At 41.9% G+C, this 57,472-nt stretch carries 51 protein-coding genes and 1 pseudogene; 47 read left to right on the top strand and 5 right to left on the bottom strand.

Features of this window, described 5'->3' with window-relative positions; all coding sequences use genetic code 11:
• The first annotated feature begins 346 nt into the window (after positions 1-346).
• The 41 genes from BM183_RS14845 to BM183_RS14645 all read left to right on the top strand — a co-directional run bounded on the left by BM183_RS14845 (position 347) and on the right by BM183_RS14645 (position 51,303).
• Positions 347-631, top strand: a complete 285-nt coding sequence (locus BM183_RS14845; RefSeq protein WP_242961011.1) for a DUF6462 family protein — start codon at positions 347-349, stop codon at positions 629-631.
• A 1-nt stretch (position 632) separates the two neighbouring features.
• The gene (locus BM183_RS14840; RefSeq protein ID WP_044959236.1) at positions 633-887 is read left to right on the top strand and encodes a DUF6462 family protein; all 255 of its coding nucleotides are present in this window, start codon (positions 633-635) and stop codon (positions 885-887) included.
• A gap of 14 nt (positions 888-901) precedes the next feature.
• Positions 902-1,690, top strand: coding sequence for a ParA family protein (locus BM183_RS14835; protein WP_091687658.1), 789 nt, complete (start codon positions 902-904; stop codon positions 1,688-1,690).
• Positions 1,683-2,609 (top strand): ParB/RepB/Spo0J family partition protein, encoded by a 927-nt coding sequence (locus tag BM183_RS14830; RefSeq protein ID WP_091687657.1) that lies wholly within the window; start codon positions 1,683-1,685, stop codon positions 2,607-2,609. Before BM183_RS14835 ends, BM183_RS14830 begins: the two co-directional genes overlap by 8 nt.
• 143 nt (positions 2,610-2,752) lie before the next feature.
• A complete protein-coding gene (locus BM183_RS14825; RefSeq protein WP_330392432.1) occupies positions 2,753-2,992 on the top strand; it encodes a helix-turn-helix domain-containing protein in 240 nt (79 codons plus the stop codon).
• 43 nt (positions 2,993-3,035) lie between these two features.
• Positions 3,036-6,692 carry a tetratricopeptide repeat protein gene (locus BM183_RS14820; RefSeq protein ID WP_091687655.1) on the top strand — a complete coding sequence of 1,219 codons (3,657 nt, stop codon included), beginning with the start codon at positions 3,036-3,038 and terminating at the stop codon, positions 6,690-6,692.
• Positions 6,693-6,818: 126 nt separating this feature from the next.
• The gene (locus BM183_RS14815; RefSeq protein WP_044959238.1) at positions 6,819-7,094 is read left to right on the top strand and encodes a helix-turn-helix domain-containing protein; all 276 of its coding nucleotides are present in this window, start codon (positions 6,819-6,821) and stop codon (positions 7,092-7,094) included.
• A gap of 76 nt (positions 7,095-7,170) precedes the next feature.
• Positions 7,171-7,380 (top strand): hypothetical protein, encoded by a 210-nt coding sequence (locus BM183_RS14810; RefSeq protein ID WP_139221538.1) that lies wholly within the window; start codon positions 7,171-7,173, stop codon positions 7,378-7,380.
• Between the two features lie 50 nt (positions 7,381-7,430).
• On the top strand, positions 7,431-8,603 hold the full coding sequence (locus tag BM183_RS14805) for an O-methyltransferase (protein WP_091687653.1): 1,173 nt from the start codon (positions 7,431-7,433) through the stop codon (positions 8,601-8,603).
• 283 nt (positions 8,604-8,886) lie between these two features.
• Complete coding sequence (locus BM183_RS14800; protein WP_091687652.1) at positions 8,887-9,966, top strand: DUF5688 family protein; 1,080 nt, start codon at positions 8,887-8,889, stop codon at positions 9,964-9,966.
• 304 nt (positions 9,967-10,270) lie between these two features.
• Complete coding sequence (locus tag BM183_RS14790; RefSeq protein ID WP_091687650.1) at positions 10,271-11,140, top strand: DUF6017 domain-containing protein; 870 nt, start codon at positions 10,271-10,273, stop codon at positions 11,138-11,140.
• 16 nt (positions 11,141-11,156) lie between these two features.
• A complete protein-coding gene (locus tag BM183_RS14785; protein WP_091687649.1) occupies positions 11,157-11,567 on the top strand; it encodes a hypothetical protein in 411 nt (136 codons plus the stop codon).
• A gap of 10 nt (positions 11,568-11,577) precedes the next feature.
• Positions 11,578-11,913, top strand: a complete 336-nt coding sequence (locus BM183_RS14780) for a DUF7768 domain-containing protein (protein WP_091687648.1) — start codon at positions 11,578-11,580, stop codon at positions 11,911-11,913.
• 40 nt (positions 11,914-11,953) lie between these two features.
• Positions 11,954-12,454, top strand: coding sequence for a PcfB family protein (locus tag BM183_RS14775; protein ID WP_091687647.1), 501 nt, complete (start codon positions 11,954-11,956; stop codon positions 12,452-12,454).
• The gene (locus BM183_RS14770; RefSeq protein ID WP_091687646.1) at positions 12,451-14,214 is read left to right on the top strand and encodes a VirD4-like conjugal transfer protein, CD1115 family; all 1,764 of its coding nucleotides are present in this window, start codon (positions 12,451-12,453) and stop codon (positions 14,212-14,214) included. Before BM183_RS14775 ends, BM183_RS14770 begins: the two co-directional genes overlap by 4 nt.
• Before the next feature lie 171 nt (positions 14,215-14,385).
• Positions 14,386-14,598 (top strand): Maff2 family mobile element protein, encoded by a 213-nt coding sequence (locus tag BM183_RS14765; protein WP_091687645.1) that lies wholly within the window; start codon positions 14,386-14,388, stop codon positions 14,596-14,598.
• 72 nt (positions 14,599-14,670) lie between these two features.
• On the top strand, positions 14,671-15,537 hold the full coding sequence (locus tag BM183_RS14760; protein WP_091687644.1) for a VirB6/TrbL-like conjugal transfer protein, CD1112 family: 867 nt from the start codon (positions 14,671-14,673) through the stop codon (positions 15,535-15,537).
• A gap of 18 nt (positions 15,538-15,555) precedes the next feature.
• A complete protein-coding gene (locus BM183_RS14755; protein ID WP_091687643.1) occupies positions 15,556-15,981 on the top strand; it encodes a PrgI family protein in 426 nt (141 codons plus the stop codon).
• The gene (locus BM183_RS14750; RefSeq protein ID WP_091687642.1) at positions 15,965-18,403 is read left to right on the top strand and encodes a VirB4-like conjugal transfer ATPase, CD1110 family; all 2,439 of its coding nucleotides are present in this window, start codon (positions 15,965-15,967) and stop codon (positions 18,401-18,403) included. The genes BM183_RS14755 and BM183_RS14750 overlap by 17 nt, the downstream gene beginning before the upstream one ends.
• Positions 18,404-18,417: 14 nt before the next feature.
• Positions 18,418-20,148 carry a C40 family peptidase gene (locus BM183_RS14745; RefSeq protein WP_091687641.1) on the top strand — a complete coding sequence of 577 codons (1,731 nt, stop codon included), beginning with the start codon at positions 18,418-18,420 and terminating at the stop codon, positions 20,146-20,148.
• Between the two features lie 9 nt (positions 20,149-20,157).
• Entirely contained in the window at positions 20,158-20,475 is a 318-nt protein-coding gene (locus BM183_RS14740; protein ID WP_091687640.1) for a DUF4315 family protein, read from the top strand.
• Entirely contained in the window at positions 20,462-21,328 is an 867-nt protein-coding gene (locus BM183_RS14735; RefSeq protein WP_139221537.1) for a DUF4366 domain-containing protein, read from the top strand. Before BM183_RS14740 ends, BM183_RS14735 begins: the two co-directional genes overlap by 14 nt.
• Positions 21,328-21,474 (top strand): hypothetical protein, encoded by a 147-nt coding sequence (locus BM183_RS20770; protein WP_170848032.1) that lies wholly within the window; start codon positions 21,328-21,330, stop codon positions 21,472-21,474. The genes BM183_RS14735 and BM183_RS20770 overlap by 1 nt, the downstream gene beginning before the upstream one ends.
• Position 21,475: 1 nt before the next feature.
• Entirely contained in the window at positions 21,476-22,711 is a 1,236-nt protein-coding gene (locus BM183_RS14730; protein WP_091687638.1) for an ArdC-like ssDNA-binding domain-containing protein, read from the top strand.
• Positions 22,712-22,726: 15 nt separating this feature from the next.
• A complete protein-coding gene (locus tag BM183_RS14725; protein ID WP_091687637.1) occupies positions 22,727-22,969 on the top strand; it encodes a hypothetical protein in 243 nt (80 codons plus the stop codon).
• Positions 22,959-25,046 carry a DNA topoisomerase 3 gene (locus BM183_RS14720; protein WP_091687636.1) on the top strand — a complete coding sequence of 696 codons (2,088 nt, stop codon included), beginning with the start codon at positions 22,959-22,961 and terminating at the stop codon, positions 25,044-25,046. The genes BM183_RS14725 and BM183_RS14720 overlap by 11 nt, the downstream gene beginning before the upstream one ends.
• A 1-nt stretch (position 25,047) precedes the next feature.
• Positions 25,048-25,407, top strand: coding sequence for a DUF4316 domain-containing protein (locus BM183_RS14715; protein ID WP_091687635.1), 360 nt, complete (start codon positions 25,048-25,050; stop codon positions 25,405-25,407).
• Positions 25,407-25,736: a plasmid mobilization protein gene (locus BM183_RS14710; RefSeq protein ID WP_091687634.1), complete on the top strand. Its 330-nt coding sequence runs from the start codon at positions 25,407-25,409 to the stop codon at positions 25,734-25,736. Before BM183_RS14715 ends, BM183_RS14710 begins: the two co-directional genes overlap by 1 nt.
• 10 nt (positions 25,737-25,746) lie before the next feature.
• The gene (locus tag BM183_RS14705) at positions 25,747-27,156 is read left to right on the top strand and encodes a relaxase/mobilization nuclease domain-containing protein (RefSeq protein WP_091687633.1); all 1,410 of its coding nucleotides are present in this window, start codon (positions 25,747-25,749) and stop codon (positions 27,154-27,156) included.
• Positions 27,157-27,631: 475 nt separating this feature from the next.
• Entirely contained in the window at positions 27,632-27,871 is a 240-nt protein-coding gene (locus BM183_RS14700; RefSeq protein ID WP_091687632.1) for a helix-turn-helix domain-containing protein, read from the top strand.
• A 3-nt stretch (positions 27,872-27,874) separates the two neighbouring features.
• Positions 27,875-28,627, top strand: a complete 753-nt coding sequence (locus BM183_RS14695; RefSeq protein ID WP_091687631.1) for a DUF1819 family protein — start codon at positions 27,875-27,877, stop codon at positions 28,625-28,627.
• Complete coding sequence (locus BM183_RS14690) at positions 28,614-29,177, top strand: hypothetical protein (protein WP_091687630.1); 564 nt, start codon at positions 28,614-28,616, stop codon at positions 29,175-29,177. The genes BM183_RS14695 and BM183_RS14690 overlap by 14 nt, the downstream gene beginning before the upstream one ends.
• Positions 29,178-29,179: 2 nt before the next feature.
• Positions 29,180-32,806 carry a BREX system P-loop protein BrxC gene (brxC, locus tag BM183_RS14685; RefSeq protein WP_091687629.1) on the top strand — a complete coding sequence of 1,209 codons (3,627 nt, stop codon included), beginning with the start codon at positions 29,180-29,182 and terminating at the stop codon, positions 32,804-32,806.
• 12 nt (positions 32,807-32,818) lie between these two features.
• Positions 32,819-36,442 carry a BREX-1 system adenine-specific DNA-methyltransferase PglX gene (gene pglX / locus BM183_RS14680; protein ID WP_091687628.1) on the top strand — a complete coding sequence of 1,208 codons (3,624 nt, stop codon included), beginning with the start codon at positions 32,819-32,821 and terminating at the stop codon, positions 36,440-36,442.
• Positions 36,442-38,661 (top strand): PglZ domain-containing protein, encoded by a 2,220-nt coding sequence (locus BM183_RS14675; protein WP_170848031.1) that lies wholly within the window; start codon positions 36,442-36,444, stop codon positions 38,659-38,661. The genes pglX and BM183_RS14675 overlap by 1 nt, the downstream gene beginning before the upstream one ends.
• Positions 38,662-38,672: 11 nt before the next feature.
• Positions 38,673-40,712: a protease Lon-related BREX system protein BrxL gene (gene brxL, locus BM183_RS14670; RefSeq protein ID WP_207650152.1), complete on the top strand. Its 2,040-nt coding sequence runs from the start codon at positions 38,673-38,675 to the stop codon at positions 40,710-40,712.
• A 66-nt stretch (positions 40,713-40,778) separates the two neighbouring features.
• On the top strand, positions 40,779-41,975 hold the full coding sequence (locus tag BM183_RS14665) for a hypothetical protein (RefSeq protein ID WP_091687625.1): 1,197 nt from the start codon (positions 40,779-40,781) through the stop codon (positions 41,973-41,975).
• Between the two features lie 54 nt (positions 41,976-42,029).
• Positions 42,030-44,276, top strand: a complete 2,247-nt coding sequence (locus tag BM183_RS14660) for an AAA family ATPase (RefSeq protein ID WP_091687624.1) — start codon at positions 42,030-42,032, stop codon at positions 44,274-44,276.
• Between the two features lie 109 nt (positions 44,277-44,385).
• On the top strand, positions 44,386-47,742 hold the full coding sequence (locus tag BM183_RS14655; protein ID WP_242961009.1) for a UvrD-helicase domain-containing protein: 3,357 nt from the start codon (positions 44,386-44,388) through the stop codon (positions 47,740-47,742).
• Positions 47,743-47,760: 18 nt separating this feature from the next.
• Positions 47,761-50,250 carry a DNA helicase RecQ gene (gene recQ, locus BM183_RS14650; RefSeq protein WP_091687659.1) on the top strand — a complete coding sequence of 830 codons (2,490 nt, stop codon included), beginning with the start codon at positions 47,761-47,763 and terminating at the stop codon, positions 50,248-50,250.
• A gap of 18 nt (positions 50,251-50,268) precedes the next feature.
• Positions 50,269-51,303 carry a PDDEXK family nuclease gene (locus BM183_RS14645; protein WP_091687622.1) on the top strand — a complete coding sequence of 345 codons (1,035 nt, stop codon included), beginning with the start codon at positions 50,269-50,271 and terminating at the stop codon, positions 51,301-51,303.
• 33 nt (positions 51,304-51,336) lie between these two features.
• Here the strand turns inward: BM183_RS14645 and BM183_RS14640 are convergent, their stop codons facing one another.
• The 5 genes and pseudogenes from BM183_RS14640 to BM183_RS14625 all read right to left on the bottom strand — a co-directional run bounded on the left by BM183_RS14640 (position 51,337) and on the right by BM183_RS14625 (position 53,504).
• A complete protein-coding gene (locus BM183_RS14640) occupies positions 51,337-51,669 on the bottom strand; it encodes a hypothetical protein (RefSeq protein ID WP_091687621.1) in 333 nt (110 codons plus the stop codon).
• Positions 51,670-51,690: 21 nt separating this feature from the next.
• Positions 51,691-52,218, bottom strand: a pseudogene (locus tag BM183_RS14635) (DUF5131 family protein); the annotation flags it as partial.
• 18 nt (positions 52,219-52,236) lie between these two features.
• Positions 52,237-52,491 (bottom strand): hypothetical protein, encoded by a 255-nt coding sequence (locus tag BM183_RS21410; protein WP_330392431.1) that lies wholly within the window; start codon positions 52,489-52,491, stop codon positions 52,237-52,239.
• A gap of 21 nt (positions 52,492-52,512) precedes the next feature.
• Positions 52,513-52,725, bottom strand: a complete 213-nt coding sequence (locus BM183_RS14630) for a helix-turn-helix transcriptional regulator (protein ID WP_091687620.1) — start codon at positions 52,723-52,725, stop codon at positions 52,513-52,515.
• Between the two features lie 77 nt (positions 52,726-52,802).
• Positions 52,803-53,504 (bottom strand): XRE family transcriptional regulator, encoded by a 702-nt coding sequence (locus tag BM183_RS14625; protein ID WP_091687619.1) that lies wholly within the window; start codon positions 53,502-53,504, stop codon positions 52,803-52,805.
• 328 nt (positions 53,505-53,832) lie between these two features.
• Between BM183_RS14625 and BM183_RS14620 the strand changes: the two genes are divergently transcribed.
• From BM183_RS14620 to BM183_RS14600, 6 genes are all read left to right on the top strand, one after another.
• On the top strand, positions 53,833-54,234 hold the full coding sequence (locus tag BM183_RS14620; RefSeq protein WP_091687618.1) for a hypothetical protein: 402 nt from the start codon (positions 53,833-53,835) through the stop codon (positions 54,232-54,234).
• A 177-nt stretch (positions 54,235-54,411) separates the two neighbouring features.
• Positions 54,412-54,738, top strand: a complete 327-nt coding sequence (locus BM183_RS14615; protein WP_091687617.1) for a helix-turn-helix domain-containing protein — start codon at positions 54,412-54,414, stop codon at positions 54,736-54,738.
• A 178-nt stretch (positions 54,739-54,916) separates the two neighbouring features.
• Entirely contained in the window at positions 54,917-55,489 is a 573-nt protein-coding gene (locus tag BM183_RS14610) for a hypothetical protein (protein WP_044960409.1), read from the top strand.
• Between the two features lie 3 nt (positions 55,490-55,492).
• Positions 55,493-55,714 (top strand): DUF6462 family protein, encoded by a 222-nt coding sequence (locus BM183_RS14605; RefSeq protein ID WP_091687616.1) that lies wholly within the window; start codon positions 55,493-55,495, stop codon positions 55,712-55,714.
• A 107-nt stretch (positions 55,715-55,821) separates the two neighbouring features.
• Positions 55,822-55,992: a CopG family transcriptional regulator gene (locus tag BM183_RS20550; RefSeq protein WP_139221536.1), complete on the top strand. Its 171-nt coding sequence runs from the start codon at positions 55,822-55,824 to the stop codon at positions 55,990-55,992.
• A 36-nt stretch (positions 55,993-56,028) separates the two neighbouring features.
• Positions 56,029-57,258, top strand: a complete 1,230-nt coding sequence (locus BM183_RS14600) for a tyrosine-type recombinase/integrase (protein ID WP_091687615.1) — start codon at positions 56,029-56,031, stop codon at positions 57,256-57,258.
• Positions 57,259-57,472: the final 214 nt, after the last annotated feature.

Below are 57,472 nucleotides of genomic sequence, written 5' to 3'. Positions count from 1 at the left end.
ACGTTAAAGAGTATCTAATTTCGTCGCTCCTTGTCATTCCTTGTCACGCTTCGTCACACTACGGACAAGTATGGACAACGGCATGTAGACGCAAAAAGTCGCGTTTTCTGAGCCGAAAAGTGAGGTCTCTTGAAGCCTCATGTAAGAGTGGAAAAATGCTTCGTGCATCGTCACGGAACGTGATGTAGAGCACGGATTTGGCTGTAAATTGAACAGGTAAATTATCCAGAGGACAGCTTTTGGATGGTTTCACAGGCACTTACTTTAGAGAAATCTAGAGTAGGTGCCTTTTTTCGTGCTTGGGGCAACTTGTAAACATTTTTCATTCGAAAGGAGGCTCATGATCGTGGCAAAAAGATCAAAGGAAGAGCGGGAAGAAGAAAGAAAAAAGGAACTTCTTCGGACATTAAGAAGAGGGCCGGATCTTGACCGGTTCATAGATGAGAAGAAGCGGAACTTTGTTTCCTATGCACAGGGCGCACGGATGTATTCCATGAACTATTACTCATTCGTAAAACTGGCAAAAGAGGCAGGAGCAAATATCCGTATTAAGAAGAACGTGGTCATCGATCTGGAGTTGATCGAAAAGTATCTGGAAAACAATTGCGAAGGCCCGGAAGGAGGAAACTGATATGGAAAGAGGAAGATCAAAGGATCCCGGTAAACAGGAAAGACTGGATAATTACAAGGCTCAGTTCAAAAATGGCAAGAAGAAATGGGTTAGATACGATGAAGGCGCGATCCTTTATTCTATGGGGATCCACTCATTTATGGATCTTGCAAATGAAGCTAAGGCAGTATACCGCATCAAGCGTATTTGTCTTGTGAATACTGAAAAGCTGGATGAGTACATTGAAGTGATGTACGGCGATCCGGAAAGTAACTAAGGAGGGCAAAGATCATGTGTAAGGTTATCGCAGTTGCAAATCAAAAAGGCGGGGTCGGCAAGACTACTACAGCTGTAAATCTTGGGATCGGGCTGGCTGCAGAGGGCAACAAGGTTTTATTGATCGACGGAGATCCTCAGGGCTCGATGACGATCAGTTTGGGATACAGGGAGCCTGACAGTCTTGAATATACGCTGTCTACTTTGTTATCAGAAGTAATGGAAGAGAAGAAACTGTCTCTCACACAGACTATCATTCAGCACGATGAAGGAGTGGATCTTATTCCGGCCAATATCGAATTGTCAGCTCTTGAGATCAATCTGGTAAATGCCATGAGCAGGGAAGTCATGCTCTGGAGTATTGTTGAATATCTCAAAGCAGAATATGACTACAAGTATATCATCATCGATTGTATGCCCTCGCTCGGAATGCTTACGATCAATGCCCTGGCTTGCGCGGACAGTGTTCTGATCCCGGTGCAGGCGGCGTATCTTCCGGTGAAGGGTTTAGAGCAGCTCATAAAAACCATCGGTCGTGTTCAGAGGAGACTTAATAAGAGTCTTCGGATTGAAGGAATATTGCTTACGATGGTGGATGCCAGGACAAATTATGCCAGGGATATCTCACAGCTTGTCATAGATACTTACTCGAATCAGATCGGCGTGTTTCATACCTGCATCCCTTTTTCGGTTCGTGCGGCAGAGATCAGTGCAGAAGGCTCCAGCATTTATCAGTATGATCCGAAAGGAAAGGCGGCTAATGCGTACCGGACATTAACGGAGGAGGTGTTGGATCGTGGCTAAGAGAGTTGGACAAAAGATCAAGATGACATCCATTGATGAATTGCTCTGTGTGCCTTCAATAGCCGGTTGTGATGAGATCGAGGTTGCTAAGATCCGGCCGTTCAAGGATCATCCTTTCAAGGTCCTGGATGATGAGAAGATGCATGAGCTTGTGGAAAGCATCATGCTAAATGGTGTGCTGGTTCCGGTTACTGTCAGACCGCTTGATGACGGAGATTATGAAATGATCTCCGGTCACCGGCGGTTATTTGCGGTCAAGGAAGTCGGATTGGAAAGGATCCCTGCGATCATAAAGAAGTACGATGATGATGAAGCTGTCCTGGCAATGGTCGATTCGAATTTGCAGAGAGAAGAGATACTGCCGAGTGAAAAGGCATTTGCTTATAAGATGCGATATGATGCAATGCGCCGGAGGGCAGGAAGGCCGTCAAAAAATGCGTCCCAATTCGGGACGAATTTCCCGGAAGGACGAGCAGACGATGAATTGGCTGAACAGGTCGGGGAGAGTCGTGGACAGTTGCACCGGTATCTTCGTCTGGTAGAACTTATTCCATCTATTTTGGATTTAGTAGATAAGAAAGCCTTGGCGCTTGCTACAGCAGTAGAAGTTTCTTTCTTGGATCACGAAGTTCAGCAGATGCTTTACGAGTACATGTGTGAGAATGAAATCTGTAAGACGTTTCAGATCTTTGCATTACGAGATTATCTGAAAGAAAATGATACCGTCACTAAGATGGAACTCATGCGGATCCTGAATGAGAATGCCCCCAAGGATGAGAGCAACAGGTTTCAGCAGCTCACGATCACGAAGAAGAAATTGCAGGAATACTTCCCGACATTCTATACCAGATCTCAGATGGAAAAGGTGATGTTTTCACTTTTGGAAGAGTGGAAGAAGAAAAATAGTACTGGTGAGTAATGAAAATGTTGGAGTATTATAATGAAAGTACTAAAGAGTAATTGAAATATGATGCACAAAAAAGAAGAGTTGGCTCCAAAGCCAACTCTTTATTAATTGACATATTGCGTTTAAACGACTAAACTTAAAATGAAAGTTTATTTTTGCAAAGAGAGGTAACTATGTTAGAAGGCTATGTAACCGTTCAAGAGATTGCAAAAAAATGGGGCGTGTCGCCAAGGACAGTCCAACATATGTGTGTTCAGGGAAAGATAAAAGGAGTCGCAAAATTTGGAAGATCATGGGCTATTCCTCAAGATGCCCCCAAACCAACTGACAATCGGATGAAGTCCGGGAAATATGTAAATTGGAGAAAGAATCTAGGCGGTGAATCAAAAGAATAAACCGTAATGAAAAATATTTTTATAAGATCGAGGTGAGAAGACAGTGGTTATTGAATGGGCAAAGGCTGCAAATGCAGTGTACAATTTTATAAGCCTTATGATGACTGATGAGATATCTGCAGGGAAAAGCAGTATTAAGAATGTTTTTTTTGAGAGAATACACAGATACAAAATAAAAAGATATTGTCGCGATTTTTTTCGCAGAAACTATGGTACTGTTATTTCTAATCCTGTCTTCTATCGGTGGATACAAAATGACGGAACAATAGATAGACTTTTTAAGCATACAGGCACAACTCACGCAGACGTTACAGATGCAGAATACATAGATGCAGAAATTAATAGAATAAAAAAAGATATTGAGCATCCGCTTGATGGAAGAGATATAACTGCAATTAGAGATTTTTTGGGTGGGCTAATAACGAAGCATCGAGAATACACAGAAAAATCTCTTTCTAGTGATTCAAAGCAAATAATACAAAACAATGATAGAAATACCAAAGAACTCAGTAATGCAATTACAGGTATAAAAGATGTACAAGATAATATTTTGGAATTAGTTGCAAACAGTAAAGGAAGCTTATCTGTAGATCAAGAATATGATATTCATCAGAAATTAAACAATAGTTTTTGGGAAGGAGATTTTGATTTACTAAGAAGTATTATACCTGCTATTAGAGAAAAGAGTAATAGTCTTGATGAGTGGGTGAACTTTGTCCTTAGCAAGGCATTGGTTGATGGAAAAAAGTATCGTACAAATTATTCGTTAAAAGATATTGATAATATAAGTATTAGAGAAGACGCTGTTAGAAAGGCAATTATTTTTTCATATTTACAGGAAGAACCTTTGGACAGTTATGATTTTTTGCTTGAAGGTGATTTAGGCGAACTTGTTTCTAAAATGCAAACAGGTGACGCGTGGCTTTTTGATGAAAAAAAGGAAGTAAGAAATAATGTTGATTGCTATACATTGACACCTTTTACTTCACTGAAAAGTGAAAGTGAAACAGTGAAAATTTTGCAGACTATAAAGGCTTTTAGAATGCAGGTGCCGGGGGCCGAAAATGTAATCGATGCTATTAATGGCAATCGATATAATTATTTGACCACCTTATTAAAAGAGGCACGTCATTATACAGAGGGTATAGCAAGATGTACGACTGATGCTGAAGCAGTTGAGTTATCTGTAAAAACAACGGATTCCTTATGGGGAAAAAAGGATTTATATAGTTTGACAGGGGTTAGCATACAAAAAATATATTGGAGAACAATTATTCAAGCCTTTTCTATTTCAGAGAAAAAAAGGCTGTCAGAAGTTATTCAGAACATCCCAAATAGTATACATGAAGAATTGTCTGAATGTATTTTGATTGCACGTATTAAATGTAGAGATATAGAGCGCGACGAGTTTTTGGAGTTATGGAGAAAAAACCGAAATTATGACATCCTAAATGCATATCTTATTAACTTCAAGGCTTCAGATGCTAAAAGCATAGTTGCTGATTTTATTCCAGAGGCAATGGAGTCACCAGAGGTAGTTCTGAATTTGGTTGATCTATTCTTTAGGGATGGTGATGATGAAGAAGCGGAGGCAATACTAAACTCATATAAATCAACCTGTGATGACTATGCAGAGTATTATATTGATATTTATCGACTCTCAAAGGATAAAAAGGATGTTGACATATTAGAGGATAGGTGGATACACCAGAATCTAAGATATTTGAGCATGCTATCCGACAGTACGATAGCGCATATTTTTTATGATTGTAAGAAATATGAGATGTGTCTTAATGTGCTGAAATCACTTGAGATAAAAGGTGTTGTGAATTATGATCTTCGCAAATTATATGCATTTGCACTAATTAATGCAAAAAAATCCATTGAAGGCCTATCTGCCTTAAATAATCTTATGCCTGAAGGTAAAGATGATCTCTCTGTTATTAGAAATATTTTATATTGTTCTTTGGGCCTTCAGCGAGAAGTGTCGGAGGAGGTTATAAATGCGGCCGATAAATTGAAGACACCAGAGTTAATGCTTTATCTTGGGGCAATTTATGAACAACGTAACGACATTCAAACTGCAAAAAAATATTATTGGAAGACGCTACTCGCCAATTCTGATGATAAATCCAAAATATATGGAGTTTATTGGGCGTTTTCAATAAAACATCTGTATGGAGACATAAAACCAGATGTCACAGATGAAGGAACCTGTATTATAGCTAAAAGAACTGATGGAGATGATACAGTTTCACTTGGCATTTTAGGAAAGGAGTATGTAGATTCAGAGTTAAATGTAGAGAATATCAACGTTTTTTCTACCGATAACGCTATAAAAAATGGATGGCTTAATAAAATAGTTGGTACGAATATAGATTTTAAAGGAAAGACATACATAATAAAACAGATTATTACTATGGATGCATGTTTTTCTTCATTATGCTGTCAGAAGCTTGTTAAAACTGGAGCTGCAAAAGCTTTTACTCTTCCAACAGATGTTTCCCTTGAGCAGGCTAGAAATTCTTTTATTGATTTTTTCAAGTCTAATATGCCATCAGTGAATAAGTCAAATGAATTGATTAATGACTATAAAGACTTATCTAAGCTACCACTAACATTACATGGATTATTCATGCATGGCCGCTCTAATTATATTGTTGCTGTGTATAGTCTGCTAAAAGAATCATCTATCGTAACAAGAGAATGGATTACTTATGAGAAAAACGATGAAATAAAAGAAACAAAAGGGTATATGCTAACATTCTCGTCGTTAATTTTACTGTTTTTGCTGAAAGTACCGGCCGAGCTTTTAGAGAAGAATAAGGTATTTATTCCGAAGTCTATGTTAATAGAGATAAGAAATGAAAAGGACGAGGTTATCTCAGAAAAAAAACGTGGTGATGGAGGTTCTATTACAGTAATTGATGATCACATTCAAGCGTATATGGATTCCGAGGAAACAAAACAAGAATTGATGACGTATGCTATCGATTTATTGGATTATGCGGAGAAAATACCTGTTATAGACAGTAAAAAAGATTTTGTAACTGCGCTAAACCCGGAAGTAGATCTTCGAGATTTTTTGGGTACGCCAGATTTGGATGCACTTTCTATATGCGAAGAATATGGTTATTCCCTTGTTTCTTTTGAAGTATGGCTTTCAGATATAAATATGATTTCAAAAGGTAAAAGTGTAACAATTATTGAATTCTTAAATGAGATTGAAAAAGATGACCTGATATATATGAGGTACCTAGTAAATTTACAAGACTTTCGTATGATGAACGTGCTTGATACAGCTAGCCTCAATAGGATCATGAACTCAGATAAGAAAGAAGTATATGATGAGTGGGGACGCCTTTTAACAGCGCTTGAAAAGCAGGATGGATACTATAAAGATTGGCTTAGAGAACACCTCACTCATATCAATCAGAAATATCAAGAAATAAGAAAAAAAGATAAAGAGTTAAATGATGCGGAAAGAGATTTTTACGCTTTATTAATGAAATTGCTTGAGAGAGAAATACATGTAAGCACAGGGACGTTGCATGATGATGAAGGAAATCCGGTTATTAGAACATATATGAGGGTGTTTGATAAAAGAAGTCAAAGCTATTTGGAGGATCTGGATCAGATATTTGATACTGTATTGAAGGTTGACTTCTCTGTAATGGAAGATGATGGGGAAAAGGATTAGAAAAATGGTGGCATAAGCAGATGGGGTCAGCAATTCGCTGGCCCTTATATTTACCTTGACATGTAGTCATTGACCACATATAATAAAGATAGAAGTGCACGCATTGACTACATTGAGGAGGCGCCTATGAAGAAGGAAATATATAACCTCGAAGGAATCGAGATTGAAGTAGAAAAGTATGACAAAAACGACAAGGATGCTGAGCGTCGTCGCCTGGCTTATTGTTTCAGAATGATCAGGGAAAAGTCCGGTATGAGCAGGACTGATTTTTCTGTGTGGTTGGGCGTACCTTATCGGACCATGCAGGAATGGGAACTTGGCCGGAGAGCGATGCCGGAGTATGTTTTACGCTTGATCGCTTATAAGGTGATGAATGAGCTGCGTGAAGGGAGGATTGGTTAATATGTTTGTTTTAATAAAAATCCTGAAGCTTTTGCTGTTGCCGGTTGCTTTTGTTTTGTTCTTTACGAGGTGGGCATTGGAAACTTCAGTGAAGCTGACAGAATGGGCAGTGGGGTTGCTTACCTTGATAGTTGGGGCAGCTATTATCTATAGCATCGTTATCCATAGGTGGGGGGATCTGTTTCTTTATTCGCTGATATTTGCAGGTATCATGGCTATACTGATGGCGGTAGTTGTTGTACAGGATTTTTGTGATGCCATGCTTGATAAAATTAGCATGCTATAATGATAATAATTTAGTAGTGAAAAATCTGATGATTCATGAGGTGATTTGCAATGAGAATCCAAAATACAAGAAGGAATATGGAGAAGATGGCCATGTTAATGGATCTTCATATGGCATCATCTACAGTTAATACAGTTCTTACGAATATGATTAACGAAAATTCTATGATACCTTCCGATATAGATAAGTTAAGGGCCGAGGCAATTAAACTGCAGAGCCAGATGAAAAATACTTCAGTTGATAAGATTATGATGATGCTTATGGTGGAGGGTATGATAGCACCTTACATAGGAAATGATGCAAGGATGTTTGATTTTTTTATGAACAGTCTTTTAAACGAAGGTAGAGTTTTTGATGTCTCTGAAATTCAAGATAATCCGTATGTAAAAGATATTGATTTTAAGGATAGGCGAAGCGGAGACTTTGAATTTCGGTACCATTCGTTTATGCCCTATGAATTAGATATCTATGACATACCAAGGAAAATAATAGAATATGACGTGGATATCCCCAGGATCTCTTGTTTTACAGAAAAGGTAGAGTATCCTGTTATATTTCAAAACAGCATAAAATCAACATGGATGTCAGTGTCTCCGAATGAAATAAATACAATGAAACAACCTATAAGGAATGCCAAAGGTAAAGTTTTGACACTTGGTTGCGGAATGGGATATTTTGCCTATATGGCATCGTTAAAAGCTGATGTAGAATCTATTACCATTGTGGAGCGAGAGCAAAGCGTGATAGATTTTTTCACTTCTTTTATTCTTCCGCAGTTTAAAACTAAGGATAAGATAACAGTAATAAAAGATGATGCCATCGAATACATGATGAATCTTGAGGATGGTTTGTATGACTATTGTTTTGCTGATATATGGATAGGCGTTATGGATTTTGAACCATACATTGAAACAAAGGAAGTATGTAAAAGGTTCAGAAAGATGAGGATGGAGTATTGGATAGAAGATGCATTTGGAATACTACTTTCTTCACATATTTATATTGAGATGCTGAAAGCATTTAGCAATAATATGAACGTGCCTTTGGGCAATATGAATGATAATGAGTTTCCGATTCCAGAAAATGAGAAAAAGCTTGCTGACTATGTAGCCAGGTTGGTTGAAAATGTTGAAATAGAAAAACCTGAGCATATAGATTATTATCTCACCCCAAGAAACATTACAAGCTTATTAGATCGGACAGAAATTAAATACAAAATTTAAAAAAGCAGGTTTTCGGTAGGTTTTTGGTAGGAAAGTGGTAGGTTTTGAGTATTCTTTTTTCAAAATAGGTGTGTTATATTTACAATGGACAAAGCGAACGGGAAAACAAAATACACCCGAGCCGCCGAGTCCATTTTCTTTTGCAAAAGAATACCGGCAATGATGAGCGTCAGATCATGACTTCGAAAGAAGTTGTGAGCCTGGCGCTTTTTTCATGCCATCAACTCAAGGCCGAGGATGACGATCCGGAGCCGACACAAAAAGCGAAAGGACAAAACATACTATGGATTATGAATCATTCAAAGATAAGTTCGTAGAGGACTTAAAGGACAGGCTTGATGAGCAGGGCGCTGATGTAAAGGTTTCAGTCAACACCGTAAACAAGCTCAACGAGAGTTACGAGGCTGTGACGGTCACGCCGGAGGGCAGCAACATCGGAGTGAACATCGGAATCGACAAGTTCTACAACGCGATGGAAAACGGCAGATCCTACGATGAAGTCGTAGATAAGGCCGTTGAGGTCGTGAACAGCGGTATCACCCAGCGACCTGACTTCGATATCGATTCCTTATCTGATTACTCTCAGATGAAGGAAAAGCTTGCGATGGAAGTTGTTTCTGCGGAAGCCAATAAGGAGATGCTTGAAACTGTACCTCATCAGAATATGGAAGATATGGCGGTTGTTTACCGCTTCGTCTTAAATTCCGATGATGAAGGCAGAGCATCCATCCTGGTTACCAACCAATTGCTTGAAAACATGGGCGTTACTCCCGAACAGCTTCATGCTGATGCAATGGAGAATGCGCCGCAGATCAAGCCCGTCGAGATCAAGGGCATGAGTGAAGTCATGGCCGAGATGATGGGCGTTGAACAGGCTGAGATGATGGGAATCTTCCCGGTAGCACCTGAAGATGAGAAGATCTTCGTTGCAACAGTACCCGACAAGGTACACGGTGCCGGGGTTCTTGCTTACCAGGATTTCATGGATCAGGCAGCTGAAAGGGCAGGCGGAGACTTCTATATCTTACCTTCGAGCATCCACGAGGTCCTCATCGTTCCTGATAACGGAGAGATGGGGCTTAAGGATCTTGAAGCGATGGTGAAGGAAGTCAATGCGACTCAGGTTGCTCCTGCGGATAAGCTTACCGACAGCGTTTATCACTATGATAGTCAGGCAAAGATCTTCGAGCTTGGAGAAAAGTTCGTAGCCCGCCAGGCTGAAAAGGAGGAGGAACACGCTGAAGAGAAGGGTGAGAAATCCGTTCTTGGCGAACTGAAGGCCAAGAAAGAGGAAGTCGCCAAGGCTCCTAAGAAGGAAACCATCGATAAGGGTGCAAAGGCCAAGGGTGGCGAAGCACTCTAAGCAGAAACCAAAATCAAACGTTTGAGGCTTAAGGCGTCAGGCTGTGGGAAGTTCCCCGGCTTGGCGCTTTCTTTATGCCGGAAAGGAACAGATATGTCAGATAAATGTTATACGCCGGTCATTGCCGGATATGGTCCCAGCTACTCTTCGGTTCTCGGTAAACCGATACCGAACGCACATCCCAGCAACTGTAAGCATGAGTGCCCTTATGGGAAGGACAGAGCATTTTGCTTTCCCTGCTATGCCAAGATCATGAGCGAGCACAGGGCAGCCAGAAAAGCAGCTACTGAGGGAGTGTGATGCCATGCAGTTCGACTACTTTTATCCGGAGGAGTCGGAAAACTATGTATTCTACAGAACTCCCAAGGTTCTTTGTACGGATAAAAGATTCCGGGGACTGTCTTCGGATGCAAAGCTTTTGTATGGGATCCTTTTGGACCGTATCCAGCTTTCCAAGAAAAACAGATGGATCGATGAAGAAGGACATGTCTATGTCTATATGACTATAGAAAGCATTGAACAGGCTCTTGGCCGCTGTCATCAGAAATCCTGCAAGGTACTGAAGGAGCTTGTGAATTTCGGTCTTGTAGAGCAGAAGAAACAGGGGCTTGGAAAACCCACAAAGCTTTATGTGCATAACTTTGGCCGGGTATGGGATGCAAACCTACAGAAGTATGAAACACATACCCACGGAAGTATGCAGGACATACCTGCAGAAGTATGCGACTCATACTCTAATAATACTGAGATAAATAATACTGATAAAAGTGATATCAATCCTATCCTATCCGGAAGGGATGTGGATAAGGATGAGAGATCCGACTATCGTGAGTACCTTATAGAGCAGCTTGATATGGCTGTTTTGTATGAGCGATATCCGTATGACAGGGAGATCCTGGATGCCATCCTGGACATGATGCTGGATGTGATCTGTTCCAAGAGAAAGACCATCCGTATTGCAGGAGATGATAAGCCTGTTAATGTCGTGAGATCTCAGTTTATGAAGCTGAATGGTATGCACGTTGAATATGTCATGGGGTGCCTTAAGAATAACCCTACAAAAGTCAGAAACATCAAGCAGTATCTGCTTGCAACAATCTATAACGCTCCGCTTACTATGCAGAGCTATTACCAGGCCTGGGTCAATAACGATATGGCCGAAGGCAGAATCTAACAGGAGGAAAGATCAATTGAAAACACTGAATGTAACAATCGAACTGGACCCGGTAAATGACGGAGCAGTTTTTGCAGAAAACAGATTTAAGAAGAAAGAGGAAGGAGCCCTGATCATCGGGACCAACGGTGAAAAGAGGATCGCCGGTGCTTCGGAAGCCCAGCGTATTCTGGATATACTTGCCGAGGTTGGTCATGGAGAGTACATGGGTAAGACCGATTATCTCATTATGATCAACGGAAACAAGATCCTTAAATTCGGTACCGGTGAATGCTTTATCGGCTCCGCACTCATCATGAAGTATGACGGCAAGGGCTTAGGCTTTTTGTCAGGTGACGAGTTTGATGAGGCAAGCAAGGAATTTGAGAGCAGGCTGATCACTATTGTTGCAGACGGGCAGGAATTTTCTGCCTATGAACTTTTATAGGAGGTGCGACATGAGCAGAACGATACCCAGAGCATATGTAACGGCTGCCTGGCCGAAGAACCGCGTCGATGCGGAGGACCTGGCAAGAAAATACTGTGGAGAGCTGGTAAAGGCAGGATACCTTCCCTTGTGTCCGGTACTTGCATTTTCAGGGATCATCGGTGAAGACGATCCGGATGGTGAAAAGAAGCGCAGAGAGATGTCGGAGGATCTTTTAAAGCGAGCGAGATTTCTCGTTGTCTGCGGAAAGAAGATCAATGACGATGTCCGGGCTGACATATCTGTTGCCAAGCATTCCAAGGTCATTCCGACTACGCTTGATGGCATTTTGGAGTGCGGCGAATAGTGAAGCAATAGTGAACAATTAATTGAAAGGAAGTGAGAGCGTGAATGAGCAGGTTTCAGATCAAACGGTACGCTTAGCGATCAGAACCGGCAAGGTAACACTGCGGCTGATCTTAAGAGCTCTGGCTGCCTGGCATCGAAATCATCAGAGAAAAAAGGATGTAAACCGTATGGCTAAGGATACTCTTCATGGCAAACAGTCCGTAAAAGAACTGGTGGGTCAGGGGCAGGGCGTATCCAGCATGGAGATCGGTAATTCCGGCATCAGGGATTTTAAGAAGATCGCCAATAAGTATGGTGTGGATTTTGCGATCGTTAAGGATAAGGACGTAGATCCGCCTAAGTATACCGTTTTCTTCAAAGCGAGAGATGCAGATGCGATCACGCAGGTTTTGAAGAAATATGCTGCAAAGCAGACGAAGCGTAAAAAGGCAGCTGAGAAGGAACGCCCGAGTATCCTGCAAAAACTGAAGAAGTTTAAGGAAAAAGTGGCATCCATGCCTCGTAAGGATAAGGAAAAACGGAAGGAGATGGAGCGATGAAAAAGATAAACATAAAGAAGCTCGTCATCCTGAACATCCCTTATGTGATCGTTGGGCTTGTGGCTACCAATATCGGTGAAGCATTCCGAATAGCGGGAGGCACCAATGCCTCAGAAAAGCTGCAGAGTGTTATCCTGGAGGGATATTTCGGAACGGCATTTTCCAATCCGTTTCCAAGCTTTCATCCGGTGGATCTGCTCGTAGGACTTGCTATCAGTGGGATCCTGAGACTGGCAGTGTATATGAAAAGCAAGAATGCAAAGAAGTTCCGGCACAACCAGGAATACGGTTCTGCCAGGTGGGGGACACATGCAGACATAGAACCTTATATGGATCCGGTGTTTGCCAACAATGTGATCCTGTCACAGACAGAGAGACTGACGATGAACAATCGTCCGGCACAGCCCAAATATGCCAGGAACAAGAACACGCTGGTAGTCGGCGGATCCGGTTCAGGTAAGACCAGGTTTTTTATAAAACCAAACCTCTTACAAATGCACAGTTCATACGTTTTGACCGATCCGAAAGGCACGGTTTTGCCTGAGGTCGGAAATGCACTTTTAAAGCATGGATACAGGATAAAGATCTTCAATACCATCAACTTTAAGAAGAGTATGCATTACAATCCGTTCGCATATGTACATGATGAGAAGGATATATTAAAGCTCGTAACCACGCTGATCGCTAATACGAAGGGCGAGGGTAAAGGCGGAGATGAGTTCTGGGAAAAGGCGGAAAAGCTGTTATATTCAGCATTGATAGGTTACATCCATTATGAAGCGCAGGAGGAAGAGCAGAACTTCTCAACCCTGCTTGAAATGATCAATGCGATGGAAGTTAGAGAGGATGATGAAGAGTTCAAAAACCCTGTAGATCTCATGTTTGATGAGCTGGCGGAAAGGGATCCGGATCACTTTGCAGTAAGACAATATGCCAAGTACAAATTAAGTGCCGGCAAGACCGCAAAATCGATCCTTGTGAGCTGCGGTGCAAGGCTTGCTCCCTTTGATATAAAGGAGCTTCGTGAGATCACTGCATACGATGAATTACAACTTGATACCTTGGGAGATAAGAAGACAGCACTGTTCTTGATCATGTCGGATACAGATGCGACCTTCAATTTCCTGATCAGTATGGTGTACACCCAATTATTCAATCTGTTATGCGAAAAAGCAGATGATGTGTACGGTGGGAGACTTCCGGTACATGTGCGGTGCCTTATCGATGAGGCGGCAAACATCGGACAGATCCCGAATCTTGAGAAGCTTATGGCTACCATCCGTAGCCGTGAGATATCTGCAGCACTTGTGTTGCAGGCAAAATCGCAGCTTAAGGCGATTTACAAAGACAATGCAGATACCATCATCGGTAACTGCGACTCCCAGATCTTTCTGGGCGGCTCTGAACAGACGACTCTTAAGGACCTCAACACTACTCTTGGTAAAGAGACGATCGATATGTATAACACGGGGGAGACCAGGGGAACGAGTCAGAGCTACAACATGAACTACCAAAAGTTAGGTCATGATCTTATGAGCATCGATGAACTGGCGGTCATGGACGGAGGCAAATGTATTGTCCAGGTCAGAGGCGTAAGACCTTTTCTGTCGAGCAAGTATGACTTAACGCAGCATCCAAACTATCCGCTCACAGCAGATGCGGACAAAAGGAACACATTCGACATCGAAAAGTTCCTGAATCACAACTTAATATTGAAACCTGATGACAAATACGAAGTCATCGAAATCACCGAAGAATAAGGCTCTTACGATCAGCGATAAAGGCTGAGAGGACAGGGTCTTTTCTTATGCCCAAATCTACGGAGGTGGGCACATATACGGCCGTATCGCGGAAGGTCAGTCGACGGGCTTTCTGCAAAGAACACGTAAACCAACAAACAAAACAAAAACATTTTATGGAGGATTAACATTATGGCATTTTTCAACAGCGCAGTAGGCGTACTTCAGACTCTCGTAGTAGCTCTTGGTGCAGGTCTTGGTATCTGGGGAGCAATCAACCTCATGGAAGGTTACGGTAACGATAACCCCGGCTCTAAGTCCCAGGGCATGAAGCAGCTCATGGCCGGTGGTGGTGTTGCACTCATCGGTATCACTCTTGTACCCCTTCTTTCCGGCCTTTTCTGAGAAGAACGGAAGAGGAAGATGCGGAGCCGGGAAATGAACCCCGGCTCCCGGGAACAGAACAGGAGGTAACAAGTGGACAGCATACTTCAGTCGATCGAGGACTGGTTTCGCGAGCTGCTTGTTTCAGGCATTATGAGCAATCTCACCAATACCTTTGACACGGTAAATGCGCAGGTAGGTCAGATTGCCACAGAGGTAGGACAGACTCCTGCCAACTTTTCACCGGCGGTCTATAACATGATCCGAAATCTCTCAGAGAACGTGATCATGCCGATCGCCGGCTTGATACTAACTTTTATCGCCTGTTACGAGCTGATCCAGCTGGTCATCGGCCATAACAATCTGGCAAACTTTGAAACTTGGATCTTCTGGAAGTGGATCTTCAAAACCTTTGTAGCAGTAACCTTGATAACCAATACGATGAACATCACCATGGCTGTATTTGATGTGGCACAGCATGTGGTTTCCCAGGCAGGAGGACTGATCGGCGGAACTACAGCGATAGACGGCAGCACACTTGCAACGATGCAGAGCAACCTTGAAGCCATGGACATCGGGTCGCTTTTATCAATACTCTTACAATCCTTTGTGGTTCAGTTTTTGATGTATTTATTGTCGGCACTGATCTTTGTCATCGTATATGCACGTATGATCGAGATCTACCTGATGGTATCTCTTGCACCGATCCCTTTTGCAACCTTTGGCAACAGAGAGCAGAGCATGATCGGACAGAATTATTTGAGGTCACTGTTTGCACTGGGCTTCCAGGGATTTTTGATCATGGTGTGTGTAGGAATCTATGCAGTGCTTATCCAGAGCGTGGCATTTTCATCCGATATCATCGGATCCCTTTGGGGAGTCATGGGCTATACGATACTTCTGGCATTCACACTGTTTAAGACCGGAGCGGTCGCAAAGAGCATACTCCACGCGCACTAAAAGAAAGGAACTAACAATATGGCAGCATCATACATTTCGGTGCCTCGTGATCTTACGAAGGTGAAGAGTAAGGTGATGTTCAATCTGACAAAAAGACAGCTGATCTGCTTCTCAGTGGCGGCACTCATCGGGGTGCCGTCATTCTTTTTGATAAAGCAGATAGCTTCTACAAGTACGGCAGCTATAGGAATGATGGTCATCATGATGCCATTCTTTTTCCTGGCAATGTATGAGAAGAACGGACAGCATCTGGAAGTCATCTTACGACATTTGATCGAGGCGACTTTTGTGAGGCCCAAGGAAAGGCCTTATAAGACAGACAACAAATATGCAGCGCTGAAACGATTTGAGGAAGCAGATCAGGAGATCATGGAGATCATCATGTACAGCGAGGCAATGAGACCGGAGAAAAAGAAAGGAGGAGACGATGTTTTCGATTTTTAAGAAGCAGGAAAAAAGAGAGATCAAAATGCCTGCGCATTTAAGCAGAGCTGATCAGAAGGAGATCCGTGAGATCATCAAAAGAGCTGAGAATGATGACGGCATTCCCAGAACAGCACAGCAGTCGATTCCCTTCGACAGAATGTTTCAGGACGGTATCTGCAGGATAGGGTCGGATTATTACACGAAGACGATCCAGTTCCAGGATATCAACTATCAGCTTGCTCTGCAGGAGGATAAGACAGAGATCTTTGAGGAATGGTGTGCATTCCTTAACTTTTTTGACAGCTCGGTGCACTTTGAACTGAGCTTTATGAACATGGCAACGGATGTGGAGGATTTCAGGACCGGGATCGCCATCCCGCACAAAAAGGATGAGTACAACGGAGTCAGAGACGAATACAGTTCCATGCTCTTTCATCAGATGGAGGCAGGAAATAATGGTCTGACAAAGACCAAGTATCTGACCTTCGGTATCCATGCGGATTCCATTAAGGCTGCAAAGCCCAGGATCATCCACATCGAGACAGACATATTAAATAACTTTAAGCGTCTTGGTGTGCAGGCGAGAGTCCTGAACGGAAAAGAGAGACTGGCGCTCATGCATCAGCAGTTTCATATGGGAGACAAGGAGAGGTTCCATTTCGATTGGAAGTATCTTCTCGGTACCGGTCTTTCCGTAAAGGATTTTATCGCTCCCAGCAGCTTTTCGTTTCCTACGGGAAAGAGATTTACGATGGGAAGCCTTTATGGGGCAATGAGTTTTTTGTCCATCGACGCATCGGATATCAGCGACAGAATGCTGGCGGATTTCCTCAATATGGAATCCAGTCAGATCGTGACCATGCATATACAGTCGGTGGATCAGAATGAGGCCATCAAAACCGTAAAGCATACCATCACGGAGCTTGACCGTAGCAAGATCGAGGAACAGAAGAAGGCAGTCCGGGCCGGATACGATATGGATATCATTCCTTCGGATCTGGCGACTTTCGGTAAGGATGCCAAGGCACTCCTTAAGGAGCTGCAGAGCCAGAATGAGAGAATGTTCTTGCTTACATTTCTCATCATGAATACCGGAAGAACGGAGCAGGAGCTTGAGAACAATGTATTCCAGGCAAAGTCCATAGCGCAGAAGCATAACTGCAACCTGGTTCGTCTGGATTTTCAGCAGGAACAGGGACTCATGAGTTCCTTGCCGCTTGCTCAGAACCTTATTGAGATTCATAGAGGCATGACGACTTCCAGCACGGCGATCTTTGTTCCGTTTACAACTCAGGAACTTTTCCAGTCAGGAGATGAGAGTCTCTATTACGGACTGAATGCGCTTTCCAATAACCTGATCATGGTGGACAGGAAGCTCCTTAAGAACCCGAACGGCCTGATCCTCGGTACTCCCGGTTCCGGTAAATCCTTTGCTGCGAAAAGGGAGATTGCAAATGCATTCCTGGTAACGGATGACGATGTGATCATCTCGGATCCCGAGGCAGAGTATTCACCGCTGGTTGAAAGGTTTGGCGGTCAGGTCATCAAGATCGCACCGACCAGTACGCAGTATATCAACCCGATGGATATCAATATGAACTATTCGGATGATGATAACCCGATAGCTCTTAAGGCAGATTTCATCCTGTCCCTTTGCGAGCTTATCGTAGGCGGAAAAGAAGGCTTACAGCCGGTTGAAAAGACAGTCATTGACCGTTGTATCCATCAGATCTATCAGAAATATTTTGAAGATCCGAAACCTGAGAAGATGCCTCTTTTGGAGGATCTGTACAATGCACTCCTTAAGCAGGATGAGCCGGAAGCAAGGCATGTGGCAACTGCTCTTGAAATCTATGTAAGCGGTTCGCTGAATGTGTTTAATCACAGGACCAACGTAGATATCACCAACAGACTTGTGTGCTATGACATAAAGGAACTTGGTAAGCAGCTTAAGAAGATCGGAATGCTGGTCGTACAGGATCAGGTGTGGGGCAGAGTGACACAGAACCGCGCTCAGGGCAGATCGACCCGTTACTACATGGATGAGATGCAGATTCTTCTTCGTGAAGATCAGACAGCAGCCTATACGGTTGAGATCTGGAAGCGCTTCAGAAAGTGGGGCGGTATTCCTACCGGTATCACGCAGAACGTTAAAGACCTTCTGGCATCGAAGGAAGTCGAGAATATCTTTGAGAACTCCGATTTCATCTACATGCTGAATCAGGCGGTCGGCGACAGACAGATCCTTGCAAAGCAGCTCAATATCAGTCCTCATCAGCTTTCGTATGTTACTCACAGCGGAGCCGGTGAAGGGCTTATTTTTTACGGCAATGTAATACTTCCTTTTGTAGACAGATTCCCTACGGATATCGAGCTCTACCGCATCATGACCACGAAGCTTTCCGAGATCACTGAGGCGAAGGAAGAGGCTAAGGCATGAAAGGATATGGATAAATGAATGAAGGGATTTACACCAGGGATAAGGGCGCCAAACGGCGCGTAGAACCCGAAAACCAGACAAAGAACAGGTCACATGCCGGGAAGCTCAAGAACGAGACTTCCCGTGCGGCGGCCATGCGTAAAAGGCTTCGTACCGGGAAAGCGGATACTGCTGAAACAAAGCTTGAGATCAAAAAGACAGCAAAAATACATAAGCAGGGTAGAAAGGCTGCGAGAAAGAATATTGCTGTTACAAGCGAGATCAGGCATCAGCTGAATGAAGCAAACGAAGATCAGAATGCCGGTGGAGATGCAATAAATGCAGGAGGCCAGGTGGCCGAAGCCGGTATCTACAGCATCAAAAAGAAAGGCGGGAAAGGGACAGATGCCAATGGTTACAGCGTAAAGCTCCATCGTTCGAAGCATGGCGAGACGCAAGGAGGAACCGGCGCAAAAAATGCGACAGTTGCCGAGGGTGATGCAGCAAAACATCAGGCACAGAAGAATCTCATGAAAAAGGAGATACAGAAGCAGGCCTTTAAGGAACGCGCCAGGGAAACCGCAAATGCATCCGGCGGATTTATGAAGCGGTTCGTTGATAAAGCGGAGGATATGGCAGGCAGACTTGCCGAGGCTGTAACTGAATTCATAGAGGAGCATCCTCTTGGATTCCTGATTGCCGGTGCGGTACTGATCATCGTTTTGGTCATTTCCGGTTCGCTCAGTTCATGTTCACTTATGGCTGGCGGTGGAGGCAATTCGATCTTGGCGACAAGCTTTACTGCACAGGATGCAGACATCGTAGCGGTTGAAGGCGATTATGTTTCACTGGAAACGGAGCTTCAGAATACCGTGAACAGGATCGAGGCAGATCATCCGGGGTATGACGAATATCAATATGACCTGAGTGAGATCGCTCATAATCCTTTTGAGCTGGCAGCGCTTCTTACTGTCCTGTACGAAGATTATACAGAGAGTGAAGTTCAGTCGATGCTGCAGACCATCAAAGATTATCAGTATACGCTGACTCTTACACAGGTTGTGGAGACCAGGACCCGGACGGAGGAAAGAACGGGAACGAGGACGATCCATCATGCAGACGGTACGACCACTACGGAAGAATACACCTACGAAGTGGAAGTCGAGTATGACTATTACATCCTGAAGACGAAGCTCACCAATAACGGCATACAGGCTGCAATTAACGCACTGGGACTTACCGAGGAACAGCTGCAAAGATACGCAGTGATCCTGGAGATGCGAGGAAACAAACCGGATATCTTCGGTGACAATCCATATGCAAATCCGGGTGTGTCTGAAGAATACCAGGACTATGATGTCCCTGCAGAGTATCTTACGGATCAGCAGTTTGCAAATATGCTGAATGAAGCGGAAAGGTATCTCGGATATCCGTATGTGTGGGGAGGAAGCAGTCCGTCAACCAGCTTTGATTGCTCTGGCTTTGTAAGCTATGTGATCAATAATTGCGGGAACGGATGGAACTATGGAAGACTCACTGCTAACGGATGGAAGAATACGACCGCAAGGGTAAACACAAGCGATGTAAAGCCCGGAGACCTGATCTTCTTCCAGGGAACTTATGATACATCCGGTGCAAGCCATGTGGGGATCGTAGTCGATCCGGCAAATAAGATCATGATCCATTGCGGCAATCCGATCCAGTACGCAAGCTATGACAGTAACTATTGGCGGCAGCATTTTTACTGCTACGGAAGAATCAGATAAGGAGGACTTATGTACGAAAAACTTGATAAGCTCCGCACAGAGGTAAGGCGCTGGGAGCAGAAAATCGAAGATGATAAGGCAAAGCTTAGGATTGCACAGGAAAAGCTTGAAAAAGCTGAGGATGAACAGATCCTGGCTGATGTCGGTGCACTGAAGCTGAAGCCCGAACAGCTGGCTGAGTTCTTAAAGCTCGCTACTAGCGGGAAGCTTGGTGCGGCAGGCAGTGGGAATGCTTTTGTCGAAAAATCCGACAGAAGTACTTATGCCACTGATGATGAAACTGAAAACGAAGACGAAACGGAGGATTTCGAAGATGAAGAGAATTAAAAACAAAATACAGATCAGATTGATCTCAGCTGCAGCAATTGTTGCAGCTTTTTTATTTGGGACGACTCCCATCATGGCACATGCCGGTGGATATGAATGTACCTGCGAGCATAAGTGCACAGAGGATTGTATCAATCCCGACTGTGAGCTCTGCAAGATCGACCACACTCTTTGCTGTGGCGATGAGGAGACGGAGGATCCCGAAGCTCCTGCGGAGGAGACACCTGAAACAGAAGAGGAGCCTGAGGAAGAGTGGGGACCTCTCACTCCCGATGGGAACATGACACTTGTGGATGATTACGGTGCTCCCAGTCAGGCAGGAAAGCAGTTCATAACCGTTGTCACCAAGGCAGGTAATTACTTTTACATCATCATAGACCGGGATGATAACGGAACAGAGACTGTTCATTTCCTGAATATGGTTGATGAGGCAGACCTCCTGGCACTTATGGATGAGGATGCGGTAAACGATTATATCGCACAGAAGGAGGCTAAGGAGACGGAACCCACAGTTACTGAGGAGCCCACTCCCACCGAGGAACCTGAGGCTGAGGAAGAGCCTGAGGAACCCGTGAAAAAGAAGAGCTCAGGTGCGTTAGTTATCGTGCTGATCTTGGCTCTTGGCGGTGCAGGCGGATACTTCTACTTCACGAAGGTTAAGAACAAAAAGCCTAAGGTGGATAACGGTCCGGATCCCGATGCGGATTACAACGAGGATGAGGATGATTACCTGCTCGACGGTCTTGCCGATGAGGTGGATGACATCATAAGTGAGGATGAAAAAGCTGAAGATTCCGAGATCATCGATCTTGATGATGAGGAGCCTAACGATGAAGAGGAGGATGAGGAATAATGGCACGAAGATCACGTTTTGAAGGATATGTAAATGCGATGAAGGGGCAGGCTGAGAAGCCTGCTCTTTCTGTTAAGGACAGACTTTCTCAGATGAAGGAGAAGGCAAAGACCGTAAACAGGAAACCTGAAAAGGAGGGCAAGTAATATGGCAGATTTCGATAAGAGCAAATTTGATCCCAAGGCTGCAGCGGAAGCTTGTAAGGCAGAGATGGATGAGATCACTACAAAATTGGAAAAGGGAGTTAAGGACATTTTCACATCCGATGGTTATAGGGATTATCTGAACTTCTGTGCGAAGCTCCCCAGGTATTCCGTGAACAATCAGATCCTGATCATGCTGCAGAAACCTGACGCTACCATGTGTCAGTCGTTCACCGGATGGAAGGACATGAACCGTTTTGTGAGAAAAGGTGAGAAGGGAATCCGTATCCTGGCTCCGTCACCTTACAAAATGCAGAAAGAGCAGGATAAGACAGATCCTTCCGGAAAACCGATCCTTGATAAGGATGGTGAGCCTGTAAAGGAAACCGTGGAGATCACGGTAAATGCCTTTAAGCCTGTCAGCACTTTTGATGTGAGTCAGACGGAAGGTGATCCGATTCCCGCTTTGGGAACAACAGAACTTACGGGATCAGTGGAAGGCTATAACGCACTCTTTGATGCGATAAAAGAAGTGGTTCCCGTGCCTATCACCTTCGAGGAGATCCCTTCCGGTGCAAAGGGTTACTTCCATCTGGAAGAGAACCGAATCGCGATCCAGGAGGGAATGAGCGAGGCACAGACCGTAAAGACTGCGATCCATGAAGCTGCACATCAGGCACTTCATTCCAAGGATGCCATGGATGCATCCGGTGATAAGAAGTCCAAGAATCAGAAAGAGACGGAAGCTGAATCTGTCGCTTACGTTGTATGCCAGCATTACGGCATCGATACTTCGGATTATTCTTTCGCCTATGTTGCGACCTGGTCTGCGGATAAAGAAGTACCGGAGCTGAAGGCATCCCTGGATACCATCCGAAAGACTGCATCCGATATGATCGTGAAGATCGATGAGAAACTGCAGGCACGCGACAGTGTGAAGGAAGTAGAGGAGTTTATCGCGGCTCACGGTGACGAGCTCCCTTTCGATAATCCGGAGGCCGGTCAGCCCATCGGCTTTATCAAGATCGAACCTCCGGTAGATTTCGGTTCCTATCAGACTGACAAAAAGATCGAGATCACTATGGAACAGCCGGAGGCTGAAAAGCCTGAGAAAGCTCAGGAAGAGAAAAGCGCTAAGAAGACTTCGGTAAAAGAAAAACTGAAGGCTGAAAAAGCAAAGTCACAGAAAACAAAATCACCTAAGAAGGATCCCAAGAAGGACCTTCAGGAAGCTATTTAAGGAGGAGAAAAGAATATGCGTAAGAAATTGATTATTGGAATTGTAGCCGGAGTTGCTGTTGCTGGAGGAATCGTTACTGCGATCATCTGTCACAAAAGGAAAAGAGATGCTTTCCGTGAGCTTGACCTGTACGACGATGAGGATGACGACTTCTGGGACGAGGATCTGGACTATGAAGATTGTGGGTCTGATGAGAAGTGCTGCGAATACGCAGAAAGGATTTTAAGAGAGCTTGAGGAGGGCACAAATGGCGAATAACCTGGTGATTGCTGAGAAGCCTTCGGTGGCTCAGTCGATTGCTAAGGTCCTTGGATGTAACAACAAGCAGGATGGCTACCTCTCCGGAGGTGGCTATCTTGTGAGTTGGTGCGTCGGGCATTTGGTCGAACTTGCCGAACCTGAAACCTATGACAGTAAATATGAAACCTGGAAGAAGGAAGACCTTCCGATCATCCCTGAGGAATTTAAATATCAGGTAACCGCCGCTACGAGAAAGCAGTTTAAGGTTTTGAAGGATCTGCTCCACCGGGATGATGTGGACTGTGTAACCAACGCATGTGATGCAGGACGTGAAGGTGAACTCATCTTCCGTTTGGTCTATGACGAGGCGAAATGCAATAAGCCCATGAAAAGGCTCTGGATCTCTTCGATGGAAGATGAAGCGATCCGAGATGGCTTTGCAGGTCTCAAAGACGGACAGGAATACGACAGACTTTACGAAGCTGCTCTCTGCAGGGAACGTGCCGACTGGATCGTTGGCATCAATGCCACCAGGCTCTTTTCTTCCCTGTATGGTCAGACTCTTAATGTGGGCCGAGTGATGACACCGACACTTGCACTGACTGTAGCACGTGAGGCTAAGATCAGAGCATTCAGACCGGAGGATTTTTATACCGTGATACTGGAAACTGATATCGGAGATCTGGGAAGCAAGCGATTCAGCGGCAGAGAAGAAGCTAAGGAACTGCTTATTAAGTGCACGTTGGCCGGAAAGCTTACGATCACTAAGGCGGAGAAAAAGGAAAAGCAGGAGAAGGCTCCGGCGCTTTTTGATCTGACTTCTTTGCAGCGTGAAGCAAATAAGAGACTTGGTTATACAGCACAGCAGACGCTGGATTATACCCAGTCCCTGTATGAAAAGAAGCTGGTGTCTTACCCGAGAACCGACAGCCGGTATCTGACGGATGATATGGAAGCCACGCTTCCGAATCTGATCGCAAAAGCAGAAAAGGTCAGTGGTCTTAAGCCTACCGAAGCACGGGATCATCACTGTGTTATCAACAGCAAGAAGGTCACAGATCACCACGCGATCATCCCTACGGCATCTGTCGATAAGGCTGATCTCTCGGAACTTCCAAACGGAGAAAGGGAAGTACTTAGACTTATCGCCACAAGGCTCTTAGAGGCTGTTTCAAGCTCCTGTATTTATGCAGAGGCAGTATTAGAGGGTGAATGCGAAGGCGAGCGATTTACGGCAAAAGGAAAGTCTGTGATAGATCCCGGATGGAAAGGAGTGGCAAAGATCAGTGAGAAGAAAAAGGATGATCCGGATGATACTGCAGTGGGCGACATTTCTTCTCTTCACGAAGGTGATGAGATAAAGATCGCTCAGGCTGGTGTGAAAGCCGGAAAGACCACGCCTCCGAAATCCTATACGGAGGATACGCTGCTTTCAGCAATGGAAAAGGCAGGCAGTGATGAGACTCCGGATGAAGCAGAGCGTAAAGGTCTCGGTACTCCGGCAACCCGTGCGAGTATCATTGAGAAGCTTGTCCGTATCGGTTTTATCGAAAGAAAAGGTGATAAGAAGACCAAGTATCTGGTTCCGACACATAAGGGCGAGATGCTGATCACGGTTATCCCGGAAGCGATTCAGTCTGCGTCCATGACTGCCGAATGGGAGCAAAAGCTCCTGGAGGTGGAGAAGGAATCCTACAGTGCAGATCAGTTTATGGATGAGATCGGATCCATGGTAAAAGAGCTGGTTGATACCTATGAGATCGTGCAGGATGCAGAGGTTTTGATGAAACCGGCATATGCGCCTCTTGGGAAATGTCCTCACTGCGGAGCTGATGTCATTGAGAAGTCCAAGGGCTTCTTTTGCGAGAAAAAGGATTGTAAGTTCGCACTCTGGAAGGATAACCGGTTCTTCGATTCTCTTTCAAAGAAACTGACTAAGCAAGTGGCAGAACAGCTCTTGTCCAGAGGCAGGGCGAAGCTTAAAAAGTGCAGATCCGTGAAAACGGGAAAGACCTATGATACCACCGTTGTTCTGTCCGTATCGGATAACGGAGCGCCGCAGTTCACATTAGATTTTTCGAAAGGAGCGAAGTGATATGGAGAAAAAGAAGAAGACGAAGATCCGGAAATGGGATGAGGTTGGTGGAGCAGTTGAAACTGAGATCGATGAGATCGCAGGTTCCTTTGAAGAGACTCCCGGTGCCGGTCCTTCGGCAAGCAGAAATCCCATGAGAGGCATCGAGGATATGGTTGAGCAGAATGATAATTCCTTCGACGGAGTCATCAATAACCTGCCTGAACCTAAGCCCGTTTGTCAGGTAAGTGCTGCCGAAGTCATCGAGGAAGAGCAGAAAAAGAAGTCGGTCTTAAAAAGGCTGCAGGAGCCGGTTCCTGTACCTGAAGGTGCAAAGCCTGTGACCGGATGCGTGCTGTGCGGAGACAGGGAGAGGATTTGATGGCACGTCAGGACGGAATGATCTATGTCCGTGTTACGAAGGATGAGTGGAAAAAGATCCATGAGCGAATGGCTGAGGCCGGTATGAAGAACATGAGCGCATTTATCAGAAAAATGGCTTTGAACGGATACCTGATTAAGCTGGATCTGACGGATGTGAAGGAGGTTCTGCGCCTCCTTCATATCAATTCCAACAACCTGAATCAGTACGCAAAAAGAGCAAATGAAACCGGCAGCATTTACGAAGCAGATATCAAAGATCTGCAGAAAAGCCATCAGGAGATTTTACAACTGATGGGTGAAATATTGGATCGTTTATCAAGCATTTAAGGAGGAACTCATGGCAGCTACAAGACTGATACCTTTGCATGAGAACAAAGGAAAAACCGTCTCGCAGTGCTTAAAAGACAGAGTCGATTATGCGAAGAACGGAGAAAAAACTGAAGAGGGTGAATATGTAACTGCCTATGAGTGCAATCCCCAAATTGTTGATCAGGAATTCTATTCCGCCCGGAATGAATATGTGAAGGATCACCGGGTACCGACACATGATGTGATCGCATATCAGATTAGGCAGTCATTCAAACCAGGGGAGATAACTCCTGAAGAAGCCAATGCCATCGGTTATGAGCTTGCGATGAAATTCACCAAAGGTGAGTATGCTTTCATCGTTGCAACTCATACGGATAAGGCACATATTCATAACCACATCATCTTCAACTCGACAAATCTTGCATGTGACAGGAAATTCAAAAACTTCTTTCTTTCATCGTTTGTTATCCAGCGGATCAGCGACAAATTATGCTTAGAGCATGGACTTTCAGTTATCAACCCGAGAGCATATCGAGACAGAGAAAAGCGCGCGGATTATCCAAAACGTTCTGCTTACCGAAACGCGATCCGCGAAGCAATCGACCGAGGCCTGGCGAGAAATCCGAAAGATTTTGAAGAGCTGCTTCGGTTCCTAGAGGAAGAAGAGTATCAGATTAAGCGAGGCAAGAATCCTGCGATAAAGGGGAAAGACCAGAAGCGGTTTATCCGTTTTAAGTCCCTCGGGGAAGGATACAGACCTGACGACCTTGAGAAGATCATCTCCGGTGAGATGGAGCGTGATCCTGAGATCCGGAAGCAGAACGCGAAGCCTGAAAAGAAGGTTGATATGCTCATCGATATCCAAGCAAAACTTGCTCAGGGAAAAGGTGCCGGATATGAGAGATGGGCGAAAGTCTACAATGTGAAGCAGGTGGCCAAAGCGCTTCTCTTCCTGGAAGAGCATGACATCCGGGACCTTGATTCGCTAAATCAGAGAGCCAAAGAAGCTGCTGATCACTTCAATAAACTGTCCACTACGATCAAGTCGGCCGAGAAAAGAATGGCAGAGATCTCGGTCTTAAAAACGCATATTTTGAATTATGCAAAGACCAAAGATGTCTATGTGGCATACCGAAAGGCGGGGTACAGTAAAGCTTTCTTTGAAGCTCACCGCGAAGAGATCACTCTTCATAAAGCGGCGAAGCAGGCATTTTCCGAGTTGGGAGTGGAGAAGCTTCCGACGGTAAAACAGCTGAACGAAGAATACGCAGAACTCCTTGCCAGGAAGAAAGAGGCTTACCGGGAATACCGAAAAGCCAAGCAGGAGATGACGGACTTCGCTACAGCAAAATACGACATCGAGCGATTCCTGAATCTTGAAAAAGAAGAGGAAACGAGGGCGAGAGAAAAAACAAAAACAAAAGAAGAGTCACTTTAGTCCAAAGGGGCATTTCATCGGAATCACATCCGGTGGGGTGCCCCTCTTTTTTTATTTCTCGCCTTTGGCGATAAGTACTCAGCACCGCGGAGCGGGGCGTAGATCAGCAGATGAAAATCTGATGTTTGAAGGGATTGGGAGCAACTCCCAACAAGCCGAGCGAAGTGAGTTGTCTGGACACAGACATTGCTTGCCAATTTGTGAAAAACCAAGTTGAAGTCCGTTTTTTGGGACACGAAATGTGGATAATGGAGTGTGGGAGGTTAGAGTGCAATAGATGTCTCAGCTGATTTGACTCCTAAATATCTTGTTATTTTCTTGCTTTGAGGATTATATGTGAAATGTGAAAAAACTTTTTATTTTTCCACATAAATTTCGAGATTTCAAAAGTTTCTATTGAAGAAAAGCACGGTTCTTGGTATAATATACGAGTGTTATTATATATTTTTTTGATAAGCACCGGAGGCTTAGAAGCATGGAAAAAAACGAAATCAAAGTTACATATAGTCCCTTATGGAAACTCCTAATTGACAGGAAAATGGCTAAATCGGAGCTGCGGAGTAAAACCCATATAGCCGCTAGTACTTTTACAAAAATGAATAATGATCAAATGGTTTCGATGGATGTAATTGCGCGGATTTGTGATGAGCTTCAGTGTACATTTGATGATGTTGTTCAAATCGAAAAAGAATCGGAAGAAGGAGCTGAGGCTTAATTTATGGATATTAATTCAGATATAAACATTCTTGGTGGAGTTCCGGATTACGATCTGGTACGAGTATATATTGCCGGAGAGGCAAAGGATAAATCGTCAGATGAGATCCAGCGTGAATACACTACTGTAAAAACCGAAAAAGCATTTAAGAGATTTCAAAGAGCCATAGATAAGAGCATGAATTCGTTTAAGACGGCTGAGCTGAAGGATATGATCCAGACGTTCTGTAATATGGAGTCTTTGGATGAAACTATGTTGTTAATGTTCTTTTGGAATATGTCTGTAAACAATGAAATGTTTGCTTATTTGAATGAGCAGGTTTATTTTCCAATCCTTTTTTCCGGAAGAACGATAGTAACCGCTGAGGAGGTCCTTGCCTGCCTTAAAGAATTGAAGCAGAAAGAGGAAACTCTAAAGAAATGGTCAGATTCAACTATGAGTATCACAGCTTCGAAGTATCTGACTGTGTTGAAGAAACTGGGACTGGTTGATGGTGGAATAAAGAAAAAAATAGTTTATAAAAACCTATCAGATAAACAGTTTGTATTATTTGTTTATTGGTTGATGCAGGCTGAAGAGTCAACAAATCTAAGTGACAGTAGCTGGATGAAATATGGTTTTATGGAGAAACAGTATTTTATAGAGCGGTGCCTGCAAAACAAATACAGGTCGTACATTAACATAAGTTTCAATGGAGAAATACTGAGGGCTGAACCGATAATGACTTACGAGGAGATATGCCATGAGTGTAAGTAAAATAGAAGCAAAGATACAAGACTTAGAGCAGGCTGTAAGGGCGTTTGATGAGAATAATATTAAACTTAGCGCAAATGGTGGAAACTCTATGCTCTTTATGTGCCCACCGTTAGAGGAGGGCGAGTATATCAGATTAATGAAACAAAATCTTGATTCAGAAAGATATGCGTTCATTGATCTGAACGAATTGCTGGTAAGATTTGTTGATGAAAACGAAGAAGAGATAATGCTTAAGTATGAATTGTTGCAAAACTCCTCGAACCAGATATTTAAGTTACCACCTGGAGAAGAGGGGAACGATCTGTTTCAGATGATCATACAGGCGATAGTCGATGTATATGATCAAAACAAGATACCGGTTTTGATAAGGGTTGGAGCACTTAATGGAACGGATATAGAAAACATTCACATCATGGAGAATAAGGTTGTAATGCAAGGAAAAAATCCAGTAATTATTCTTTATCCGGCGGTCAAAAAGAATGATGAGATAATGTTTTTGGGCATAAGGCCGGCATCAAAATATCGCTGCATGGTGATTGGAGGAAACTAAGGATGAAGATAAAAGACATACTTACAATAGATCTCAAGGAAGACATAACCAATGTAATTGATATGGAGAATCTTCAGGAAGAGGAGCTCCTGAGCGAAATTGATAATTATATTGTCACAGAGGGTCTGGCTAGAGAGTTTGATAAGCTTGCGGACGTATTCTCAGGAAATATAAAAGAAACAGGAATCTGGCTGTCCGGTTTTTATGGATCAGGAAAATCTTATCTTGGCAAACTTTGGGGATTCATTTTGAGTAATCCGGATATATTAGGAACGCCTGCTAGAGATCGAATTTTACAGAGATTTCACGGAATCAGTGACGAGGCACTAATCCGTAACGATATCATGGCGCTTGAAAGTAAAGATTTTCTTGTGGTGAAATTTGATATCGCCAAGCAGAATACAAATCTTGGAATAGCTATGACTATGATGGAAAACTTCCTGAGGACATTGGATATTCCGGAGAATGCCTTTGGAATACTGCTGTTTCATATGATGATGCAGGATTCTTATACTGATGTTTCAAAGTATGTCGCTGATAAGAATGGTGCAAAGTGGAGTGATGTGAGAAAGAATATCATGTCGTACCACAAGGTGATAAAGGATATCTTTCTCGGCAAGGGGAATTCAGAGAACGATTTCAATAATATCAAGGATACTATTGAGAAGGAAAGAGATCATTATAGTGCTGCCAAATTAAAAGAAGAACTGGAACTGTTTCTTTCTGTTAAGCCAGATGTTGAAGTCGTATTTCTGTTTGATGAGGCAAGTGAAGCAATCAACCAGAAGAAATTTACGCTACTGGATCTCGAAGGAATTAGCGAAGCATTCTCCGCAATAAAGGGTCGCGTATGGACAATGGCTATTGCCCAGGAGAAACTGGATGATGTTATCAACAATTCCAGCATCAATAAGTCAAATCTTACAAAGATGACGGATCGTTTCAAGACCAAGATCCATATTGAGTCTACAGAAGTTGATGTGATCATCCGAAGCAGATTGTTAAAGAAAACAGATTCAGGTAGACAGGAACTTGAAAACAATTTTGAGACAAATTCAGGAAAAATAACGGATACTGCCATGCTGTCTGGTAATGGACTCACAAAAACGGACAGTAAGGAAAGTTATGCGACGTATTATCCCTTTTATCAGTATCAGCTGCAGTTGATGCAGAATTTCCTTTTTGGAAAAAAAGGATATACATCTACAAATGTCGCAGCACGAGGCATGATAATAAGTGCCTACGACATCTTGAAGAAAGAAATGCAAGAGGAAGATTTATTTTGCACTGCGACAGCATGGCAAATGGCTAAGCAGGCACAGCCGCAGCCTCCTGTTCTTCTTGTAAACAGATATGAAAGTGCAGAGCGTGTTCTATCTCAAACTGGAAGTCCAATATCTGGAAGATGTATTTTGGAAACGATACATTTCCTTGAAGATGCTGATAGTGCACCTACTACCATAAGTAATATTCTTAAGGCGTTTATCAGTAATCCGGATGATTATTATAAGATTGAGAAGGATGTTAAGAGCGCATTGGATAGCCTTGTTGAGGCAAGAATTCTGATACTTAATGATAATCAATATAGGATTACGTCCGATATCGAACAGAGATTGCTGGACGAGATGAATGAATTCTCGGTACAGTCATATGTCAGAAAAGGATTCTTACTTGATCATTATAAAAAAAGCAGTTTCGTAAAAGGCGCCGCCAAGGTAACTGACAATGGAATAGGATACGATTTCTATGTGACAACGGATCTGGATGATGAGATTACAAATCCCTCACAGAAAAGCCTGAAGCTGAAGATAAAGAGTATTTACTCAATTTCGGATGATAGAAGTGCTGATATTAATGATATCAAGAATACGTATCAGAACCAGCATGATCTGATGTACCTTGTGCCGGATAACAGTCAGTTTACAGAAATAGATAAGCTGATTACGGATATAAAGAGAATAGATTATATAGCTGACAAGTATCAGAGAACAGATATTGAGGAGGCTCAGTATATCAGGAACTTCGTGTCAATTAGGGAAACGAAGGAAGAGGCTTTGCGTGCACTTATTGAGAAGGCACTTACCTCCGGAACCATCATATATTTGTTTAACGTTTCGTTATTAAATGAGTCCAATGCTACGACTGTAATGACAGAACAGGAAAAAGCATTGGTGAGAAATGTTTATACGAAGAGACTATCCACCCAGCTCAAAGATGATGTGGCGTATAAGGTGATCAAGGAGGCAAACGCATCAAAACTACATTCTTATTTTGCCGGAAAGGATTTTGAATTCTTTGATGCGGGCGGAACTCTGATAGGGGACAAACTAACGGTATCGGAAGCAGTGTTGAATTTGATTAAGAACACGTTTGTTGATGGATCGAGTATAGAAAGCAAGCTTCTGGAGCCGCCGACGGGCTATTTATACGGTACAGTTGTTTCTACGGTTGCAGCTCTTATGCGAGGTGGAAGGATTATTGCAAAGTTCGGTGGGTCAGAAAAGTATTCATATAGAGATCCAGATGTGGATAGTATTTTTAAGAATGCGACAAACTTCAGAAAGGCTTCTTTCAAGGGGATTACTAAATCACTTTCAGCATCACATAAAAATGATATTGTTGTAGTTTTAAAAGAATTTGAAGCGGTAGATCGAAATGGGAAAAAGGTCGATTGGAACACAAATGATTTTGACCTTGTTTGCGCTATATCAAAGACAGCAGAAGAATACGCTGGAAAAATAAAAGCATGGCGAGAAGCCAACAGTAAATTTGATGCGTATTATCCTGACATGACATCAGTTGAAAGTGTGTTAAAGCAGTTTATTGGAAATGTTAATGATCAGAACTATATCGATAAAGCAATTGCTTTTATTTCCAGCAAAGATTCTTTCTCTGATGCAATAGATGCTGTTATGTCGTGTTCTGATTTTATTAAGAATCGACAAGCAAAAGCGGAGGGCTGGAAGATATTTGTACAAGAAGTAAATGATGATCTTTCAAAGGCTGCCAAAATAGTTCAATCTATTGCACTGGCAACAAATGATTTCAATGGTGCATTCGACTCTGGCTTGATGCATAAATACGTCGAGTTACAAACCATAGCTCAAAAGATCAGAGATGAATATTTCAAAAAATACTCTGAAGCAGCATTAATAATGTCAGCAAAATACGAAGCTATTAAATCGAAAGCAGAGTCAGTTATTCAAGAAATAGAAACGCTTGATATTGAAGAAAATGCAGTGCTAAGGAGCAAGGCGCAAACCATTCTTGCGTTTGCAGAGGGAAGAATTTGTAAAAATCCTAAGATCACGACATCTATCAAGGAAGATAGCACGAAACTGACATTTTCAGAGGTGTTATCTGCAAATGATATTGTTGGACAGAAAGAAACAGAACTAAGTGTAATAGATGCGCAGATCATACGTCAAAAGCCGGAAAAGAAGCAGGATGATGTTCCGCTTGCAGAAGGAGGAGATGCTCCTGTACCGGAAGAGAAGAAGGCTGTTGTCAGTACAATAAGGCGTGAATTGCCCAAGTCTGAAATAACAGTGTCTGAATATAAAACCTGGCTTCTTTCAGAAATAAAAACTATATCAGCGATGAATGATACAGACAAGATCACTTTTTAGGAGGTAATCTTCATGAAGCTTGAAGATCATGTAGAGAGAATACGTCTCAAGGTAGAGGATGCTGTAAAAAATGCATTGGATAGATGTGGAATTACAGTGGAAACATGGGACAAAGACAGAGATGCTGATTCCAATATTGAAATTGGAAATTATAAGCAACTGATAGAGTCTATTCAGCCAGGAAAAGACTGGTCATATTGCTATGATGAAATAGTCGATGATTATGCATTCACCCTTTTTAACAGGTTGATCTGTATGAAGGTATTAGAGAGTCATGGACTATATCCGGAGATGGTTACGCAAAGACAGCAGCATTCCGGGAAATCATATGCCCATTATATGTGGCTGGAAACAAATGGACAGTACAGTCGTGTTCCGTTTGAAGGGCTGGAGAAGTATTTGAGCTGGCAGTTTGATCAGCTTTCTCCGGAATGTGATTTGTTTGCGGTATCAATACCGTTACATATGATTCCAACTGCGACTTTTTGTAAAGAAATTATAGATCTGATAAATGCTGTAGATGAAGATGATCAGGTTGAAAACGATATTTGGAAACAAGGAAATATTCTGTCACAAATATATGAGATATACAACAATAGTAAGAAGGCTGCACTCAAAGCGAGTGGAGATAAAGTTGAATATGATAAGGTTCATGTACAGAGCCAGATATATACGCCAGAATGGGTGGTGCAGTTCCTTGTAGATAACAGCCTTGGAAAATTGTATCTCGAAATGTATCCAGATTCGGATATCAAGAATCAGCATAAAATAATTGGAGATTTCTTAGAGGCTACCCGGGAGAAAAAACAGCTTGATGAAATCAAGATCATAGATCCCTGCGTAGGATCCGGAAATTTTTTGCTTTATTGCTACGATCTGCTTTATGAAATGTATATGGATCAGATTGATAATTATGGAGCCGATTATTCGAAACGCAAAGTTCCAGAGCTTATTATCGAGCGAAATCTTCATGGTATTGATCTTGATGAAAGAGCCGTTCAGCTTACTAAGGTTGGATTATTTATAAAAGCAAAGACCAGGAGAAGTTCAGTACATATCAGCCATTACAATGTTGTTAGTGCCAGTTTTCGTCTGCCAGAATACAGCGATATAGGCACTCTGTTTGATGTACAGTACTTTTCTAAACAGTTCAGCGATTTGCTAAAAGATGTATGGGGAGATTTGCAGCAGGCATATAAGTTTGGATCATTACTTAGGATCGATGAAAAGTTCGAGGATGTAAAGAAAGCGCTGAAAGAAGATATAGGAGATGCCCAGCTTTCTTTGTTTACGTATGAGAAAGCAGCGGAGTTTGATCTGTTTGAAAAGAGTTTCTATGAGAAACTTGGGGATGCGATTGGAAGGTTTGCCGTCGACGATAAGAAGAAGTTTTTTGCAGAGGCAGCATCTAATGCATTGACCTATTTAAAAATAATTACAGAAAAATATGAAGTGGTTGTAAGCAATCCACCTTACACAGATAGTGGAGATTTTGGAGATGTTTTGCTGAAATTTTCGAAGGAAAACTATCAAAAAAAATGCAAATCTAATGGTAATCTATTTTCTATGTTTGTATATAGGAATATTAATTTTGCAGATAAGGATGGATACGTTGCTTTAATTCATCCGCACACAATTATGACTATAAAAACATATGCAGATGTTAGAGAATATCTACTTCAGCATTGCCAAATACAAAGCTTTATTGATTATGGATTGGATCGAGTTAATCTATTTGGTCCTAAAATACTCGTTGAATCTGTGTTTTATGTACTGAAAAAAAGTACAGAAGAGGGAGAAAGTATTTGGTTTAACATAGATAAGAACCAGCAAGAGAAGTTTAAGATGGACTCATTTAAAGAATGCTTGGATGATGTGTTGACTGGAAAAAAGAATGATAGGGTATTCATCTCTAAACAAAAAGATTTTACGCTAATTAGTGGAATGCCTTTCGTATACGAATTGTCGGATACGTTTAAGGAACAGTTTAATGAGAAAACAATTGGAGAAATTGGTTATCCTGTTTTAGGCTTAAAAACATCAAATAATAAAAAATATCTTAGATACTGGTGGGAACTTGATAATGTGACGGAGAAAGAATGGCCATTCTATGCTAAGGGTGGTGATTTTAACAGATGGTATGGAAATAATTGGCTAAGAATTAATTGGATTAACGATGGAGCGGAAATTAAAAGAGAAGCACATTCTCAAATGATAGAGAAAGGATGGGATTTTAAGGAAGGAGTTACTGTATCAACCCGTTCTGTTAAAGGGTCGAGTGCGAGGCTTTTATCATCTGACATGCTTTTTGATATGGCAGCTAGTTCAATTATTTCAATCAATACAGATGATACGCTGTTTATTCTTGGATTCTCAAACTCTAAGGTTTTTAGCTTTGTACTTGATACATTAAACAATACGGTGAATAAACAACCTCAGGATTTGAGAAGGATTCCGATTGGCAATGTATCTGAGGAAATTAAGTCTTTAGTATCTTTATACGCTCAAAAGTGTATTGAATTAAAGAAAGACATTTGTAAATGTTGGAGTACAGAACCAGATTTTGAAAAAACAGTTATTGATCGGTTTTATGAAGGTAGCCTTGAAGGGACCATGTATGCGTATATAAACTATTATAATAAGTCTCAATGCTATATAGCGGTATATGAGGCTTTGATAAATAAAACAATTTATTCTATGTATGGATTGTCAAATACTGATATTGAGCTGATAGAGAACAGATGTGATGGGATTCTTGTTGATAAGAGGTTATCAAAAAGAGCAAAAGAAGCTTTTCTTGCGGAATGCGACAATGAAGATATAGTACAGTATGTAGCAAGTATTAAGAGCTCAGATGAGGAGATTACGCTTGAGTTGGAGGAATTGTATAAGCCTACAACAGATATTTTGGATTATTCTTCATTGAAAAATGTAAATCCAATAGAAGTATGGTATCAAGTTTCCAAGAAGAAACCATCAGTGAAAACCTTAAGAGATAAAGTGCTATTGGATTATTTGTTCGTTAAAGCTAAGGATGTATTACTTTCAAGTGAAAACGGGCTGTTAAGTATTTGGAAGACAGGGACAGAGAAAACACTTTGTGAATGCGTAATTGAAGATATAATAGGTTCTATTTCAGAGAAAATGATTACTGAGATAGAGGGATACTTGGGGTGTGATATTGGGAAGTACTTTGACAGTGAATTTATGAGTAAATACTCGAATTACCTTAATTTATTCATGTATTTGCCTCAAACTCCAATAATTTGGCATATATGTAGTAAAAACAAAGTAATATCGTTATATTGCCATATTCATCGATTTAATGGTAATACCTTATATCAAATAAAGAATAAGTATGCAAAAAACAAGAGAGATCAGATCGAGTTTAGGATTGCTTCGCTAGGGGAGGTAAAGACTGCTCAACAACAGCTTGAAAAAGAAAAACTACAAGAACAAATAGTTGAAATTGATGAATTTATAAAGAGCATTGATAAGCTGATTTCGACGGGATATTCGTATGATATGGAGCGAGGGGTGGCTGCAAATATAGCGCCGTTACAATCGCTGAGACTGATTTCTTACGATGTCCTTTCAATGAAGCAACTACAAGAATATTTAAAGGCGGAATGGTGATGATAGAAAAATGGTTAAAGGCTGAGATTGATGCCAAACTCAAAAACAGTAAAAGAATCATTGTATTAGACGAATCATCGGAATGGGAGTTTCTTACAGAGGCTGCCTGTGTTGGATCTGTTCTCCTTAAAAGAAAGAGCGATAACAAGAAGTGGAAGCAGAAAAAAGATGAATTATTCCTGCGATACGACATAGAGAAGAAGCACAAAGATTCCGATGTGATCATTTACATCCAGGGAGAATTGAGCAACGATTCCTTCTTGGTTGACTATGCAAAGACTGGTGGTTGCATAGTACTGTCCAAGGAATGGGTGCGTGAAACTCTGCTTCGAGAAACTTCATTACAGGTATCGTTGACCGATGAGGAATTATATACAGCTTGCCACGTGGGCGTGAAGAAGGATCTTAACTGGTGGAAGAGAGTTATCCAGAAGATTGAAGATGTTCTTACTTTGGAAGATGATATTCTTCAATTTATGGACGATCCTAACGGATTTATGAAGAAGCAGTCACAGACTGTTAGAAACCTGTATATCCAAGAGTTCTGTAAGCTGCTTGGTCAACCGTTGCAGGAAAAACCTTATGATACTTATGCTAATGAGATTTCAAAACATATCTTTGAGGGGATTATATACGGGAATATATCAAAGAGAGAATATTCTATTTATTGCAAATGGTTGGATAGTCATGAGCACGAGCCGGCATTTAAGAAGTATCTTTCTATGTTCAAAATTCCGGATAATGTTGAAGTAGCAAAGGTGAATGATAATCACTGTTTTGACGAAATTGATCGTAGAGAACTTGTATATCTGGTTGATAATTTGGGGGATTCTTCAAAGGTTCAGGCTGCCTTAGAGAGAATAAAGCGCAGAATAAAGAATATGAAGAAGAACCCGTATGTTGCAGAGTGGTGGCCGGATGTGACGGATGTGGTTGAAGTTAACGTCACGTGCAAGGATACATCCATTGATAAGATTAGCACATACTATACTACACATTTTGCAGCAAAAGACAGATCCATGAGACATATTTTAGCATACTGGAAAGCCACTGAGAGCATAGTTCGTCCATTGCAGGAACGCTATGAACAGATGAATCAGGACATGCTGAAAGTATGGTTTGAGCACTATGATGAGTACAAGGAAAATCAAAAGGGCTATCTTGTTAGGCTGATTAAAGATAATAAAAAGAAGATTGCAATTATCGTAGGAGACGGAGTGAGATATGAAGTGGCGGATAGTGTGGCTTCACGAATTTCACCTGATATAAAGATTGATAAGAAATTTATGTATGCAGGGCTTCCGTCAGAGACTGAGCATAATATGAGTGCGTTATACACTACGGATGGAAAGATAATTGCAACAAAAAGTGAACGTGAAAAGGTTTTATCTCAGGAAACTGGGAAAAACATTACTTATATGCAGCTGGAAGAAGTAAATGAAACGACAGATGGAGATATTCTTGTCTTGACATATAAGGACATCGATGATGCCGGTGAAAAAATGCAGCAGGCAATGTTAAAGCTTGTCGATGAATTTGAAGATATTCTTGTTGAGAAGATTCAGCTGCTGTTACACATGGGTTATAAAGAGGTTCATTTGGTTACCGATCATGGATTTGTTCTAACTGGAATACTGGATGAATCCGATAAGATACCGACAGATGATGTATCCGGAGCAAAGAAAGTTTCGGAGAGATATATTAGGTCTGTGGACGAACAGAACAACGATAAGTATATTTCTCTTCATGAGCCGTATGGAGAGTACAATTATGTGAATTTTGCCAAGAGCTCAAGACCATTTTCTTCTACTGGAAAGTATGGATACTCTCATGGTGGGTTTACTCCTCAGGAGGTTGTTATTCCGAACTTTGTTTTCAGATATGAAAAGACAAATCAATTAGACGTAAGCATTACAAATAAAAAGGATCTGAGTGAAGTAAACGGAGATATTATTGCGATTAAGATTTCTTCGGGAGACGAGGCGGTTGATGTTATGTCCAGCCAGCGCAGGGTAAGGGTCGTGCTCTATTCGAACGGTAAAGAAATTGACAAGAGCAGTATCTTAACAATGGGGCCAGGCGAAAAGGAGAACCTGGATCTATCCTTAAATGGTGCAAATGAAGCATTGGTTGTAGTTATTGATGAAGATACTAAAGATCAGCTTGATAAAGCAGTTATTAATAAAACGCAAATGAGAGATCTTGGCGGATTGTTGTAGGAGGCATTTGTATGACAGACCATATTGATGGAAAAGCGTTGGAAGAATTTAAGGGGTGTGTTGTGAGGAAAGATCTTGCGCCCCTTATTAAAGGTGGTGCTAATGTTCCTGCCTTTGTACTGGAGTATCTTCTGGCTAATACCTGTAGCACTGATGATGAGGATCGGATACGGGAAGGCATAGAAAACGTTAAAAATGTTTTGAGGGAGCACTATGTCAATCCAGAAGAGAGTACTTTGATTCAGTCAAAACTGAAGGAACATGGAAAGTACAAAATAATTGACAAGATCTCGGTAGAACTAGATGCGCAGCGTGATTGTTACTGGGCGAATATTGTAAATAGCAACATAAAGAAAGCAAATATCAGTGATCAGCTTGTAAGAAGCCATGAAAAGCTTTTACTTGGTGGTATTTGGGCAATCATTGATATGGAATATGATCCAATGATTACAGTTGGAAGCAAAGTGTTTCCATTTTTGGTTAACGATATTAAGCCAATTCAGCTTTCAAACTTTAGTATAGAAAGAATAGCAGAAAAGAGAAAGGACTTTACAAAAGAGGAATGGAAAAAGCTCCTTTTGCGCAGTGCAGGATATGAGCCGGATAGCGAAGGACTAGATGATAGAATTCAGGATCTTCTATTGTTGAGACTTATTCCGCTCGTTGAGGCTAACTTTAATATGGTTGAGTTGGGGCCGCGATCCTCTGGTAAATCATATATTTACAAGGAGGTTACCCCGTACGCATTATTGATGTCCGGTGGTCAAGGAACTGTTGCAAAATTATTCGTGAATAATACGACCGGAAGAGTAGGCTCTGTCGGAGAATGGGATGCTATCTGCTTTGATGAGAGTACTGATCACTTGTTTAAGGATAGTGATGCAGTTCCTTTGATGAAGGATTATATGGAATCTGGATCCTTTTCCAGAGGCGGAAAGGGAGGAGAAATCTCCGGTAATGCATCCATAATTTATAACGGTAACATCAATCAGCCGGTTGAGACTGTATTGCAAAACTCACATCTGTTTAGTCCAATGTCCACGGAGGTTAATAATGATACGGCATTTTTGGATCGTATTAATGCCTATTTGCCGGGATGGGAGATAAAAAAATTTGCACCGTCAAACTTTACAACGCATTTTGGGTTTAGTACGGATTTCTTTTCAGAGTTTTTGAAGGCACTGAGGAAAGATACATATTACGAGGCGATTGATACGTATTTTTCACTTGGCAATCATTTGAAACAACGTGATGCTAAATCTGTACGACGCATTGTTTCTGGGTATATAAAGCTTCTTCATCCGGATGGAAACTATAGCCGTGAAGATCTGGAAGAGTATCTCAAGATTGCTCTAGAAATGCGTAGGAGGGTCAAGGAACAGCTGAAACGTATCGGTGGTATGGAGTTCTGGGATACAAACTTTTCTTATATAGATAAAGAATCACAGGAAGAAGTTTTTGTGACTCTTCCAGAGGAGAAGAGCAGCGCGTTAATAGAGAATGTTCCTCTGGCACCGGGAGTGTGTTATTCGGCTACCAGTGACGGTGATCATGTTGGTATTGTGAGAGTAGAAATCGTAAATGTTCCAGGAAATGGAAAGATTACTGTTACGGGAACCAACAGTTCTGCGATTAAAGAGGATGTTAAAAATACCGTAAATTATATTAAAGCTAATGAGAAGAACATATTGGATGAAAGGCATTCACTTAAGGAAACTGATCTGAATATTCAGATTACGAATGTGTTGGGCAATAATACTTCGTCCGGTATTGGTGGGGCTATATATGTTGGTATTCTGTCTGCACTATATAAGAAGAACCTTAAAGCTGGTCTTGCAGTAGTAGGAAACATAACCATTGGCGGTGCCGTGGAAAAAGTGTTGCAGTTTGCTGATAAGGTTAGTTCCTTGGCCGAGAACGGAGCAAAAATGGTTATTGTTCCTATGGATAATATTGCGGAATTGGCTACTGTACCGACAACTGTGCTGAGTAAGTGCGATGTTCCGTTCTATAACAATGCGCAGGTGCTGTTGCAGAAGGCGTTGGAATAGTAGAGATCTAATAATAGAGTTTATCTGAACATTCTACTGTAGTGGATCTATTATCGTGAGAAATATATGAGTATTGATTATGAATTGTGGAGAAAAAGACATACTGAATGTGTTTTGACAGTACAGCGGTTATGCGAACTGGATAAGCGATCTGATGCTAAAGAAAGGTCAGTTAAGTGCAATTCTGCTCTCTGTGTTATGAAGAATGCAATGCAGGACATACAGGGGTATTTTCAGCGGGATGAACGCTCATCTGCTGAACTGTGTTTCTTGCTCAGAAATATTGATGTTATTGTGACAGGTATACTGGACATTAATAACCTTCTTCTTGGAATAGGGCTGAATAAACAGGAAAAAGCTATAGAAAGATGTTTTACAGAAAAAGAGACTATTAGTAGTTTTAGAACTCTAAGAAGTCTGGTGTTAGCTCATCCTGTTGACACTCATTATATAAATGGCAAAGGAGAGTCGGAAACAGTATATCTTGAAGATGTATTACCCTTTAATCCTGCCATAGATGGACTGATTATCAAGAAAAAATGCGATTATGTCAAACGGATGTGCAAACCAGAATCAAATGAGTCATTTTTTGAACCGCTGATAATAAATGAGGATATAGTGCCGAGTATAAATACTATTATTGATTCTGTTGAACTTCTTACAAAAGAGATAGGAAAACAGATTGTTATAGCAGAAACCGATTTAACGAAACAAAAACTGGTTTTAGTCAAAGAGACTATTCAGGATTATATCATTTCATTAGATAAAGAGCTGGAAAAGAGATATCCATCCGCAGTAGAGAATATAGAATATGAAGATGGAACAGTTGACCATTACTCAATTGTTTATGAATGTTTGATGTATTATAATGCGGAGTTTGCAAAAACAACCATGGAAAAGTATCAGATATTTCTTCAATATATAGCTTCTGAATTACGTAAAATAGAGAATGATCTTCAGAATATGGAATTTGATGAAGATAAGTATTTTACACGATTATATAATTCAGATTTTGCTTCACCATATTTTTATGAACAGCAGAAAATGGAATACTTGCGTAGTAGTGATGAAACATCGTATACAGAGAACCATATAGGTGATGATACTCCTTCGAATGAGTTATGGGGGATTAGGTGTTTTCGGATATTGATTCCATATATAGAGAAGTATATTCCTGTGGATGTTTCTGTGTCAGATAAAGAACTATATTGCTTGTACGTTGCAGCAAAATATATAAGCAATATTTCTTCTGTGTGTGAATAGTAGTAGGTAATTGGGTGACACAGAAGATCATCAATTACAGTTGGAGGAAATGTGATGATAAAGTCTATAAAAATGGTTGACTGTACACCTTATCATCAAATAGAGATTAACGAGTGTAAAAAAATCAACTTCGTTTTTGGCGCTAATGGTAGTGGAAAATCTACAATTAGTTCTTTTTTATCGGGAAGACAAGACCAAAGATTCGCAAGTTCATCCGTAGAATGGGATGGAGTACTTCATGAATCTATATATGTATACAATCGAGCATTTAGAAATGAAAATTTTCAGCAAACAATTCCTGGTGTATTTACTATGGGAAGCGCGACTATTGAGGATATTAAAGCTCTTGAAGAACTGAAAAAGCAGCTGTCTGATGTGCAAGGCGATTGGGAAAAGAACACTTCGTCATATAAGAAGATAGTTGATGAAGATATTCCAAATTGCGAAACGAGGTTTAAAGAAAAGGCTTGGAATGACATCCTTAAAGCTAATGAAAATGATTTTCAGAAAGCGTTTGAAGGATATAGAGGTAGTAAAGACAAGTTTTTGGGCGAAATAAAAAAACGTATAGCTGGTATTCCGGATCATGAAGGAGTTGTATGTCAAAGATCTCAACTAATAGAGCGTGCAAGAACGTTGTATGCTGAAAAATCCGTTAGATGTAATAGGCTTGTCGTAGATATTCAGCAATTACTTTCTGTAATAGAAGCAATAAGAACGGATTCAATTTGGAATACAGTTATTGTAGGAAATGAAGACATCGATATTGCGGCGTTAATAAAAGAATTGAGGAATTCTCACTGGGTAGATCAGGGACGCACTTATATAAGATTGGGTTCAAAAAAATGTCCTTTTTGTCAGAAAGAAACTATTGATGATGATTTTAGAAATAAGCTCGAGGCATTTTTTGATACAGAATATAATAAGAAAATAAATCAAATGAAAGAGCATCTCACGAATTTCCGAGTTTCATCCGAGAAAATCTTATCTTCTATAGCAAGCGTTGTGTTGGATGAAGAAAGTGTTAGTGTTGGAAAACTAGATATTGACATGTATAACGCCAAACAAGAACTTCTCAATTCTTTGTTTGAAGACTGCGAAAAGAGGATAGAGGAAAAAATAGCTGAACCATCAAAAAAAATTAATATTTTTAATGTGTCCGATAAAATCGCTGAATTACAAAAACTCTTAGATGACGCAAATAAGATAATTGACGACCATAATACACTTGTTGATAAACGGGATACAGAAGAAGAAAAATTGAAGGATGATATATGGGCTTCGGTTATTGATCAATCAAAAATACTTATAAACTCATATGAGAAAGAGTTATCAGACTTAAATAAGGCAGCTAGCGGGATTAAAAAAATGCTAGATATAAAAAAAGCTAACATAGATAAGCTTAAGGCGGAAGTGTCGGAAAAGGGTAAGAACATTACAAGTGTTCAACCTGCCATAGATGAAATAAACAAATCTTTGAAGGCATATGGTTTTACGAATTTTACTATACAACCTGCAAAGGACAAAGAAAACCATTATTGTATAGAGCGTGACGATGGAACAATGGCGACAAACACACTTAGTGAGGGTGAAGAGACATTTTTGTCATTTTTGTATTTTATGCAGCAATCGAAGGGATCAACTGATCCGAATCATGTTGCAGATAAAAAAATAATTGTTTTGGATGATCCGATTAGTAGCCTTGATAGCACAATACTATATATTGTGGGTGCAATGGTAAAAGAATTGTCTAAAAATATACGCGATGGTATTGGAGATGTTACTCAGCTGTTTGTATTAACGCATAATGTTTTCTTTCATAAAGAAGCATCCTTTATAGATGGTCAGACTAAGAAAGTGAAAGACGTGAATTATTGGATGATTCGTAAAGATAATGGTATTTCCGTAATTACTTCTTATGGAATGGATAATCCTATTTCAACCTCTTATGAGCTTCTTTGGAAAGAACTCAGGGATAATGATAATCTTACTATGATTTCAATTCAAAATACGATGAGAAGAATTATAGAAAACTACTATGGTATGTTGGGAAATAAAAAAAACGAATACTTAGAAAACTATTTTAGTGAACCTGAGGAAAGGATGATAGCCAGATCGCTAGTTGCATGGATAAACGATGGCTCTCACAGTATTCCGGATGATTTATATATAGATTCTTATACAGATGCGGTACCAAAATATAAGGAAGTCTTTAGGGAGATGTTTTATAAAAGCGGACATAAGGCTCACTATAACATGATGATGGGGATTGAAGATACTGCTGAAATCGAACAAGTATAAAGGCGAAGAACTTATAAGAATAATATCAGGGATGGGCTGATTTATGGGACTTTTTGACCGACTTTTCGGATACAGAATAGTACAACAGAATACAAAACGGAAGAGTCCTATGACTGAGCAGGACCGACCGAAAAATGAAAATGCCATACGTATATTGGAATGCGGTAAGTATATCGAGACTTTACTGAATGCTGACAGATATATAGCAAGGAGTGAATACTCCAAACAGATATCAGACTTTTCTTCAGATATAGAGTTCTTTTCTGTTCTTAAACAGAGTGGCATGTTTGATGATTTCTGCAAGAAGAATAATCTGAGTCCTAGCAGGATAAATGGCATCATGGATTCATATGGAAATATTCAGGAACTCATTGATGAGCATAATGATAAGTTCGTATCTGAATCTATGATTAAAGAGAAGGACTATCTTGATAATATTCTGAAGCAAGTGGATCCGAATATAGTACTTGATGAGGATCAACGCCGAGTTGTTCTTACAGATGAGGATTACTGCCTTGTAATCGCTGGAGCCGGAGCTGGAAAAACAACTACCGTTGCCGCAAAAGTTAAGTATTTGGTGGATAAGAAGGGAATAGATCCTTCTCAGATTCTTGTGGTTTCATTTACCAATAAGGCAGTAAACGAACTGAAGGATCGTATTCAAAAGGAACTTGATATTCCATGCCCGATAGCTACTTTCCATTCTACCGGAAATGCGATCATTCATAAGAACAGTCCGGATGAAAAGCTCAATATAGTTGATCAATCCAAGTTGTATTTTGTTATTCGTGATTATTTTCGCAATTCCATTATGAGAAATGAGAGCGCAGTAAATAATCTCATTATGTTTTTTGCTTCTTATTTCGATGCCCCTTATGAGGGATCGGATCTGAACGCTTTCTTCAATAATATTGCAAAAGCGAATTTCTCTACCATGCGTGGTGATCTGGAAGATTTCAAGCGTGAGGTTATTGATACACGTACTAAGAAGTCAGTAACAATCCAGAATGAAGTTCTTAGATCATATCAGGAAGTTGAGATTGCCAATTTCCTGTATCTCAACAATATTGATTACGAATATGAGCCGATTTACAAGTATGATATTGAGTTTTCACGCAAACCATACACCCCTGATTTTATAATTTATCAGGGAGAAAAGAGTGCTTATTTGGAGCACTTTGGAATAACTGAATCCGGCGAGAATGATAGATTTACACCGGAGGAGATCGAGAGATATAAGAAAGCCGTGAGAGACAAGTGCATTCTGCATAAGGAGCACGGCACAACACTGATATATACATTCTCCGCATATAACGATGGACGTTCGTTGTTGGATCATCTGAAAGAAAACCTTGAGGCAAAAGGTTTCGAATTGAAGCCTAGGTCTAATAAGGAAGTAATGGAGATGCTTGTTGCCGGGGAAGAGAATAGGTATATCCGTAAACTTATTAATCTCATCTGTCGGTTTATTTCGAATTTCAAGGTGAATGCATATCAGGCTGATGATTTTAGCCGTATGTATCACTCTACCCAGAATGTGAGAAGCAGATTGTTCTTGAGTATCTGCAATGACTGCTACCTGGAATATGAGCGCTGGCTGAAGGAAAACAAGGCTGTTGATTTTGAGGATATGATCAACGAGTCCGCACGTCTTCTTCGTGAAGTGAAGGAGATGAAGAAAAAACTGGACTTCAAATACATAATCGTTGATGAGTACCAGGATATTTCCAGACAGAGATTTGATCTTACAAAAGAACTGTCAGAAGTAACAGATGCCAAGATCATTGCAGTTGGTGATGACTGGCAGTCTATCTATGCATTTAGCGGATCTGATATTACTCTGTTCACAAAGTTTGAAGAGAAAATGGGATATGCGAAGATGCTGAAGATCGTCAGAACATATCGCAATTCCCAGGAAGTAATCGATATAGCAGGGAACTTCATTCAGAGAAATAAAGAGCAGATCAATAAGCAGCTTATTTCGCCGAAGCATATCGACGATCCGGTTCTTATCTATACATATGATGGTACGAGAAAAGCTTATAACGGAAACAGGAAGAGCGGTGGAAATTACGAAATGGCCCGCTCTATTGAGACTGTATTGACGGATCTTTTGAATTATAAGAAAGCAGAAGGGAAAGATCCGGGATCTATTCTGCTTCTGGGCAGATATGGGTTTGATGGAGATCATCTGGAAAGAACGGGTCTGTTTGAATATATTAACCGGACAAATAAAGTCAGAAGTGTAAAGTATCCACAGCTTGATATCACATTTATGACAGCACATTCTTCAAAGGGACTGGGATATGATGATGTAATAGTCATAAACGGCAAAAATGAAACATATGGCTTCCCGACAAAAGTTGAAGATGATCCGGTGCTTTCGTTGGTTATAAAAGGGGATCGGTCTATAGATTATGCAGAAGAACGTAGACTCTTTTATGTTGCAATGACCAGGACCAAAAACAGGGTATTCTTTGTGGCTCCTGAAGCCAATCCTTCTGAATTTTTGCTTGAATTAAAGCAGTCATATAAAAATGTGAAGCTTCTTGGTGACTGGAATGAGGAGGAGCCTGTCAGCATAGCCAAGAAGCCGTGTCCGTTGTGCGGATATCCAATGCAGTTTAAGTATAAGAGATCATATGGTCTTAGATTGTATATCTGTACGAATGAGCCGGAAATCTGCGGTTTTATGACTAACAATTACCAGGCTGGAAAACTTTCAATACAGAAGTGTGATAAATGCAGGGATGGATACTTGATCGTCAAACAAGGTCGAGATAAGGATTTCTTCCTTGGATGTACAAATTATAAGCAAAATGGAACAGGGTGTAGCCGGATGATAAGCAAGCAGGCCTATTATTCGCAGATGGGATATAAGATGGAAGCGCCTGCACCTGAGCGCCTGATGGCATACACATCTAACATAAACAATGTTGTGAATAGTGATAAGAATACTGCACCGAATAATAACAGCATTCAAGAAGCTGATGTCAAAGTGGATCAGGAATCTAAAGCAACACAGGAAGTTGTTAAGTGGAATGCCAAGGATGATGATTATGTTGAGATAATTCGAGCTGAAGTTAATCCGGTTCTCTATGGTGAACTGGATCTGAATGACGTTGTATTCAATATTGTTAAGGCTTTGCAAAATGTTAGCAGGATTAAATTCTATGGTATGACAGTATTTTGCGAGGTCCTATGTGGTGAGGAGAACAAACGGATCCAGGACAATAAGCTGGATAAGATTCCGGAGTATGGAATCTATAAGACGCTTTCAGGAGATGCAGTAAGAACCGTAGTCGACTGGATGATTTCGGAACACTATATTCTAAAAACCAAGGGAAAGTATCCCGTTCTCCATTCAACTTATGAGGGATTGCATTATTCAGAGAGTATTACAGAGGGTAAGCTTAAAAAGCTAAAGAAACAACTGGAAGGGAATAAGATACCGTTTGATATGTAACGGCATTTGGTATTAAGCATGGATGCAAAAGAAGCATTAAAAGTCTACTTTGGTTATGATTCCTATAAACCCGGACAGGAAGAGATCATTGATTCGATTCTTGCAGGAAAAGATGTATTGGCAATCATGCCGACGGGATCAGGTAAGTCAATTTGTTATCAGGTACCTGCATTACTCTTGCCAGGTATTACGATTGTTATTTCACCGCTTATTTCACTTATGCAGGATCAGGTCAAAGCATTGAATGAGGCGGGGATCAAGGCAGGATATATTAACTCTTCATTGACGGAATCGCAGATATCTACAGTATATGCCAGAGCACTTGATGGAGCATATAAGATCCTGTATGTTGCGCCGGAACGCCTTGAAAGTTATGAGTTTACTAATTTTGTTGACAAAGTCGGTATCTCAATGGTTACGGTAGATGAGGCCCACTGTATTTCTCAATGGGGCCAGGACTTCAGACCAAGCTATCTTAAAATAGTGGATTTTATAGATGGTCTGAGCAAGAGACCTATAGTAAGTGCCTTTACAGCTACAGCAACTGAAGAAGTAAAAAATGATATTTCATGTGTTCTTAAACTGAAGGATCCCAAGATCGTGGTGACCGGTTTTGATCGTGAGAATCTGTATTTTGATGTGGAAACGATCAAGAAGAAGGATGACTATGTTTTGGAATATATCAAAAATCATCCTGAGGACAGCGGCATCATATACTGCGCTACAAGAAAAAATGTAGATGCATTGTATGAACTTCTTTCAAATGCTGGAATTCAGGTAGCAAGGTATCATGCCGGAATGAATAATGAAGACCGTAAAGAAAGTCAGAATGATTTCATATATGACAGATCGCCTGTGATCATAGCTACAAATGCATTCGGTATGGGTATTAATAAATCCAATGTCCGATTTGTTATTCATTACAACATGCCGCAGAGCATGGAGAACTACTATCAGGAAGCCGGCCGTGCGGGGAGAGACGGTGAACCGTCACAATGCATACTGCTGTTCTCGGCTCAGGATATTATGATAAACAAGTTCCTTTTGGATCATAAGGATTTTACGGATATTCCATATGAAGATATTGAACTGATCAGGCAAAGGGATGCAAAAAGACTTCAGATCATGGAAGGATATTGCAGAACATCCGGATGCCTTCGAAACTATATCCTTGAATACTTCGGAGAGAAGCGCAACGAGCCTTGTGACAGCTGCGGAAATTGCCATAGAGAGTTTGCTGAGATTGATATGACAGAGGATGCCAAGCTGGTCATCAATTGTGTATGGGAAACAAAGGGCAGATATGGATTGAATATAATCCTTGGAACTCTCCTTGGCGCGAACAGAGCCAGATTAAAAGAACTTGGAACCACTGAATACAAGACATACGGTGCGTTAAAGAGTCGATCTGAATCAGAGCTGAGGCTCCTTATCAGCCAACTGCTTTTGGATGGATATCTTTACCAGACTGCAGATAAATATAGCGTGATCCGCTTAGGAAATATAGATCCTCTTAAGGAAGCGAGTGCACGTGTCTTGATCAGAACATACGAAGACAGAGAACCTGAAAGACAGACTAGAAGCCGTAGCAGGAGAAGCACTGATTCTCTTACTAAGGCCGGATACGAATTATTTGAGACTCTCCGCCAGTTGAGACTGACTATTGCAAGGGAAGTGGGGATGCCGCCATATATTGTCTTCAGTGATAAAACATTGATAGACATGAGTGTTAAGGCTCCGCGGGACAGATTATCTATGCTGGGAGTATCGGGAGTCGGTGAAGCAAAGTATGAGAAATATGGTGAGAGGTTTATAGAGGCTATAACGGCTTTTATAGATGAGAATCCTGAATCGGTAACAAGCATCAAAGATGATGACGATGCTGCAGAAGTAAGGGTTAAGTCGGCAAGGAAGCGGAGGAGTCGAAAAGGAACTTTTTATCTTAATCCTGAGGATGAGGAAAAGTTCGAATACTGCGACCTCTATCTTGTAGGTGAGATCAAGGATGAACTGAATAGGATTACTTCCGGAAATAATGTTAAACATATATTTGGAACGGATATCTATAGATTCCTTACAGAAAAAGGGTATGTGGAAGAGCGGAATATCGATGGCAGATCTGTGCAGGTTCCGACAGAGATCGGTCAGACGAAGGGCATTATTGCTGTTGAACAGACCAGTAAAATAGGCACGGTATATACTGTGCTGAAGTATCCTCACGCGGTTCAGAAAGAAATAGTTGAGCATTATATAGAGATCCGTGATCAGGTTGCCACCACTGAGGACGAGGAAGAAGATGTAGCAGAAAATGCTTCTTTTGACCGTGCTGCATACAATCGGAAGATGAACAGACCTGACGGAGCCGGTGCATCCTGGTCAGAAGAAGAGGATAAGCAGCTTGATGAAGAGTTTAATGGTGGCATGAAGATTTCCGAAATTGCGAAGACTCACAATCGAACTAATGGTGCAATTCGTGCAAGACTCAGAAAACATGGGCTGATAGAGTGAGTAAGAGGGTGTTTAATTATGTTATATAGGCTCAGTAAAGAAGATAATACAATTGAGTTAATGCCTTATGCTGATTTTGAATCCTTGGCAAAAAAAGAGAAGGATCTTGAAAATCTTTTGGCTGAAAATCTTGGCGATCTCTATATAGAAGACGGTCAGCTGATGCGTATTTTTCAAGAAAGAGCTAGGCAGGAGGAGCCAGATCTTTGTGCATTAGATAAGAACGGTAATCTTGTTCTGTTTGAATTAAAACGTGGAGAGGTTCAGGGCGATACAACCATACAGGTGATGCGCTATGCCCAATCTTGGGGTCAGAAGTCATATTATGATTTGAACGAGGCGTATGCAAAGTATTGTGATAAATATAAGCTCCCCAAACAGGAATTGAAAGAAGCACACAAAGATGCATTTGGGCTGGATTCTGCTTTGGATTACGTACAATTCAATAGAGAGCAGAAAATGATAATAGTTGGTAGCTCCTCTGATAGCAGGTTGGTTTCTGCTGTTGATTATTGGAAAGCACAAGGGCTTAGTATCGATTTTATTCCGTACCGTATTTATTTGATAGGTGATGAGTATTATTTTGAATTCTTTTCAAAACCATATGATACGCATGTAAATCCGAAAGATAGAAAAGGTATTATATTTGATACCAACTTTGCATATGATGAGAACTCCATCTGGGATATGTTCCTCAAACATAAGGTTAGCGCTTACGGATCTGTAGCTGGATCGGTAAACAGCTTTCAAAAAGGTGATTATGTTTTGTATTATCACAAGGGATATGGAGTCGTTGGTGCTGGAAAAATTAAATCGGATACTAAGGAAAACAAGGAATATAAGAGGGATTATGAATTGTTCCGTGAAGTAGAATTGTTGACTCCGGAGATATCCAAGATTGAAGATATTCGATATATATCATATTCAGAACTCTGTGAGTTGTTAAACAAGAGTTTTTATCTAGCAAGAACGACCAAAGTGCCATATTTGTCAGAGGAAGAAAGCAGGTTGGTTGTCGAGCGCTTACTAGAAAAATATGAAATCGATAAGTGATCTATAATGAAAAGGCTCGCCAGTCGGCGGGCCTTAACCATTTACCATGGCCGGTAAAACGGCTTTATCATCAATGTAATAATCGCAGGTGATCTTCCGGGAATTGTTGCCGTACATTTCAATGATTTCCGGGAGATTGTCATTTATGGCATCGAATTCCAGCTGATGATCACGGCACCAGGAGACTGCTTTCTCTAGGGCTTCACCGGCTCTGCAGGTCCAGAGGATGAGCTTGTTGCCGGATCTTTTCTGATTGATAAGATATTCGATCAGTGGTCTGTTGGGTTCGCCGAGCTCAGGCCAGTTGCTATAGCAGAGGGTTCCGTCAAAGTCTACGGCGATGATCTGATATGCTGTTGTACTCATGACGGGCCTCCTTTCTTCAGGCTATGTATCAAGCCCTGCTTTATGTGCCTGAGTGTGCTGCAGTTTTCTTGGTATGTCGTATAGTTTTCCGTCTTTTATAAGCTTTGCTCCGGTCTGATGGTAGTTGAAGCTTATCCCGTTTTCGATGCACTGTGCATGAACGGCCTCTACCCAGGAATAATCACAGATCCTGGCTCCGGGCCCGGATTCTCCGCCAATGGATACGTGCTTGATGACAGGGCTTCCGTCAGATGAGCGGTATCCATCGATATATGGCCGCAGATCCACGGCCGTCAGCATCGGTTCGATCATTACGGAGTGGTGGAAGAGTGGGAGAGACAGATATACCGGGAGCCTTTTATCAGCCATCGCCTGGTTCTCACAGGTAACAGCTATTGTGACATGCTCCCAGCCATAGCCCCAATTCTTTGGAAGATGTTCTGCGATCCGTTCCGGTCTCTTGGTGATCATGAAGAAAGAACAGTCGGAACGTTCGTGTATCATATCCCAGGCGTCTTCTCTCCATTCATCTGCATCGGCATGAAAGAAATCGGATGAAAAGCATGTTCAGATGTGTGAGCCGAAGGGAACTTTATATCTGCCTTTATATTTGCCGGATCTTAAGATCTTAACCGGAAGATCGAAGTTCTCTGTCTTTTGTACGATGGAAGGATCCTTTCCGATGGATTCATCCCTTCGATACATATAGCAATGCAGGCATCCGGTACTGGCCTTTGTACATCCGTGCCACAGATTCCAGCCTATCGATTCCGGTGGTCTTGGATCGGTATTATCTTCCGGGAATAAAGACAACTGTTTCATGGCGTATTATCATCACACTTCCTACGTGGTATGTTCTTCCTCCAGATGGAAGATATCTTCCACAGAGACTTTAAAATATGCTGCAAGGCGAAGAGCTGTTTCAAGGCTGGCCGGATTCTTTTCAAGCTCGATGTTGCTGATGCTTTTTTCACACATACCGACAGCTATTGCAAGATCAGCCTGCTTTAAGCGCTGTTCCTTGCGCAGCTTCTTAAGATCATTTTTGACTGCCATATAATCCCTCCTTATTGGTTGACCTGATACGGGGAGCAATTATATTGTAGCAATCAATGTGTACAATAATCCGGACTCTAACTCACAACCCGGCCAAAAGTCTTAAATGTTGATCCTTCCGCAATCTCAATAGGTTCGTACTTATCATTCAGTGAAATGAGGTACGTTCCTTTTTTATTGCATAGAAGCTTCTTACAGTAGGCGTTTCCGTTGTAGTAGAAGATCCCGATCTCTCCATCATTCAGTTCATCTGTCTTCTGGATCCACACGATCTGTTTATCCAGGTATCTCGGCATCATGCTGTCTCCACTGATGCGCACTCCGAAATCAGCCGTCTCCGGAACTTCAGGTCCGACTTCGACTTCTTCATAGCTGTCGTTGTCAAGAAACTGACCGGTTCCTGCGGATACAGGCATATCATAGAGATTGAGTATCCTGACAGGCTGCAGGATACGGACGGGAGTTGCCTGATACTTTTCGGAGCCCTTCAGCAGGTCAATGTAATTAAGTGCCATCGCTCTGCCTTCCTCATTGAGCTCGGCCATCGGGTCGTCCGGATTATATCCTCCTATAAACTGATTGAAGATATCCGTGATCCCAAGGATCTTGCACATCGCAAGAAACTGTACTGCGTTCGGAATGCTGTTACCGGTCTCCCAGGTGCTGTATGCTGCAGGTTTGGTAGGGATTCCCATTCCGGTAAGCTTATCGCAGATATCCTGTTGTGAGTATTTCAGGTTTTTCCGATATGCTGCAAATATGTTTCCGATATTGTCCATAAGTGACCTCTTTCTAAGTGTGGGATACAGCCCACACGTCTGTGAATCTAATATACTTCATAGGGCGGATAAAATCAATAGAAAAATCAAATATAATTAGAAAACGGAAATATGTTTCTATTGAAATCAAATCAGACTTGTTTTATATTAGATACTCGTAAGGAGTACACGTACTGGCCGGCCGGCAGAATGATACCCCATACACAAGTAACTTTTTGGGAAGGTGCTTGCGGACCACGCTAACCTTCAGCGGTCGGAACTTGGTTCGCTGCTTGTCTTGGATGGAGGTAATGAACATGCCTATGATTGTTTACACGCGTAGGAGGATATGAGTGATCTTCTTTCTGCGCAGGAAGAAAAACTGAATATAGAGGCTTTTGGTGAGCTGCCCGGACCTCGGGGGATTATAGTCAGCTCGCTTTGCGGATCGACTAATCAACGTTTCGCAGTAATCTGTAAAGGTGACTTTCCCTTTCCTTTTCAGACTTCAGATCAAATTGGTGAATTGGAGGTGAAGAGCCGAATGCAGGCGATTGATTTTTATTGCAAGAAGTGCAGGAAATCCATGCGGATCTCCTATGCACTGACCGGAGACAGGACGGCTCCGGCTATGAACGGCATTATGATAAAATGCCATACTCACAAATGTACCAGAGTAGTGACCCTCAAGAATTTTACAGAGGGGCAGATCCTCGAGAGAACGGATGCTCTCGGAAAGTGCTACTTATAAGCTTTAGTAATAAGGACGAAATCAAGCGTGCATGACACGCATAATTACAACTAAATGAGGGCTTCATGATATGGGGGCATGACCCACCGCGGACGCATGAAAAGATAACCGGTAAAACGGAGTCTTTTCGTGCGTTTTGTTTTCTCTTTTTTCCGGTTCACCCGGAAAGAGGAGAAGATGAACATATCTATTAAGGAAGAAACATTAGGACAGAGGATCAGAGCACAGAGGATCAGACTTGGAATGACCCAGGAGGAACTGGCAGAGCGTTTATATATGAAGAAGTCTACCATCTCATATTACGAGACCGATAAGAAAGAGATGAGAGCAAGCTGTCTTGCTGAGATTGCCAGGGCTCTTTACACAACACCGGATTATCTGCTTGGTTTTGAAGAAGAAAAGGATCCGTTTGAGAAGGAAGTGTATGGGCTGCTTCAGAGTATTACCGATGAAAAGGTAAGAGTGCTTTTACTCGCACAGATCAAGGCAGTTTCTAATATGTAAAACAGGGTATCGGGAGACCGGTACCTTTTTTATGTCCGGAGGTTGTCTATCGGTCAACCTGAGGTTGTCTGTTTGGGGAACGACTTTTTACATAGAGTTCCGTAGAATTGCATGTGTAAGCAAGAGGTGACGCAAGCCGGCAAGCCTAACCTCCAAGAAAGAAAACGGAGGTGCGAACATGTGCATTACAGAAGATAAGTTGGTGGAAAGCTACGGGAAAGCAACTCCCCGTGAACGCTTCCGACTGATCTACAAGAACTACAGTATCTTTCCACAGCTGGTGGACTGCTACGAAACCGGACTGTTCAACCGGATCCTATTCGAGGTTGAATACAACAGACGGAAGAAAAATGATGACGACCTGGGCGTGAGGATCCAGACCAGTCATCGCAGTGATCCGACAGCTGCAAAAGCGATCGAGCATATCATGATCCGCGATGCCATCGAGGAGTGCAATTTCTCCGGGAACATCTTAAAGGAAACCGATGATCCCGAGAAGCATAAGCGGGATATCCTGACGATCCATATGATGCGCAGGGAATACGAGGTCTTTGATACAAGCCTCAAAGCACTTCCCCTGGCAGAATTCAAGATCACCTACAGTCATCTGCATGACGGTAGAAAGCTCGTAGAGATCGCGGAGGAAGAAGACAAGGCGTATCAGACGATCCTGAATATCGTATCGAAAACAAGAAAAAAGCTGGAAGGCAAGACGATTGCTTTCTTCAGGGAAACCATACAGGAGGGTTAGATCATGGGATATAAGAGAAAAGAATATGAGAATATGGAAAGCCTTTTTACGAACGGTAAGAAGAAGTTCGTGAAATATGAAGAAGGCGCAGCGATGTACTCCATGGGGATCCATGCGTTTACTGAACTTGCCAAGGAAGCGAAAGCAATCTACCGCATCAGGAGGATCGTTCTGGTAAATACAGATATCATCGACGAGTATATCGAGAACTTCAGAGACATTTAATGGAACAGTATGGAATGAAAATAAGATGCACAGCTTTCAAAAAAATACATTGATTTTTTGTGGGGCATTAAATATAATGTGAGTAGAGATCTGAAGGGAGCAGGAAGATGGCAAAACGCGGAAGGCCTACGGTAGAAGACAAAAAGTACATTAAGGTTGGCTTTAGAGTTACCGAAGCGGAACGCGACAGACTTTTGGCATACTGCGAGAAGATGAATCTCACCCAAGCACAGGTCTTTAAGGAAGCGCTTGAGCTCCTTTACAAGACCAAACCCTAAGAAAGCTGTGCCTCTCCCCAAAAGGAGGTAAACAGATTGGCACAGAGCAGGAAGGACTCCCGCGGCTATGCGCTCAGAAGCGGTGAGTGTCAACGGGCAGACGGACGCTACTCTTATTCTTACACTGACAGAAACAGGAAGCGCCACACCGTCTACGGAAAAGATCTCGTGGAACTTCGAAAGAAGGAACAGCAGATCAGACGTGATCTGGAGGATGGACTGGATCCCCAGAGAGCAGAGCGTGTTACAGTCAACGAGGTATTTGATTCGTACATCAAACAGAAATACGACCTCAAGCCTACGACCAGGACGAATTACGTTTATACCTATGATCACTATGTCAGGGAGACTTTCGGAAAGCGGCGGTTGATACAGGTTCGTTATACGGATGTAAGGGAATACTACTATTCTCTCTTATTAGAAGAGAAACTTTCCCCGGCAACAGTCGATAACGTTCATACCGTGCTTCATCCGGCATTCCAGATGGCGGTTCGTGACGGGCTCATCCGTGTAAATCCGGCAGCCGGAGTTCTCGGAGAGATCAAGAAGAGTCATGTATGGGTTAAGACCAAGCGTAAGTCGCTCACGGTACCTGAGCAGAAAGCATTCATGAACTACCTTTATTCCAACCATCAGTATCAGGGATGGAAACCGGTCATAACAGTTTTGATCGGAAGCGGGATGAGGATCGGAGAGTGCCTTGGCCTCAGATGGGAGGATCTGGATTTCGAAAACAGGATCATCGATATCAATCACAGCCTTGTACACCGCAAGGTGGATGATTCGGGAACCAACTTCCACATCAACACTCCGAAGACGGAGGCAGGATGTCGCAGGATCCCGATGATCGGGGAAGTGTATGATGCGTTCCTGGAGGAATATCAGATCCAGCAGATCATCGGCTTTTGCACGCAGGAAATCGATGGTTATTCCGGGTTCGTATTCGCAAGTTCCGGTGGAACGATAACGATACCTTCCGAAGTGAATCATGCGATCCACAACATTACGGCAGACTATAATAAAGAAGAGACTGCCAAAGCGAAGAGAGAAAAGAGAGAGCCGCTGCTCCTTCCGGACTTCTCCGCACACCACTTGAGACACACCTTCTGCACCAGGCTTTGCGAGAACGAAAGCAACATCAAGGTGATCCAGTCGGTCATGGGCCATAAGGATGTTCAGACTACTTTGGATATCTACGCTGACTGCACCGAGGACAAGAAGAAGGAAGTCATCAAGAACATGGAAGATAAGATTTTTGTATTGTAAAAGTGCCTGTGAAAACAGTGCATATTTTTCACACAAAATACCATACGTCTTAGTCCATAGAGCAACCGTCTTTTTAGGTTTGACGCACCCGGTACCACACGTTAAGACATCACCACGGAACGGGATGTAAAGAGTCGGGAAACGCTAGATGGATTAAGGCGGAATATAGAGGAGCAGGGTGGAACGGAGTGTACAAAAACCCCAAATCCGTCCC

The organism is Anaerocolumna aminovalerica, from assembly GCF_900115365.1.
Taxonomy (GTDB): Bacteria; Bacillota; Clostridia; order Lachnospirales; family Lachnospiraceae; genus Anaerocolumna; species Anaerocolumna aminovalerica.
The sequence above is the reverse complement of the archived record's forward strand: the minus strand, read 5'-3'. Positions and strand labels throughout refer to the sequence as shown.

What these genes read in the sequence shown, in the direction of transcription:
- BM183_RS14735 (WP_139221537.1), top strand. Translation starts at nt 20,462, where the DNA reads ATGAAGAGAATTAAAAACAAAATACAGATCAGATTGATCTCAGCTGCA.
- BM183_RS14755 (WP_091687643.1), top strand. Translation starts at nt 15,556, where the DNA reads ATGGCAGCATCATACATTTCGGTGCCTCGTGATCTTACGAAGGTGAAG.
- BM183_RS14615 (WP_091687617.1), top strand. Translation starts at nt 54,412, where the DNA reads ATGAACATATCTATTAAGGAAGAAACATTAGGACAGAGGATCAGAGCA.
- BM183_RS14725 (WP_091687637.1), top strand. Translation starts at nt 22,727, where the DNA reads ATGCGTAAGAAATTGATTATTGGAATTGTAGCCGGAGTTGCTGTTGCT.
- BM183_RS14750 (WP_091687642.1), top strand. Translation starts at nt 15,965, where the DNA reads ATGTTTTCGATTTTTAAGAAGCAGGAAAAAAGAGAGATCAAAATGCCT.
- BM183_RS14770 (WP_091687646.1), top strand. Translation starts at nt 12,451, where the DNA reads ATGAAAAAGATAAACATAAAGAAGCTCGTCATCCTGAACATCCCTTAT.
- BM183_RS14715 (WP_091687635.1), top strand. Translation starts at nt 25,048, where the DNA reads ATGGAGAAAAAGAAGAAGACGAAGATCCGGAAATGGGATGAGGTTGGT.
- BM183_RS14610 (WP_044960409.1), top strand. Translation starts at nt 54,917, where the DNA reads ATGTGCATTACAGAAGATAAGTTGGTGGAAAGCTACGGGAAAGCAACT.
- BM183_RS14835 (WP_091687658.1), top strand. Translation starts at nt 902, where the DNA reads ATGTGTAAGGTTATCGCAGTTGCAAATCAAAAAGGCGGGGTCGGCAAG.
- BM183_RS14815 (WP_044959238.1), top strand. Translation starts at nt 6,819, where the DNA reads ATGAAGAAGGAAATATATAACCTCGAAGGAATCGAGATTGAAGTAGAA.
- BM183_RS14705 (WP_091687633.1), top strand. Translation starts at nt 25,747, where the DNA reads ATGGCAGCTACAAGACTGATACCTTTGCATGAGAACAAAGGAAAAACC.
- brxL (WP_207650152.1), top strand. Translation starts at nt 38,673, where the DNA reads ATGACAGACCATATTGATGGAAAAGCGTTGGAAGAATTTAAGGGGTGT.
- BM183_RS14620 (WP_091687618.1), top strand. Translation starts at nt 53,833, where the DNA reads ATGAGTGATCTTCTTTCTGCGCAGGAAGAAAAACTGAATATAGAGGCT.
- BM183_RS20550 (WP_139221536.1), top strand. Translation starts at nt 55,822, where the DNA reads ATGGCAAAACGCGGAAGGCCTACGGTAGAAGACAAAAAGTACATTAAG.
- BM183_RS14640 (WP_091687621.1), bottom strand. Translation starts at nt 51,669, where the DNA reads ATGAGTACAACAGCATATCAGATCATCGCCGTAGACTTTGACGGAACC.
- BM183_RS14695 (WP_091687631.1), top strand. Translation starts at nt 27,875, where the DNA reads ATGGATATTAATTCAGATATAAACATTCTTGGTGGAGTTCCGGATTAC.
- BM183_RS14780 (WP_091687648.1), top strand. Translation starts at nt 11,578, where the DNA reads ATGAGCAGAACGATACCCAGAGCATATGTAACGGCTGCCTGGCCGAAG.
- BM183_RS14660 (WP_091687624.1), top strand. Translation starts at nt 42,030, where the DNA reads ATGATAAAGTCTATAAAAATGGTTGACTGTACACCTTATCATCAAATA.
- BM183_RS21410 (WP_330392431.1), bottom strand. Translation starts at nt 52,491, where the DNA reads ATGAAACAGTTGTCTTTATTCCCGGAAGATAATACCGATCCAAGACCA.
- recQ (WP_091687659.1), top strand. Translation starts at nt 47,761, where the DNA reads ATGGATGCAAAAGAAGCATTAAAAGTCTACTTTGGTTATGATTCCTAT.
- BM183_RS14690 (WP_091687630.1), top strand. Translation starts at nt 28,614, where the DNA reads ATGAGTGTAAGTAAAATAGAAGCAAAGATACAAGACTTAGAGCAGGCT.
- BM183_RS14740 (WP_091687640.1), top strand. Translation starts at nt 20,158, where the DNA reads ATGTACGAAAAACTTGATAAGCTCCGCACAGAGGTAAGGCGCTGGGAG.
- BM183_RS14790 (WP_091687650.1), top strand. Translation starts at nt 10,271, where the DNA reads ATGCAGTTCGACTACTTTTATCCGGAGGAGTCGGAAAACTATGTATTC.
- BM183_RS14630 (WP_091687620.1), bottom strand. Translation starts at nt 52,725, where the DNA reads ATGGCAGTCAAAAATGATCTTAAGAAGCTGCGCAAGGAACAGCGCTTA.
- BM183_RS14655 (WP_242961009.1), top strand. Translation starts at nt 44,386, where the DNA reads ATGACTGAGCAGGACCGACCGAAAAATGAAAATGCCATACGTATATTG.
- brxC (WP_091687629.1), top strand. Translation starts at nt 29,180, where the DNA reads ATGAAGATAAAAGACATACTTACAATAGATCTCAAGGAAGACATAACC.
- BM183_RS14605 (WP_091687616.1), top strand. Translation starts at nt 55,493, where the DNA reads ATGGGATATAAGAGAAAAGAATATGAGAATATGGAAAGCCTTTTTACG.
- BM183_RS14805 (WP_091687653.1), top strand. Translation starts at nt 7,431, where the DNA reads ATGAGAATCCAAAATACAAGAAGGAATATGGAGAAGATGGCCATGTTA.
- BM183_RS14840 (WP_044959236.1), top strand. Translation starts at nt 633, where the DNA reads ATGGAAAGAGGAAGATCAAAGGATCCCGGTAAACAGGAAAGACTGGAT.
- pglX (WP_091687628.1), top strand. Translation starts at nt 32,819, where the DNA reads ATGAAGCTTGAAGATCATGTAGAGAGAATACGTCTCAAGGTAGAGGAT.
- BM183_RS14675 (WP_170848031.1), top strand. Translation starts at nt 36,442, where the DNA reads ATGATAGAAAAATGGTTAAAGGCTGAGATTGATGCCAAACTCAAAAAC.
- BM183_RS14720 (WP_091687636.1), top strand. Translation starts at nt 22,959, where the DNA reads ATGGCGAATAACCTGGTGATTGCTGAGAAGCCTTCGGTGGCTCAGTCG.
- BM183_RS14745 (WP_091687641.1), top strand. Translation starts at nt 18,418, where the DNA reads ATGAATGAAGGGATTTACACCAGGGATAAGGGCGCCAAACGGCGCGTA.
- BM183_RS14625 (WP_091687619.1), bottom strand. Translation starts at nt 53,504, where the DNA reads ATGGACAATATCGGAAACATATTTGCAGCATATCGGAAAAACCTGAAA.
- BM183_RS14665 (WP_091687625.1), top strand. Translation starts at nt 40,779, where the DNA reads ATGAGTATTGATTATGAATTGTGGAGAAAAAGACATACTGAATGTGTT.
- BM183_RS14645 (WP_091687622.1), top strand. Translation starts at nt 50,269, where the DNA reads ATGTTATATAGGCTCAGTAAAGAAGATAATACAATTGAGTTAATGCCT.
- BM183_RS14730 (WP_091687638.1), top strand. Translation starts at nt 21,476, where the DNA reads ATGGCAGATTTCGATAAGAGCAAATTTGATCCCAAGGCTGCAGCGGAA.
- BM183_RS14765 (WP_091687645.1), top strand. Translation starts at nt 14,386, where the DNA reads ATGGCATTTTTCAACAGCGCAGTAGGCGTACTTCAGACTCTCGTAGTA.
- BM183_RS20770 (WP_170848032.1), top strand. Translation starts at nt 21,328, where the DNA reads ATGGCACGAAGATCACGTTTTGAAGGATATGTAAATGCGATGAAGGGG.
- BM183_RS14710 (WP_091687634.1), top strand. Translation starts at nt 25,407, where the DNA reads ATGGCACGTCAGGACGGAATGATCTATGTCCGTGTTACGAAGGATGAG.
- BM183_RS14700 (WP_091687632.1), top strand. Translation starts at nt 27,632, where the DNA reads ATGGAAAAAAACGAAATCAAAGTTACATATAGTCCCTTATGGAAACTC.
- BM183_RS14800 (WP_091687652.1), top strand. Translation starts at nt 8,887, where the DNA reads ATGGATTATGAATCATTCAAAGATAAGTTCGTAGAGGACTTAAAGGAC.